The following is a 56,844-nucleotide window of genomic DNA, read 5'->3' as shown; positions in this document are numbered from 1 at the left end:
ACAGCTCGCTCTCGACATTGCGGAACACATCGGTATACTCAACGATTTCGCCAAGGAACACCTCAAAGAAGCGCCAACCCTCGCCACGCAACCAGACAATGGCGGTGCGCTCATACTGGTCGAGCGCATATACAATTGGTGCAATATATGGCTCACCCCAGCGTGCCTCGACCCGACCGTTGGTCAAATCAAGCAACGGTAGGTCGATATGCAACGGCAAACGGGTAATCGTCACCGTCGAACTCCTGGCTTCGGCCACCGGCGCCGCCGCGAAGAGCGCTAACGTGCGTGCTTCGGGCACCATCTCCGCATCGAGCGCTGCCAGTACTGCCTGTTCAATATCGGCCGGAGCCGCCAACGCCTTTACCGCGTTACGCGCCCGCAACGCCCACGCTCGTCCGGCATTCTCAGGGTTGGCCGGATTGACCGCTACGTATAACGAGAGAACCGGCGGCTGCAATTCACCCAATTCGGACCGAATCTGTTGCACCATCTCGCGATCGATCATACGTCCCATCCTTTCCGACGATCAACGCCACCAGCGTGCGATCACGTTGGCGATGACGGTCAAGACCAAACTCACCACCAGCATGGTGCCCAACGGAATAAAGATGGTTAGATTATCCCGCTCGATCAGGATATCGCCGGGTAGGCGACCTAGCCATGGCAACCGACCGGCGGCCAGTACAACGAGACCGATGACAATCAAGACCACACCGGTACCGATTAACCACCGTCCTAACTCGTTCATACCACACCTCAATGTGAGCAGACACACTGCTCCGTTGTCTTCTACTTTGGTATTATGATGGAACGATATTAGCCAGCGGTCAACGGGGTGCTAATAATGTGTTAGAAACCGATACTGAAACCGATTCCGATGACGGTGAGAAGACTTGCACCTAATTCTTGCATCCCCACCAATGGTGTCGGTGTGGTCAGGCTGCGTGGTAAGAGACCGATCCAGCAGCGTAGGGTAAGAAGGATAAAGATGAGAAGCACCGGCCAACCAACCCAATCCAATACCACGAGACCACCGGCTATGAGCACTGCTATTCCGTGCCAGAGCAATACCGGCGCACGACCCACCGGTTCGTTACGCGCTAAGCGTAGGCGAACACGGACATAGATGATCGCGGTTGCGGCTTGCATTGCAAGGAGTAACCACGCCAGCATCGCCGGTGGGAATGACCAACCATCTGCCATCATAATCGCTGCCACCAACGCACTAATCGCCACAGCACCGCACAATTCGGCCGCAAGCGCCCGACTCTCCTTTCGTAGATCGAAGAATAATTGGCTTATCGCAAATGGAGCAGCGAGTGCAATCGGCAACCAAAAGGGTGCCGCTGCATTGACGATTGCCAAACCAAGACCGATGAACGCAATCGTACTATAGCCCACCACGAACCGCTCGGCAATAACGGTGCGTGGATAGCGTTTTCTGCGTCGGTAATCGCCGAATGCGATCTTGAGCGGCTGGCGCGTCAGGAAGGCACCGAAGCCGGCCAGACTCAACCAGAACCCTGCCATCGAGGGCGCCAACCACAATCCAAGCACAATCGGTGCTGCTAAAAACCCCCAACCACCGTGTTCAACCGGCAATGCAATTGGCCGTATCCGCACCGGTTGCGGTGTACGGATCAGATGTTTGTTTTGGTGCATGCGGCCTTTCTCCGTCCAACACTAGGCAATCGTCGCTTATTCGCGTGAACCTTTAAGGAGCAGCAATAACATCACGACCGGCGTTCGCGCTTGTAGGCTATGTGGCAACCGCGCCGGCATATGCACCCACGTGTTAGGCACTGCCTCAACAACCTCTTCGCCGAGTGTGATACGCGCTTCACCTTGCAGGATATGCATAATGGCCGGTATCGCAGCGGTATGCTCTGATAACTCTTGTCCGGCAGCAAAGCCGAAGAGAACCGCTTTGATCGTTGCATCTTGGTAAATCGTGCGACTGATAATTCCATCCACTGGGATGTTGAGCTGGTCGATCAGATGGTAGACCGTGGCAAGGCTCATCGCTGTTGTTCCTTTACGCGCAGGATCAGCGCAACAAACGGCGGACGATGCATGTGTGTATCACCGTTATACCACGTTTCGTACCTACTTACGAGAGAGGAATGTCTCACACAGATTAAAGCCGCTTACGAAAAACTGCACCATTGGCATTCGGAATATATCCCTTGTTATCGAGATAGAATGGGATATACTGCTCATAGGTCTATCAGATCGACCTGACGCTGCTGTTTGCGCCTTCCGCGATTAACCTAGAGAAAGAGAACGCTATGAATCAGGGTCGTCAAGCATTTCCAACGCCGCCGATACAGGGCTGGTCATTGTCAGCTCTTATCTCGCTCGTCTTTATCATCATGGTTGCTAGCCTTTTGGTCAGCAATTCTATCACTACCATACCGCAAAACATCGCGCCGGCAGGGACGGAAACAACGCCGAATCCGTAAGTGTGTTACGAGCATGGCGTTTTGGAGAAATACCCCCCCCTCCTAGCCTCCCCCGCTGGAGGGAGGTGTAAGATGCTTCTCCCCCGCTGGAGGAGGGGTAAGGGGTGGGGGCAAAACCTGTGCCACCGAGAACGCAGAGAACACATAGAAATAGCCACAAAAAATCGCAAAAGGCACAAACGTACAATAGTACTCTCTTGTGGCTTCTAGTAACTCTTCCCCCAAACCCCTTTGTGCCCTCTGCGTCTTTGCGTCTTTGCGTCCTTTGCGTCTTTGCGTTTACCATCCTCTGCGCCTTTGCCCGCTTTGCGTCTGTGTATCTGCGGAGGAGCAGCATAGACTTCACATACCGAATCCCCATTTGACACAAAACTCGACTTCTGGTATATTCGTCACACTATGAGAAACGAACACGCATCCACCAAGCAGATCAAGCGCGCGAAGAAGCCGGACGAAAGGTCTGGTTAGCTCTGCTTGTCTGCTGCGTGGAAGAGACAAGACCCGGCTCACCAGACCATACGGTGCGCCGGGTCAGTTGTTTGTGCAACGGAGGTATATATGAAACGGATAGCCACAACCAGCCCAGTTGCCTATACGCCACGCTATTGCCGGCCTGAACTTTTTGGCTCATGTCAAGTGAGAGAGGTGTCACCGTATGTCACTGCCTGAGCGCCTGTTTTTCGTCGATACCACCCTGCGCGAAGGCGAACAGTTCGCCAGCGCCCGCTTTACGTCCGCCCAACGGCTTGCTATCGCAGAAATGCTCGACGCATTCGGCGTTGAGTATATCGAACTCACCTCTCCGGCAGCTTCGCCGCAAAGTGCGCGTGATCTCGCCACCATTGCCCGTCACGGTCTCCGCGCCCGTATCCTCACCCATATCCGCTGTCACATGACCGATGCACGCCTCGCCGTCGAACACGGTGCACAAGGGGCGAATCTGCTCTTCGCTACGTCCGAACCACTACGCACAGTAAGTCATGGACGCAGCCTGAATGAGATTTTGGCTGAAGCGCAACAGGTGATCACGTACCTGCGCGACCACGACGTTGAGGTGCGCTTTTCGTGTGAAGATAGTTTCCGCACCGACCTTGCCGACTTGATCCGCATTTACCGCGCGGTCGAGACGATGGGCGTCCAACGAATCGGTCTTGCCGATACCGTTGGCATCGCTACGCCGCGTCAAGTCTACGAAGTGGTTAGCGCTGTGCGTGCTGAAGTCACATGCGACATCGAATTTCACGGCCACAACGATAGTGGCTGCGCGGTCGCCAATACCTTTTGCGCTTACGAAGCCGGTGCAACCCACCTCGATGTGACGGTACTTGGGATTGGTGAACGCAACGGTATTGCCAGTCTGAGCGGGATGATTGCACGAATTGCGAGCGTCGATCCGAATCGTGTTCGACGGTATCGTCTCGATCTGTTGCCGAAGATCGACGAGACGGTGGCAACTATGCTCGGCATCGAAATCCCGTTCAACCAGTGTATTACCAGCCCGACCGCTTTTCACCACAAGGCTGGAATGCACACAAAAGCCGTGCTGGCCGATCCACGCAGCTACGAAGTGCTCGATCCGAACCTGTTCGGTCGCCAGCGCACCATCGCGATTGCCCACCGGCTGGTCGGTTGGCACGCCGTCGCCGAACGCGCCCGCGAATTGGGTATCACCCTTAGCGAAGCGCAAGCCCGCGCCGCCGCCGCCCGCATCAAGGCCCTCGGCGACGAACACGACCTTGATGGCGCAATGATCGACGAGATTCTCTATAGCTACGCCGAGTAATCCTGGTAAGGCCGCACAGACTGCGGCCATCAATATAACACGAGGATACAACGATGCCAACAATGAGCGAACAAATCTTAAGCCGTGTTGCCGGGCGAGCGGTGCGCGCCGGCGATGTGGTGACGGCGAATGTTGATCTAGTGATGGTCCACGATAGCTTGGCACCCGGCATTATCCGCATTCTCCACAACGAACTGGGCGCTGAGCGGATGTGGGACCCTCAGCGCATTGCAGTTGTGATCGATCACGTCGCCCCGGCTGCCAGTGTACAGACCGCAGAAAAACAGCAAGAAGTGCGGCGCTGGGTGCGCGCACAGGGTATTCCCAATCTGTTTGATGTCGGGCGCGGTATTTCGCACCCGGTGTTGGTGGAAGAGGGGTTGGCCCAGCCGGGCATGTTAATTTTGGGGAGCGATAGCCACAGTACGGCGTATGGCTGTGTCGGAGCGTTTGGTACCGGTATGGGCAGCACCGACATCGCGCTTGCATTGGCTACCGGAAAGACGTGGTTGCGTGTGCCGGAGACCATCGTGGTGCGAGCACGCGGTGAGTTTGGGTTTGGGGTGGGGCCGAAAGATTTGGCGCTCCGCGCTGCCCGTCTGCTCCGCGCCGATGGAGCAACATATGCTGCCATCGAGTGGCACGGGGTTGAGAACCTAAGCGTGATGGAGCGGATGACGCTGGCGACGCTCTCAATTGAGATGGGCGCTAAGGCCGGTATTATCCCACCGACCGGGCTTGAACTGCACGGGCCACTCGTGCCAACCGTCGATGCTGACGCTCAGTACCAAGAGGTGGTTGAGATCGATCTTGAGCAACTAGAGCCACAAGTCTCGGCACCGCACTATGTTGACAATGTTGCGAACCTCAGTGATCTGGGGCGCGTCGCCGTTGATGTGGTCTACCTCGGCACTTGCACCAACGGCCATTACGAAGATATGGCAGTGGCAGCCCAGATTCTGGCCGGCCGACGTATCGCTCCCGGCGTGCGGATGATCGTTGTGCCGGCCAGCGCCCAGGCGCTGCATCGCGCCGCCGCTGATGGTACCCTTGCCACTCTCCTCGCCGCCGGTGCGACCATCGGCACACCGGGTTGTGGCGCATGCATTGGCCGTCATATGGGCGTACTTGCCCCCGGTGAGGTCTGTCTGTTCACCGGTAATCGCAATTTCCGTGGCCGTATGGGCAGTCCCGAAGCGCAGATCTATTTAGCTTCGCCGGCAGTCGCCGCCGCGACGGCGCTTACCGGCTATCTGACCGATCCGCGCGCGGTGATGGATGACCAGCCGGTCGTATCGCAGTAACGCTCAGTGCAGAAAGAGAGGCATTGCTATGGCTCGCGTCTGGCTCTTTGGCCCCGACATCAATACCGATCAGATTGTGCCCGGCCGGTATGCGCCGTATATGTTGAAAGATGAAAGTGAACTACGCCGCTACCCGTTTGTTGAACACCGACCTGATTTCGCACCGAACGTGCGCCCGGGTGACATCATCGTCGCCGGGAAGAACTTTGGCTGTGGTAGTTCACGTGAGTATGCGCCGTTGGCACTCCGTATGGTTGGCATTGGTGCGATTATTGCGCCACTCTTTGCGCGGATCTTCTTCCGCAATGCGCTCAATCTCGGTATTCCCTGCTTTACCGCCGATCTGACCGCTGAACTGGCCGATGGTGACGAAGTCGAACTCGATCTCGAACAGGGACGGATTACTACAGCCGATGGGCGGGTGATCAATCTACCACCACCACCACTGTTTTTGCGTGAAGTATGGGCCGCCGGCGGGATTGTTCCCTTCTATCGCCAATACGGTCGCTTTCCCGGTGAGGTGGCGTAATGCGGATCTGTGTCATTCCCGGTGATGGGATCGGTCCTGAAGTAATGGCTGCGGCAACGGCGGTGTTACGCGTGTTGGCACCAGACCTCACCCTCTGTGAAGTCGAGGCGGGGTGGGGCGTCTTCCAGCGCACCGGCGTCGCCCTTCCCGCCGAAACACTCGCAGCAGCCCGTGAGGCGACTGCTATTCTCTTCGGCGCAGTTGCCTCACCAAGCTACCCGGTACCCGGATACCGTAGTCCGATTGTCGAATTGCGCCGCACCCTCGATCTCTACGCCAACATTAGGCCAACCATTGGCCCCGGCGTTGATCTGGTTGTGGTACGCGAGAATACCGAAGATTTGTACAGTGGGCGTGAACGGCTCGAAGACGACGGTAACACTGCAATTGCCGAGCGAGTGATTACGCGCGCCGCTTCGGCCCGGATTGTCCGTACCGCCTGCGAACTGGCGCGCACCCGCCAAGCCGCCGGCCATCCCGGCAAGATCACGATTGTTCATAAAGCTAATGTGCTGCGGGTTAGTGACGGCCTCTTCCGCACCGCAGCACTAGAGGCCGCTGCCGACTTCCCAGAGTTAACCTTCGAGGAACGGTTGGTTGATGTGGCGGCAATGCAACTCGCCGCCCAACCGCAACGGTTTGACGTGATCGTTACCACTAACATGTTCGGTGATATTCTGTCGGATATTGCCTGCATTCACGGCGGCGGTTTAGGCGTGGCGGCCAGTAGTAATCTCGGTCATGGCCATGCACTATTTGAACCGGTGCATGGTGCAGCGCCTGATATTGCTGGGCGGGGGATTGCCAACCCAACCGCAGCCCTCAACTGTGTGGTGATGCTGCTCGAATGGATTGGGCGGCCTCGCGCCGCCGAACGGTTACGCCGCGCGATGGACGCCGTCGCTAGCGAAGGAATTCGCACACCGGATGTTGGCGGTGATGCGACAACACGTGAAGTCACTGAAGCCATTCTTGAACAGATAGCAACACAAGCCTGAAAGGAGAAACTACCTATGCATGCCGAATGTCCTGAATGCCTCGCGCCGATTATGCTGCCAGCCAACACCCTAGAGAGCGAGATCATCGCCTGCCCCGATTGTGGCGCTGAATTGGAGGTCGTTAGCCTCAACCCACCCACCCTCGCCCTCGCGCCTGAGGTTGAAGAGGATTGGGGAGAATAGGAAATGTCTACGCGGCAGGGACGATCCCTGCCGCATGAGGCACCTGCAAGAGCTGTATTGCCAATACCTGAGGAGTACCTGTTATGCGCGCCGAATGCCCCGAATGCGCCGCTGAGATTACTCTACCAGAAGGCACGCTGGAAAACGAAATTATTGCCTGCCCGGATTGCGGTGCTGAATTGGAAGTTGTGAGTCTCAACCCACCCACCCTCGCCCTCGCGCCTGAGGTTGAAGAGGATTGGGGAGAATAGGAGAGCCGATTATGCGCATTGCCGTCCTCTGTTCGCGCATCCGCGCCGAAGAAAAGCTGCTGTTTCAAGCATTAGAACGTCGTGGTCTTGATTATGTCAAAATCGATGACCGCGAGCAGATCTTCGACCTGCACCAAACCAGCTATCCATTTGATGTGGTGCTCGAACGTGCAATTCAACACAGTCGAGCGCTGTATATGCTCAAGATTCTCAACGACGCCGGCGTGCCAACGGTTAATACCTACCACGTGGCCCTCACCTGCGGCGACAAGTTCTTGACCACGCAAGCCCTGATTCACGCCGGTGTACCTACGCCGCGCTGTCTGCTCGCTTTCACGCCGGAAAGCGCCCTCGAAGCGATTGAGCAGCTCGGTTATCCGGTAGTGCTCAAGCCGGTGATCGGGTCGTGGGGACGGATGGTAAGCAAGATCAACGATCGCGACGCCGCCGAGGCGATACTCGAACATCGGGATGTATTGGGGAACTACCAGCACTCCATCTTCTACATTCAGCAATACATCAACAAGCCGGGCCGCGACATCCGCAGCTTCGTGATCGGCGACGAATGTATCGCAGCGATTTATCGCACCAGTCCACACTGGATCACCAACACGGCTCGTGGTGGTGTTGCTACCAACTGCCCGGTCACGCCAGAACTGGCCGATCTGAGTGTGCGCGCTGCCCACGCGGTCGGTGGTGGCGTGGTTGCCATCGATATTCTCGAAACACCAGAGGGTGAGTTGTTGGTCAACGAAGTTAATTATACGATGGAGTTCCGCAACAGCATTGATACAACCGGGGTAGACATTCCGGCGCGGATTATCGATTACGTGGTGGAGGTAGGTCGGGGTCGCCGGTCGTAAGGTCGGTGTAACGATCAACGGACGGCGAGCGTCGGGCAGACCCTACGACGCTTGCCGGCTACCTTTCGACCTTACCGACACCCAACCTTATGGACGAGGCATCTATGACTTTACGGGTTAGTATTGTCGGTGCGAGCGGTTATGTCGGTGGCGAATTATTACGCCTGCTGCTCGATCACCCACACGTAACGATTATCCAGGCGACCAGCGCCCGCAACGCCGGACGATACCTCTATCAGGTGCATCCCAACTTACGCGGACGCACCAATCTGCAATTCGTCCATCCCGACACGTTACAACCGTGCGATCTCCTCTTCTTAGCTCTGCCGCACGGTGAAGCGGCGCAAGCCATCGAACGCTACGCCGGCTTGGCCGAGCGTATCATTGATTGCTCGGCTGACTTCCGTTTACGCGACCCGGCAGTTTATCAGCAATGGTACGGCCAGCCGCATCCGGCTCCGGTGTGGCTCGAACGCTTCGTCTACGGTCTGCCTGAAGTTAATCGGGTGGCACTGACCAATGCACGCTATGCCAGCGGCGTTGGTTGCAATGCGACCGCGACCAACCTCGCGCTGCTCCCACTCGTACAAGCTGGACTAATTGACCCGCATCGTCCGATCATTGCCGATATCAAAGTTGGCTCATCGGAGGGCGGGGCAACCGTGAGCGAAGCCAGCCACCACCCCGAACGTTCCGGCGCAGTCCGTTCGTTCGCGCCGGTCAGTCATCGCCACCTCGCTGAAGTCGAGCAAGTTACCGGCCTCCGTAATGTTCACATGTCGATCACGGCGATTGAGCTGGTGCGCGGCGCATTGGCGACGGTGCATGCGTTTGCGGCTCGTGATTTGACCGAGAAGGATTTGTGGCTGGCGTACCGCAGTTTTGCCCGTGAACAGCCGTTTGTGCGCATTGTGAAGGAGCGACAAGGCATCTACCGTTACCCTGAACCGAAAATCCTTGCTGGGACCAACTATGCCGATGTTGGTTTTGCCTACGAGCCAACCACGGGGCGCATTGTCAGTATTTGTGCGATTGACAACCTCATGAAGGGCGCTGCAGGAAGTGCGGTGCAGTGTATGAACTTGATGTGTGGTTTTGCCGAAACGACGGGACTAACGTTTATAGGTTTGCATCCGTAGCGGAGAAGATGGCTAGAGCATTGCGCATCTGCTGATGCGATGGGGCTGGCGGTTTGCCAGCCCCTATTCGTGTTCGGTCAACTGCTGATCGGTCAATTCAGCGTGTAAGGATCGGATCGCAACGAGTAAATGGCGTTCGCGTTCTGCTAGCGTCGCTGCCATCGCCCGTGCTGCCGACAACTGAGCGGCTCGGGCTAACGCCGTCGCACCGGCCGGAACGGTATCATTTTCAAGGCGGGTAATCGATTGACGTGCCCGCTCAAGACCGGGACGTAGATTGTTAAGCCGTGCTGTAAGTACTTCGATGCGCCGACGAAAGTGATCGTGCATATTTCCCTCCACAGAGATTCGCCGGGCGCACGCTCGACGCCGCGGCGACAATGACCCAAGCGGCACCGTCGCCGCGAACCGAATTTAGTATAGCGCATTTGCACATTTTTTGCAAATAACATGCGCAGCAAGAGGAGCTTCCCTCCACATCTCGGTAGACGAACCGCCGCCAACGAGTCCATCGCTTACCACCAGAGCAAAGCGCCAAGAGCGTGTGCATGCCAGACTCTAGTACGGCAACTATGGTGAGCAGCAACGAGTTGCGACGAAGGGATAGCCATACGGTAACCCCCTGAGGCGAGGCCAATGCACTATCTGTAGTCGTACATCGCTCATTGGTAACCGTCATCATAGTCCGATAAAAATCCGTGCTGCACAGTTGCACGAAACGACCGTTGCTATAACGCTGCGCTAACACAGCGTTACCGTCCAACTAACACGGTCGGAGTAGAGTAATCGTAGCAACATAGGCCAATACGAACCGTTGAAGCGAGGTCATCTATGGTCTTCTCAACTCCCATCCGCACCGGTGAACAGAGCATCGACCGCGTGTTGCAGGCGGGATTGCCGGTACTGCTGGTCTTCGAGCGACGCGATTGTGCAACATGTCGCCAGCTCGATACAACGCTCGACCGGTTGGCCCAGCAATTCGCCGGCAAGGCACTCATTGCCCGTATCGATGTTGACGATAATCCGGCTCTGGTACAGAAATATAGCATTTCCGATCTGCCGGGGCTGGTATTTATTAGGAATGGAGCGATCCTAGCGCGTACCGCCGGCGCTGCTTCAGCGACAGCATTGCAGGCGTGGCTGCACTTCCTCTGTGGCGAGGGTCCACAGCCGCCGTTACCGAGCGGGCCGAGCGTACCGTTAGCTAAGGCAGCGACGAGCAATGGTCGTACACCGAGCAATGGCTCGCATCAGCAACCCACCGGTCAAGCCCAAACCGCTACCGGGCCGGTTGTCCTCCGTGATGCCACCTTCGATCAGGTTATCGGGCAGAGCCAACAACCGGTACTAGTTGACTTCTGGGCACCGTGGTGTGGGCCGTGCCGTGCGGTGGCCCCGGCGGTTGAGCGATTGGCCCACGAGTTTGCCGGTAAAGCTGTGGTAGCCAAACTTAACGTGGACGAAAATCCGTACACGGCGCAACGGTTTGGCATTACCGGCATCCCGGCGCTCTACATCTTCAAAGGCGGTCGGGTGGTGGAACGCCTCGTCGGTGCCCAACCGTATCAAGTCTTGCGGCAAGCGCTGGCCCGACACGTGGCGTGATGGTAGCGGAATTCCGCATAGTCCCGTCGGACCGAGTCATTCTTCAACCTGACGGGACTATTTTTCAGATGCGTTTGGCATATCATCAGCTAGACCGCGAAATGCTCAACTTTCACCTTACATAGCGAGGGCAGTATACACCTAGAAGTTCGTTATTCATTCATCACTATCGTTGAAGCCCCTTCTTTCTCCTCATCGGTTGGGATATTCACGTCGATCTCGAACGCCGAATGGCGACCATGATCCTGCTGCAAGGCATCGTTGTCGGTATCGTATCACGCACTGAAACCGCCAGTAAGTGATCAAATCGACGTGGGGTACGATCCTCCAACACCACAATCGGTGCAGGGACACCGACTGCCGGTGATCAGCTTACTGGAAACCGATGGTGTAATAATGGTAGTCAGAAGCTTCGTCTGGAGTCGCGATAGCCCTGACGCATGCATAATGAAGACGCAATCCGAGATTCAACGGATTGCGTCTTCGCATTTCATTCAAACTATCACGCGCTGGTCATCAGGATTAGGGATTCTCCGGTGCTTGTTGCGGCTGCGTCGGCACCGACTGCTGGCCGGGCTGCGGGATCACCAACGCTTGACCATCGAGCGCTTGGTTGTTCAGCAAGATCGTCAGGTTAGTATTAGGGTCGACAAACCAGATATTACCTTGCGACAGCATCTGCACGAGCAACTCACGTTTGCGCAACTCGAACAGTTCAGGATTCTCGCGCCAGTAACGCCCTTCAATTGCCCGCACTTGCGCTTCGCGGTTGGCAGCCTCAAGCGCTGCCGCTGTGATACCCTTCTCGCGGGTCAGCGCAACCAATGCCTCTTGCTCGGCTTGGAAGAGGTTGTTGGCCTGTTGCGCTTCGATCTGCTGCCGGCGCTTCTGCTCTGTTTCAATCTGCACTTCCAGATTCGCCTTTTCGGCCAGCAATTGCGCGTAGGTCTCACCAACTTTAATATCGAGCACCTTCACCGCTTCAATCGTGATATAAAGCTGATCGACCGGAGCACGCTGACCATCACCGGGTGGCGTGGTGAGAAAGCGGCGGATACGTTCGGCAAAGGCACCGCGATCCGAGAGTGCCTCATCGAGGGTAAATTGTGTGCTAGCGCTTTTTAGCGCATCGTTAATGAAACCATCGAGAAAGGCGTTAAGCTGGGTATCATCAACGCCAATCTCGGAATAGGCCGCACGTAAGGCCTGCTCGGTCGGTAAGCGCCGAAAATCGACCTGAATGTCAATGTCATACAATTGCTTGTCACTACTGGCTACATTTTGCGAAATCTGGCGCGATTGGCGTCGTATATTGACTAGTCTGATTTCGGTAAACGGCGCAAAAGGTCGAAAGATCGGCCCCGGCCCATGCACAGCAACAATCCGCCCTTGCACCAGCTCAATGGCCGCTTGTCCTTCATCAACCTGCACGTATTTCATCGTGCTCAAACCGATGCCGGCGATGATAAGCACAATGACAACACCAACCAATGACAAACGCATAGTTCCTCCTCTCTATTGCAAAAAGGACTCACAGGTTTGCTCCTGATGGTGTTGACACCTCATGTTCTCGAGATGAAGTACGTACTATCGTGGCAGAAGTTGCATCCCCCTCAGCGATACCCAGGGTTTCAGCAACAATATAGAGTGGACGACCTTTCACTTCATCGTAAATACGACCGACATACTCGCCGATGATGCCGAGCGAAATCAGTTGCACCGCACCGAGGAAGAGCACGCTGGCCAGCGTGCTCGCTTGCCCATAAAACGCCGGTTCGGCAGCAGCAGGATTTGCTAGCCGCATAATAAACACCACCAGCAGGAAGATCATACTGATGGCGGCGACCACAAAACCGAGATAGGTTGCCAATTGCAGCGGCAAATACGAGAAGCTGGTAATGCCATCGAGGGCAAAACGCAACATCTTGCGCAAGGGGTATTTGGTGGTACCGGCAGCACGGGCATGGCGACGATATGGCACCCCGGTCTGGCGAAAACCGACCCACGCTGACAATCCACGCATAAAGCGGTGATGTTCGCGCATGCGCTTGAGAGCGTCGACAACTTTGCGATCCATCAGGCGAAAATCACCGGTATCGACCGGGATGTTGACATTGGTGATCCGCACAATCAAGCGATAGAAGATAGCCGCCGTTGTCTTTTTAAACCACGTCTCACCTTCACGCTCTTCGCGCACGCCATAGACGACCTGATACCCTTCACGCCAACGCGCAATCAGCGCGGGGATCACTTCAGGTGGGTCTTGCAAATCCGAATCGATCACAATCACCGCTTTACCGGTCGCATAGTCGGTGCCGGCAGTAATCGCGATCTGATGACCAAAATTGCGCGAAAAATTAATCACCTTAATCCGTGGATCACGCTCGTGCAGCTTGCGCATAATCTCCGGTGAGCGATCGCGACAGCCGTCATTCACTAACACCAGTTCAAACGGTTCGCCGAGTGGTTCAAGCACCGCAATAACCCGCCGACAAAACTCGGCGATCAACTGCTCTTCGTTGTACACCGGCGCTACGACCGAGAAGGTTGGTTGTACGTAAGACATGCGACCTCCCCGTCTGAATTCAGACGGAATATAAACCCTGTTCCCGATCACAATGCGGTCATTTCGCCCCAATTAGGCCCGGTTTCGAGATTAACGCCAAGCGGCACGACCAATTGGTAGGTATTACTCATAACCTCGCGCAACAGATGCGCCGCCGCTGGTACCTCTTCCTCCGGCACTTCGGCGATCAATTCATCATGCACCTGCAAAAGCAAACGCGTGCGTAGACCGCGTTCGCGCAAAGCGCGATGAACATAGACCATCGCCATTTTCATAATATCGGCGGCAGTGCCCTGTATCGGTGCGTTAACCGCCTCGCGTTCGGCTGCCGCCCGTCGTACTCCACTCGCCCGCAAATCTTCCATCACTCGCCGCCGGCCAAACAGCGTTTGCACATACCCGTGTTGGCGGCCAAATGCGAGGGTTTGATCGATATAGCGGCGAATGCCGGGGAACTGCTCGAACAAGTTGTCAATCAGTTGACGCGCCAGATCGCGCTCGATGCCAAGGCGCTGGGCAAGGCCAAAGGCGCTGATGCCGTAGATCACGCCAAACACCACCGTCTTGGCCACCCGACGCTGGTTTTTATCGACCTGATCAGGTGCTACGCCAAACAGCCGGCTGGCCGTAGCGGCATGAATATCAAGACCTTGCTGAAAGGCGGCAATCAGGTTTTCATCGCCACTGATGTGGGCCAACACTCGTAACTCAATCTGCGAGTAATCGGCGGCGACGAAACGGTGGCCCGGAGCAGCGACGAATGCGCGCCGGATTTCCCGTCCCTCTTCGGTGCGCACCGGAATATTTTGCAGGTTAGGATTATTCGACGACAACCGACCCGTTGCGGCGCCGATCTGGTTATACGAGGTATGGATGCGTCCGGTGCGTGGATTCACCAGTTGGGGTAGAGCGTCAATGTATGTACTCTTCAGCTTGGTAAGCTGACGGTAAGCCAGAATATCGGCGGCAATCGGGTAGAGTTGGCTTAATTCTTCTAATACCTCGGCAGTGATCGAATAACCACCACTCTTGAGCTTACTCAGCCCATGGTCACGCGGATTGATCCCCAGTCGCTCAAACAAGACTTCATTGAGTTGTTGGCCGGAATTGATATTAAACGACCCACCGGCCTTGGTATAAATCTGTTCGGTAAGCTCGGCGATACGTTGGGCAAAGCGTTTACCTAGCTCGCGCAAATACTCGTGATCGAGCAAGATACCGGTCAACTCCATATCGGTGAGCACGTTGATCAGCGGTAGCTCGACCCGATAGTACAGATCGCGTAGAGCGGCGTCAGTTGTCAGTTGCTCGCGCAATGTTTCGGTCAGCAGTAAGGTGTGTAGCGCATCGGCGGCGGCGTAGGGAGCGGCTTGCTCGATTGGTACCGCAGCGAAGCTGATCTGTTTGCTTCCCCGCCCGATCAGATCTTCAATCGTGGTCGGTGGTTCGGGCAGTTTCAATTCGTAGAATGCCAGATCCTTCAACCCTTGTCGTTTCCCTAACATGGCCGCCGCGATCATGGTATCAAACGCCAGACCGGCCACCTGTATGCCGACACCGGCCAATACCTCGGCATCGAACTTCGCATTGTGGGCAAATTTGGGTATGTTGGGGTCGGCAAACAGCGGGCCAAGCGCCGCCGCCACCTCGGCCAGCGGCAACTGCTCACCCTCTTCGTGACCAACCGGTATGTAGTAGGCATCGTGAGGGGCGACGGCCAGCGCAATCCCTACCAGATGACTACCGATAGCGTGCAAACTTGTACATTCGGTATCGAACGCAAATGCCGGCGCAGCCCGCAACCGCTGCACCAACCCGGCCAGGGCTTGCGGATCGCGGACAATCTGTGCCGACGTAACCAAGGGAACCGCTGTCGGCGATACCGACTCGTTGGCAAACAACGCTAACTGAGCCGCGCTTTGTGGTGCAGTCGGCAGATCGGTAGGTAACGCTGCGACCGTCGCCTCATGCACGACCGGCGGCAGCTTTTTGATCAAGTTCGAGCTAACCCCAAACTCCAGCTCTTGGAGCAAGGCCATTACTGCCGCCCGATCGTACACACCGAGCCGACACTTTGCCAGATCGAGCTGCACCGGTGCATCGGTGACAATCGTCGCCAAATGCCGTGACGAGCGCGCTTGGTCGGCTTGTTCACGCAAGAGAGGTTGATACCGCTTGGGCGCGGCCTCAATGTTATCCAGGAGCTTATTGAGAGAACCGAACTGCTTGAGGAGGTTAATCGCTCCCTTCTCACCAATCCCGCGCACACCGGGGATGTTGTCGGATGAATCGCCCTTCAGACCGCGCAGATCAGCCAACTGTGTCGGCTCGAGGCCATCGTAACGTTTACGCACCTGTTCGACATCGTACAGTGTGGTACTCGTCTTGCCGCCATAAGGATTGGCGAGTGCCACCCGGACATGCTCATTCACCAGTTGCAACGTATCGGTATCGCCGGTAAGAATAATTGTATCAACACCCTGCTCGGTAGCTTGACGGGCTAAGGTACCGATTACATCATCGGCCTCAAACCCCTCAGCAGTATAGATAGGGATTGACAACGCCTGCACCAACTGTTTAATGCGCTCGAATTGCGGATAAAACTCTTCCGGCGTCTCGGCGCGACCAGCTTTGTATGCAGCGTATAGGTTATCACGAAACGTTCGCCCAACATCAAACGCCACAGCAACATAATCGGGCCGGTACTCGGCCAGGGCCGTTAACAAGATTTGAGCAAACCCAAAGACGGCATACGTCGGTTCACCTCGCGACGAGCGCAAGCCGCTCTCGCGCAACGCAAAGAATGCGCGATACGCCAGTGCGTGACCATCAACCAAAATCAAGAGCGGACGCGCCATAGAACTCTCCACATTACCATCCGGTCAAGTCGAACCAGCGTAACCATTAGTTCGCAGCACCAACATGTGCTCAAGGATTATACCACGGCCTTACCGAGCAAGCCCGGCGACGAGCCAGGCATCAGCCAATGTCAGCCTACGTGGTACAATGAGAACACGTTTATCGGCTCGTGCTGCGGCTCATCCGATGGCGCACGAATGTGCTCTGCAAGCACGATTAGCACACAATACCTATGACGACAGCTATCGTGACCGATCAGCGGTTTGATTTACATACATGGCACGGTCATGTCGAACATGCCGGACGATTGCAAGCGATTCAGCAGGCATTGCAAACATCTGGACTACTACCCAGCCTTATGCAACTCCCGATTCGCGCCGCAACCGAAGCCGAACTGCTCGCCGTGCATAGTTCACATATGCTGCACCGGGTCCGCCAATTGGCTAGCTACGGCGGCGGTCAAATCGATAGTGATACCTACGTAACTGCCGATTCATGGGACGTAGGGCTGTTAGCTGCCGGTGCAACTATTACTATGGTCGAAGCCATTGCCGAAGGCCGTTGCCATAATGGGTTTGCACTGGTACGACCACCCGGCCACCACGCGACTGATGTGCGCTCGATGGGGTTCTGTCTCTTCAACAATATCGCCATCGCCGCACGTGTCTTGCTCAACCGCTACGACATTCGGCGGCTCGCCATCGTTGACTTCGACGTTCACCATGGCAATGGCACCCAAGACATCTTTTATCGCGATGGACAGGTGCTCTTTTGCTCTACCCATGCTTCGCCACTCTATCCCGGCACCGGTGCATTGTATGAGACCGGCGATCCGAATACAGCAAACGGTACCACGCTGAATGTTCCTCTCCCTTATGGGACAGGGGATGAGGGCTACGATCGCGTTTTTCGACACGTGATCGGCCCGGCCCTCCATCAGTTCCAACCCGAAATATTGTTGGTTTCGGCCGGATTTGACGCGCACTGGAGCGATCCGATTGGACCGATGGCACTGTCAGTCCACGGATTTGCCCGTCTCGTTCAGCATCTCCTAACGTGGGCACAAACCCTATGCAACGGACGGATCGGGTTCGTGCTTGAGGGTGGTTATAACATACCGGCCCTTGCTGCAAGTGTCATCGCCACGCTACGCCTCATGCTTGGGATGGATCCGGGACCAGATCCACTCGGGAAGATGAATGCACCCGAACCGAATATTGATCGGATAATTACCACGTTACACACGCAACATCCATTATTCTTACAAGCAGGCTATCAAGGAGTCGCATGATTGCTGTGATTAATTATGGCGCCGGCAACCTACCCAATGTGGTACGTGCTTTGCAACGTGTCGGTGCCAAACTGACTATTACCGATGACCCACACGTCATTCGCTCGGCACATGCCGTTGTTTTGCCCGGCGTAGGAGCCACTGCCGATACCATAGCTAGTCTACACCAGTTGGGGATTGCCGATGTGTTGCCGGAGGTGATAGCGGCAGGCACGCCGTTTCTCGGGATTTGTGTCGGTATGCAAGTGCTCTTAAGCGCGAGTGAAGAATTCGGGCCACATCCCTGTCTTGATATTGTGCGTGGCATAGTACGGCGTTTACCCGATAGCGCCGGCAAGATACCGCAAATCGGTTGGAATCAGCTCCGTATTATGCCGAACTTTAGCGATCACCCGCTCTTTGTCGGTATTCCTAATGGCGCCGATGTCTATTTTGTCCATTCTTACTATTGCGATGTTACCGAAGAAACAATCGTAGCCGCACGTACCGAGTATGGCATAGCCTTCCCGAGTGTTATCATTCGCGATCGGCTGGCTGCCGTCCAGTTTCACCCTGAAAAGAGTGGTGACTACGGCCTGCGTTTGCTGGCCAATTTTGTCGCATGGAGTAATGCTAGTCCGGCAAGAGGATAACGTATGGAGATTATTCCGGCCATTGATATAAAAGATGGACGCTGCGTGCGGCTGTATCAAGGCGACTTTGCCCAGATGACGGTATACGCCGACGATCCGGTAGCCGTAGCACGTCAGTGGCAAGCACAGGGCGCCAATCGCATTCACGTGGTCGATCTCGATGGTGCGCGTACCGGACGGCCCCAAAACGTTGATGCGGTCCTGGCGATTACCCAAGCAGTACAGATCCCCGTCCAACTCGGCGGTGGTCTCCGGCGGGAAGAGGATGTTGCTGCCGCATTGGCGCTCGGTGTAGAGCGTGTGATTATCGGTACGGCAGCCATTGTCGAAACCGAACTTGTCGCCCGCTTGCTCGAACGTTTTGGTGAACGGATCATTATCGGGATCGATGCGCGCAACGGGATGGTCGCAACCGACGGCTGGACGGTCACTTCAACCATCGCTGCCACCGATCTCGCCGGGCAGATGGCCGCACTCGGCGCACGCCGGTTCATCTATACTGACATCAGCCGCGATGGGGCACTGAGTGGACCAAATTTTACTGCGCTGGCCGAGTTAGTCAAACCTGATGGTCCAGCCATTATTGCCAGCGGTGGCATTGCCAACCTTGATCATATCCGTCAACTAGCTCAGATCGGTATAGAAGGCGTTATTATCGGCAAAGCGCTCTACACCGGTGCAATCTACTTGTCGGAGGCTATCGCGATTGCCCAAACTACTACCGGATAGCACCAGGCATACCGAGTCACACAAACGAAGGAGTATTTATGTCAAATTCAGACCTAACAGCACGATATGAAGAAGAGCGATTGCGGGCGCAAGAGCAATCGCAATTAATCTACTTGCAAAGCCAGATCGATGAATTACGGCGCCAACTCAAAGACCAAACCAACAAATACCAATGGGCAATGGAGCAGGTGCGGAAAAATGAAGGGGCGATTGCGCAAGTGCAAAGCCTCTTCGACCGCCACACGAACGAGGTGACGCGGGCGAACGAACTCGTTCGGCGTGACGTGGTCGCATTACGGCGAGAAGTAGCGGCGGCGTTGGTGAAGATTGAAGAGGGCGTCCGACCACTGCGCGATATGCAATCCCAAATCCAACAGATCGCCGAGGCGCGGAAGCAGGATCGTGACTTTTTAGCCGGATGGCTTAATCGGATCGAACAGCTTGAGCGTCAAATCGGTGGCTTAGCTTCCCAGATCAAAGAACTTGATGAGCGCCAGCGTCAACTTACCCTCCAACTCGAACGGCTTCGCGAAGCAGATGCCGCCGTGTTGCAAGAGGTGCGGCGGATCAACGATGAGCTGCAAGTCGAAAAACAATCGCTGCGCCGAATGGCGGTCGAAGCTCAACAACTCATCGCCGATCTCCAACCATCGATTGACGAACAAAAATCGCGCATCGATCGGCTCGAAGAGATTCGTCAACAAATCGACTTGTTTACCGAGGTGTTACCGACCCAGATTCAAGAAATCGGTGCGAAACTACCCGACATTATCGCCGAGATCAAGCGCATTGAACGTATCTCAACCGAACGTTTTCTCATGAATCAAGAGCGATTGGAAGAGCTGCGTCAGATGGCCGATGAGCGGATGAGTGCGCTTCAGGAAACCGACGAGCAGTATATCCGCCAATTGACATCTTGGCTCGAACGAATTGATAGTTGGCTCCGTGAAATCGAACAACGCTTGGAACGCTCGACCGACCGGATCGAACTGGAGCAAAAGGCACAACTATTGCGGATTATGGAGTTAGAACGGCGCGAGGTTGATACCCTCAATGCGCAATTGGCAACTTTACGCCAACGACTGGAGCAGGTACGGGCAGCCCACATCGAATTGGGTGGCGGAGACCGGTAATCCACAATAAGTAGACGTGTTGCTGCCTCAATCATCACGCCGGCGGAGTACAAAGATGCGCGGGTAGAGACCACCCAAATCAACACGCAGTTGTTGCTCACAATACCAGACCGGTAGTTCGGCAAGGGTACGTTCCATCAAGCGCACTTCGTGACTAATCAGCACGGCTCTGCCGGATGCGCGTGTAACCCGCGCTGCCTCACGTAACAAGGCCGGGTAGAGGGTTAGATTCGTCTCATGGGAGCCAACCAGATGCCCAAACGGTAAATCGGCCAGAATGACATCCATACTCGCGGTTGGCAATGGCAGCGCTTGCGCATCCCAGTCATACAACGACACGTTACGCCCAAGTCCGGCAGCAGCCACATTCCGGTACGCGCACGCCAGCGCAGCCGGATCGGTATCGCAACCGAGTGCCTGTGCCGCCGGGCCAATCAACAGCCGTTCGATAAGCAACGTGCCTGAACCACAGCCAATATTGAGCACTCGATCGGTTGGATGCGGACGGCTGAGGAGTGCCATCGCATGGGCGACCGGACCATTCAACGCACCTTCACGATTACACACACGCCACGGTCGGGTCGCGAGTGGGCGAGGCGTTAGGCGTACCAACAGATCCCAACCCGACCGATCATTTGGGCGTAACCGTAGCAGAAGATCGCCATCTTCGGCTCCAACGGCCAGCCCTAGTCGTTCGCTAAGCGTGTGCTTGAACCGCTGTAACACGCTGCTATCGGCACCGGCAGCACTAAGGAATAGCGTTTGGAACGTACCGGCCGGATGGAGACGTTGGACCATCGTAATCATTGCCAGCACAGCGCGGAGGTGTTCATCACCAAGCAACGCCCGTGGGCGCGGAATCGCAAATGTGCGAACGACGAAAACCGATGTGACGCAGCGGAGGTCAAACAACGCCGATAACGATCCTCGCATTGTCGCTTGGATCACACCGCTCGCAGTTGGCGGATCGAGCCGGAGACCGGCAATACGCTGAGCTTCCGCGCGCGCGAGAGTTTCTAAGCCGGACGGAACAACGATTTCAATCCGATACGACATTGCGCTATACTATACTGATCAAACACCTATCAGCGGTAAGATGCCGTTATTGATTGGTCAACGAGACAATGGACAAACCTATTAGCACCATACCGTAGTATACACGCAAACCGCCTATGGACATCGGAACCACAGTATGGCCACCAATGCCGGCGCGTCCCCAAGCACTGGCCGCAAGTTGGTCGAGCTACGACCACGGAGCATTACGCGACTATCTGCAACGTGCCCGTGAAGTCGGGCTACGACAGGTACGGTTTGATCTGCGCTGGGCCGAAGTACAGCCAGGTGAACAACGGATATCGGTTAGTGCACTCGATGGCTTTCACCGCGGTCTTGATCTTGCGCAGGCGAACGGTCTACAGGTCATTGTCTCATTGCTTAGTGCGACATTGGGACCATTACTCCATCTCCCAGATTGGTCACTCGGTATACCGACACAGGCCCTAACAACCCAAGCGGTAACCGAGCTGCTAAGCAAGCCGGCTTTAACCATCCTTGACAACGCCTCTTACCGTCGCGAACCGGTTCGTGATCTCTATACCGAGCCGGAAATGCGGTCTGCCCAGCGCTACCTATTGCGTGAAGTAATCGGCAATTTTGCGACACATCCTGCCATTCACGGCTGGCTGCTCGCTGCCGGCTGGGAGCGGGTACGCCCACCAATCCATCACCGAGATATGGCGGCCTGGTGGGCCGATCTTGCTGAGCGCGCTCGCGCGCACGGGGCAAACCGCTTGTTTGGTCAAATCGATGCCGCAGCTCTCAGCAGTCGAGACAGTTTGCGTCCTTATGACATCGCAATGGCCGGTGGTGAGGTAGTAGTTAGTGTTGGACCGTGGCCACCACTTGGCGATGGTCCACCGGCCCACGGTGAGGTAGCTTGCTTTCTCCACGCCATTGTCGCTGGCCTGTTGGCCGAAGAGGTCAACGATACCGCTGCTGCCCAAGTCGTGGTTGCCGATCTCGGCTGGCCAACTGCACCACGTCCTCAGCTCCGTGGCTGGCAGACCGATGAGATCTTTGCCCAACCGGCACGAACCTTTTTGGCCGATGAAGAAGCCGTCGCAACTGCGATCCAGCACACTTTACCGGCATTAGCGCGGGCCGGCGCGGCAGCAGTCTGGCTGACGGGAATGGTTGATCCTACCGAAGAGCAATGGAAGATACCGCCATTTGACCGTAGTTGGGTAGCGCGCACGTGGGGCCTGTGGACCGCAGACGGTCGCCCGAAAGCCGGTTGGGAAGCGTTGCGTGAGGTAATCGGTAACCTGCCGGTCAAGCACTCTTTACCAACTTTACCCACTGAACCTGACCGATTCTGGCGCGATCCGGCTTATGAACTACGTCGTCTCTGGCAAGAATACCGCGCCGAGATGGTATAATCCCCCACCTGTTCTAGGTCTGGACACGGATAATCACTGGGTGGGCACAAGGTCTGCCCCGACCATATCCTCCGCGGGGGCAACTCTTGTGGTTGCCCCATCTTGGGTACTTGAGCAGGCACTTGGGCAGGTACAAGGCCTACCCTTACGGTTACGGTTTGGGTGAGCACAAGACCTGCCTTCGTGATCGGGGGCAGGCACAAGACCTGCCTTCGTGATCGGGGGCAGGCACAAGACCTGCCCCTATCTTATTCGTGCCCATCTGTGTTCCATCCTGATCCAGGCGGCTGCCATCCCCACTCGGCCAACAGCGCCAGGTCGGCCTTCGTCAACACACCGGCTGCGGCAGCCCGCGCAAGCAGATCGGGCCGGCGGGCCAATGTACGGCGTAACCGCTCGGATCGCCGCCAACGCGCGATCTCACCGTGATGCCCCGACAGCAAGATCGATGGCACTGCCAAACCCTCCCAGACTGCCGGTCGGGTATAGTGGGGATATTCGAGCAAGAAATCACTGTGGCTCTCTTCCACAATCGACTCGCTATCGATCACCCCTGGCACCAAGCGAGCCACCGCATCGACGACCACCATTGCCGCCAGCTCACCACCGGTCAATACATAATCGCCAATACTGATCTCACGGTCGATCAGCCGCTCACGCACACGCTCGTCAATCCCCTCATAATGACCACAGACTAAGATCAAACGCGGCAACGTAGCTAACTCACGAGCAATGCTCTGGTTGAACAGTTCGCCATCGGGTGTCAACAAGACGACCGGTCCACCCGGCTCATCGGCAGCTTGCACTGCCTGAATCGCCGCGGCCAGCGGCTCGGCCTTCATCACCATCCCGGCGCCACCACCGTAGGGTGCATCATCAACGGTACGATGGCGATCGGTAGCCCAATCACGAATATCATGCAGATGGATCGTAATCTTACCGGCCTGCTGCGCTCGCTTGAGAATACTCTCAGTCAGCGGCCCCTGAAACATCGCCGGAAAGAGGGTGAGAATATCAAATCGCATCCCCGTTATGCCTCAACACTGCGCAGGTACTGATCAAGAAACTCGACCACCCTCCGGCAATAACCGACTCGATCTGCGAAATAGCTGCCGCAATGCTCGGCGCCAGAAACTTCCCATATGATGCGCGGCTCGCGAGCCGCAGCGTACAACCGGCGGCTATGGTTGACCGGCACGACCGAATCGTCCGTCCCGTGGATCAGAAACACCGGTCGGGGCGCAATCTGACCAATAACATCGATTGGACGGACCTGGCTAAAGCGGTAGCCGTGGCGACGGTCAACAATCGCATCGGCCAACCGCACGAGCAAGGCCGCCGGAATAGGTAGGACTTTGGCAATGCTATCAGAGACAATATCATCGCCGGCGGTAAACGCACTATCGGCCACCAGCGCCTTGACCGACTGATCACGAGCGGCGGCCAGAATTGCTACCGACGCTCCCATCGAGTAACCGATCACGCCGATCGACGCATCAGGCACACGCTGACGAGCATACGACAACGCGACTAGCAGATCATCAACTTCACGACTGACCAAAGTCTTCGGCCACGGATCCGACTCACCACGGCCACGATAATCGAAGAGTAGCACGTTGTAGCCGGCGCGCCAACAATAGCTCCCGATACCGAGCAACTCGTCTTTGCTACCAGAATGACCGTGGCTACACACAATCACCGCATTTGTTTCCGGTCGCGGTAGCCACCAACCAACCAAACGCAAGCCATCGCTACTGCGAAACTCGACCGTCTCGTAGGGGAGGCCCAGCTCCCACGGCGTAAACGTATAGCTATCGAGATAACTCCGACGCGGAGGGGGGCTTACGCGCCAACTCACTGCGTAAGCAAGACCAACCATCCCACCTAACAGACCGATGGCGCCGGTGAGCGCCATCGGGACAATACTTCGACCTACTCTGATCGTCATACGATTATCCTCGTGCAGTGCCGATAAACTCATATTCTGGCACAGCCTGCGGCTGCAATAACAGATGAATCTCGTACAAACCGTCGGCATGACGACCATGGAACGGCAGCCCAAGCCCGGTCGCCAAGCGGATCATAGCAGTATTATCGGCATGGGTCAAAAAGATCAAGCGTTCGAGATTAGCTGCGCGCGCTTCATCCAGCAACAATTCGAGCAATGCCCGACCCACACCGAGACCATGATAATCGTCGCGCACCAATATTGATGCTTCAGCTACCTTAGGGTTATGGGGTAAGCGAGCAAACCGCGCAACGGCGATGGCCTCCTCACGCCCGTTCTCATCGGCCAATGCAACCAACGCCGCTTCACGATGAGGTTTGATCGCAGCAAGACGCTGCGCCGATTTACGTACCAGCTCCGGTGAGGCATGCTCAGCAGCGATAAAAAAGCGGCGATAGATCGATTCGGGCGATAAGCGGTAAAACATCCGCTCAAGTACATCGGCATCGGTAGCGGTGAGGCTGCGCACACGCAACGTGCGGCCATCACGGGTCGTAATAGTAGAGAGTCTCAATTGGTGGCCACGTTGATCGTTCATTCACACCTCCCGCCTCGCTCATATGTGTCTTCAATCAACACCTGAGCCGATATGTAGTCGTAGTCTTGCTGCTACGGCTCTAGAAGTATTGTAGCATGAGAATGATACACCGGTCGATCTTGTATAACGCAATGCGTTATAGAGAAATGATAACATCATCGAGCAAGAGTGAGGATACGAGGTGAATAAACTCATTGCCATTGTCGGTCCAACCGCCGTCGGCAAAACTGAACTAGCGGTCGCGTGGGCCCAGCGCATCAATGGCGAGATTGTCTCTGCCGATTCGCGCCAAATTTACCGCAAAATGAATATCGGCACTGCCAAACCAAGCGCCACCGAACAAGCGCTCGCACCGCACCATTTAATCGACATTCGCGATCCCGATCAGTCCTTTTCGCTGGCCGAGTTTCAAGATTTAGCGCTCGCAGCCATTGCCGATATTCAGGCGCGCGGACGAGTACCGTTGCTCGTCGGCGGTACCGGTCAATATCTAGCGGCCGTGTTGGAGGGATGGCAGATACCGCGTGTTCCGCCCCAATCTGAGCTACGCGCCGAGCTTGAACAGGTGGCACTGCACGAAGGTCCGGCCACCCTCCACGCACGCCTCGCCGCCGTTGACCCGGTGGCCGCGGCGCGGATTCCACCGACCAACGTGCGACGGGTTATCCGGGCACTCGAAGTCTATTTGGTGAGCGGTGAACCGATCTCACGCTTACAAGAGCGACAACCACCACCGTTTCGCCCGCGCGTGATCTGGCTTCATCGGCCACGCACCGAACTCTATGCCCGTGCCGACGCGCGGATTGAGCGCATGATCGCCGCCGGACTCGTTGACGAAGTTGCCGAGTTGCTTGCTGGCGGGTACGATTGGTCGTTACCGGCCATGTCGAGCCTTGGCTACATCCAGTTTCGCCCCTATTTTGCTGGACAAACCGATCTAGCCAGTTGCATTGAGCGTCTACGTTTCGATACCCATGCCTTCATTCGTCGGCAAGAGATGTGGTTCCGGCGCTTACCCAATCTGGAAATTTGGACGCCTGATCACCCCGATTGGCGCGCTATCATGGCCTGAGCGACCTCGTATTCACGTACCACGTGCTTAAGAAACTGTTCAGGATGACTTTCTGAGGGAGGCAACGAAAGATGCCGGCGAATCACAGCCGCGAATTGGTGGGCCAGTGACACACATGCATCGCCAAACAGCGCATCGCGGCACTGCAAGAACTCAACGACCAGCGCGACATCGGCAGGCGTTAACCGCTCAACATTGGGCAGCAGAGGGGTTGGTGTCACACCAGGGGCACGTGGCGACACATATGCGTGCATCGGCTGGAGCATCTGAGACAGCGTGATACGCTGACCTTCGTGCACCACCACCGTTCCCGCCGTCAGATCACCGAGTCGCCGATGATAACGATCCACAAAGATCGTCAGCATACCAACACCGTACCCGAACGGTAAGAAATCGATGGCACGCATAAGATTCCGCACCACCACGGCAGTACCATCAACCGGACGTCCCCCCCTCGCGTATCACCCGGAGTCGCAACAGCCGCTTACCCGGCGTTTGACCATTCCAAATCAGCTCGAAGATAACGTAGTACCCCCAATTGATGGCAAACGCCAACAACGCCAACAACGCCCCGATAACATCTTCATGGCCGACACGGCCGACGATAATGATCGTTACCAAACCGGTTACGAATAACGCCAGCATCACGACATAATCGACCATGGCTGCCAAACTGCAACTAACCAGCCCGGCGGGCGTGTAGGTAATCGTAATGCCCTCTAGCGTCTCAACGCGATACAATTCAAACGGGTTGGTGGTCACGCTCATCGCTCTGCGGTAGGCAATTCAGCGTCATCAGGTGGCGTGGAGACGAGACTCGGCTCGTGCTCTGCTTCGAGATGACGCATATCATTCAACATTTTCACCCGCCAGTGTTTATAGCCGATTTCGAGGATCGAAACCGAGGTATTGCCGATATGGGGATAATTGCCGAACACCGACCCTGTCAGATTCTCAGCGTGCGCCAACAAGGCCCGAATACAACCACCGTGGGTCACAAAAGCCAGGGTGTGACCACGATGCTGTGCGACCATCGCCTCGACTGCCGTTACCACCCGCCGTTGCAAAGCAGCTATCGTTTCACCACCGCCGCGCGGCAGGTCGTGACCCTGCATAATCTGTGCCCATTCATCAGGGAACTGCGTCCGCACCTCATCGGTGGTCAACCCACTCCAACGTCCGGTATCGATCTCGCGTAATGCCGGCAAGAGTTGAACAGGTACTTTCAAAACGGCGCCAATCTCCCACGCAGTTTGGTAGGCGCGTGAAAGATCACTACTATAAATAGCCTCAAACTTCACCCCATCGCGAGCCAGTCGGTTGGCCAGCAACCGTGCTTGCCGGTAACCAATTTCGTTCAGTGGTACATCGACATGCCCCTGCCACCGCCCCTGCATATTCCAGTCAGTTTCACCGTGGCGGATCAAATAGACGGTCGTCATATCATTCTCCGCAAAGTAACGATTAATCTTTGGTTCTATGGTAACACAGAGTTATGACCGGCATGTTAAACGGGGGAAAGTGACGACAGACAGCCTGCTACGTCTTCCGTTTAGAATTCTCTCCACCCCCTTTACTCCGTACCTTACCCGCATGTCACCGGTGCAAGCAATCCCTCCATCCGCTTGTCGAGAGTACTGTCCAAGATGCGGTATGATATATTCGTGAATTAAACGAACAGCATAGGCAATTATGTTCACTCACATCAACGAACACTTTACACCGCAAGAGATAGCTCTGCTGCAGCCGTTCGTCACCAATGTCGACCGGCCTATCTTCTGTTTGCGCAATTTGCCGGAAGTGGTCAAGGGGGCGCTCTTTGCGCGCTATAGCCGCAGCACGAAGAGCCTTCGCCGCTTACTCCTTGACGAGTTCATTACCGAGCCGGAATCGGGCTTCGCCGCGATTGTGTCGGCAGTTGGTGATAGTCCGGCTGCCCAACTCGTGGCTACACGCCAGGCTGAGGCATTCTACGAACGAGTCCTGATCGGGTACGGTGATGATTCGGTAGCCGAGTTGGGTGGCGCACATCTCGCCTGCGAAGGAATCAGTAATATCGCGGCGAAGCTACTTGAAGATAGTCGGATCGGCATCTCACCACTGGAAAAGTCGACGCGCTATGTCCGCTTCGACCTGCCAGGACCGACGGGCTACCCCTATCTGCGTGAGCCGGTGCTGATGGCATCGCCGTTCGCGGAACGCTATACGACGACGATGGACAACCTCTTCGCGACGTATAGCGCATTGCTCGACCCGGTGCAAGCCTGGCTGCAAGCCACATTCCCCCGTGACGAAGCGACCACCCCACGTGCGTACCGCAATGCGATTCAGGCGAAGGCGCTCGATCTGTTGCGCGGGTTGTTGCCGATGGCGACCCAAACCAACGTTGGGTTGTTTGGCAATGGGCGCGCGTTTGAGTACGTGATCATCAAACTGGCTGCCGCGCCGTTCGCCGAAGCGCGTGCGCTGAGCGAGGCGATCCAGACCGAGCTGGATTATGTGATTCCGGCATTTGTGAAGCGGGCCAGGAGTGAGCGTGGTAAAGCGTATGCCGCATATCTGGCGGCGACACGCGACCAGGTGGCAACGTTGGCTGCACAGCTCAATCTTGCACCGACGGAAGATGAAGAGATGACGGTGCGCTTGGTCGAGTATGACCCGCACGCTGAAACAAAGCTCGTCGCGTCTATCCTCTATCCGCATCTTGACCTTCCGCTGGACACTATTCGCGAACGAGTGGCGGAACTATCGGCAGACGAACGGCATGCCTTGATCATGGCCGCTCTCGGCGACCGGGCCAGCCGTTTTTACCGACCGGGTCGCGCCTTTGAGGAGCCGCACTACACGTTTGATATCCTCGCCGACATCGGTGCGTACCGCGATCTCCAACGTCATCGGATCCTGACCCAAGAACGACAGCGGTTCACCGTGGCCCATGGCTATGTGACCCCACCGGAGCTAGAGTTGATCGGGGTTGCCGATCGCTACCGTGCTGCGCTAGAACAAGCAGCCGACCTAGTCTCCGACCTCGAACGCGAGTTTCCGCACGAGGCGCAATACGCAGTTCCGTTTGCCTTCCGGGTGCGCTGGCGCATCAAGCTGAATCTCCGTGAAGCCTACCATCTGATTGAACTGCGCAGTGCGCGACAGGGCCATCCGTCGTACCGCCGGATTGCGCAACTGATGTTTCAGGCTATTAGTGCAGTGCATCCGACCTTGGCTGCCGGGATGCGGTTTGTCGACCACAGCGACTACGACCTCGAACGGCTTGCCGCCGAGCAACGGATTGATCAGAAGCGACAGGGACGGTAACGCCGGGATCCATAAAGGGCGCAGAGGATGGAACGCAAAGACGCTGAGGACGCAGAGGGTCGCAAAGGGTTTGGAACAGGTTCATCCTCTGCGCTTCAGCGCCCCTTCGCGGTAAACTGTACCCCACCCTTACTCTTCTCCACTTCATAAGCGTATCTCTGGATCAAAAGAAGCGACCTCGATAGAGTTAGCCGAGTTGGCGCTGATGATGCGTAGGCCGTACTTCCCAGCAGCGACTTAAGCATAGCCCTATGCAACCACCACGCTAACGGCATCACCCAGTATATCGGAGAAACCGGCTTCGGTAGGGTGGACTAGGTGAGTGCGGCATTGTTTTCCAGCGATTGCGCAGGTTTTGGCGCACTCAATGAGCTGGCACTCCGTGCCACAGTCATCACGACGCTTAGGAGCCACTAAGCTGCGCTAGACCTCGACGCAGCGCGTTCGATGGCGATTCCATAAAACACCTTCGGGCCAATCGTTCGGATCGACCCAAAGGTGTTTTAAGGCTTTCTGATACTGGTGCCGGAGACGGTGCTTGAACCCGTAAGGGGTTTCCCCTAGCGATTTTTAAGACCGCAGCGTTTGCCTTTTCGCCACCGACCTGGAGAGCGAGCACACAACCCAAGGATACCGATAGAGGCACAGCGCTGCTGTGCCCCTACCGTGGTGCCGGAGACGGGACTCGAACCCGTAAGGGGTTTCCCCCAGCGGTTTTTAAGACCGCAGCGTTTGCCTTTTCGCCACTCCGGCGATCACGCCTCTATTATAGCAAATTCTTTGCACACCGCATACAAGATCACGCTACGGTCGTACCTGTAGATAAGCACCTGCACACCAACCCTCGATCCCGGCACTACGCACTTGCCACCACACCCACCCATCGCGTTCGACCGGCCCACTCAAGATCTCAACCTGTGTGCCGGGTTCTAACACCAGCAATACCGGAATATCGGGGCTGAGACCGGGCTGGGCACGCAAATTAAGCGCCGGAATGCCATCACTGACCACTGCTATCCGCCCGACTGCCAATGTGTCAGCCGCCGGCGACGGCTCAACCGTTGCAGGTGGCTCTCCAACCACCGTTGCCTCTGGCCCAGCCGTTGCCGCTACCGTCGGCATATCACTCAGCGACGCAGTCGATGCCAATGAAGGATTCGCAATTGGCACAGACGGCGGTGGAACCGGTGCGGTTGGGTTTTGTAGGCTGAGCGCCATTGCCAAACCGATGATAAAAATACTGACAATGATCAACGTTGGTGCAACCCAACCCGGTACCAGCGGCTTACGTACTTCAGCATCAAATGCTTGATCACCGAGCGCACGCACACGGCGTGCTTCGTCATACGCAGCGTGGCGATCACGCAACCGTACATGCACCGGTTCATCATTGGGAAGCGCCGTTTGCAACCGTATGGGCTGGGTAGGCCGTGACCGTGGCCGATCCGGTTCGGTCACGGGTAAGGCTTGTACGCCATAACGCGGCAAGATCATCGTCGCCAAACGCTGATAGGCAGCCAATGTTTCGCCGGTCACAGCCAAATGCTCACCACGCGCAATTCGGCCGCGTAATCGGTGTAACCGCTGCACTGCATCGACCTCTTCGGCGCTCAGTGGCTGGCGGTCAAGTGCTTGCATCGCGGCCAGCACACCGGAGAACGCGCCTAGTGCTGCCGGTGAATTGATCCGAAGCAGATGGGCACGTAGCGTATCCTCAATCGCGCCGTGGATGCTGAGCAATGCCAACTCGGGTATCTCACGGCGCGCACGCGCCAGCGTATACTTCTCGCGCGCCGACTCCATCAGCGTCAGCGGGTTAATTGTCGTTGACTCATCACCCGTCAGTGTCATCCGAGTTCTGCTTCTAACAGCTCACGCACCCGTTGGGCGTTCGCTTTTCCTTTCGTCGCCCGCATCACCAAACCGACCAAAAACTGAATAGCCGTCTTTTTTCCTTTTCGATATTCGGCAATTGCCTTTTCCGCCTTCTCATCGACCAACACTGCGCGTACCGCTTCTAGCAGTGCCTCATCATCGCTGATCTGCGTCAGTCCACGCTCGGTCACCAAAGCCGCCGGATCGGCGCCGGTCGTGAAGACCTCTTCAAAGAGCTGCTTGGCGACGGCACGGGTAATTGTGCCTTGCTGCACCAACTCAATCAGGGTTGCTAATCGATGAACCGGCATACACTCGATCAATGCCGTTGCCGGTTCGCCACGATCGTTCAGCAAGCGAAAACCCTCATTCAGGACCCAATTTGCGACTTCTTTTGCCCCATCGGGTCGATTCACAGCGGCGACAGCCGTTTCATAATAATCGGCAATGGCACGTTCTTGGGTCAGCAGGTCGGCATCTTGCCAAGATAAACCATACGATTCCATCAGCCGCGTGCGGCGTGCATCGGGCAATTCCGGCAATTCGGCTTGACGGGTAGCAATCCACTCCGGTGACAACACCAGCGGCGGAATATCGGGTTCGGGAAAGTAGCGATAATCGTGCGCATATTCTTTCGAACGCTGACCCTCGGTACGGCCCAAATCCTCACGCCAGCCGCGCGTTTCCTGCTCGACAACGCCACCGGCTTCCAAGATACGGATCTGACGCTCGATCTCATACGCCAGGGCTCGCTCGACAAAACGGAATGAGTTGATATTTTTGATCTCTACTTTAGCGCCAAACCGATCCGAATCGGCGCGGCGTACACTCACATTGGCATCGCAACGCAACGCACCTTCTTCGAGATTACCGCTGTTCGCGCCAATCCAGACCAAAATCTGGCGAATCTTCTCGAAGGTCAGACGAGCTTCTTCCGGCGTGCGAATATCGGGCCGCGTCACGATCTCCATCAGTGGCATCCCGCTCCGGTTGTAGTCGATCAACGATGAACCGTCAGGACTGTGGATCAAGCGACCGGTATCCTCTTCGATATGCAGACGTTCGATCCCGATACGACGTATTTCGCCGGCAGCAGTGCGAATCTCGATCGCGCCATCGCTACACAATGGCTCATCGTACTGTGTTATCTGAAAACCTTTGGGTAAATCGGGATACGGGTATGACTTGCGGGCAAAGACCGAGTGTTCGTTTACCCGACAACCCAGCGCCAGACCGCAGAGTGCTGCCAGCTCGACGGCACGGGCGTTGAGCACCGGCAGCGCACCGGGTAGACCAAGACTTACCACCGAGACCCGTGTATTCGGCGGCGCACCGGCGTAATCGGTACTACAACCGTCAAACATTTTGGAAGCGGTTAGAATGTGAGCATGGATTTCAAGACCAATTGTTGCAATGTATTCCGGCATAACGTTCCTCGCGCAATGTTAGCTTACCCTTATTCTACCCGTTTTTCGGTTACACTGCGCGACGGTTACAACTCCGATGTAGCATATCTCCCACAACGATACGCTACAATGATGTTGTTGCTTCAAACCTCGTCAGGGTTTATGCCCAGCTTACCGCAAACTAGCAGCCAAGCGTTCGGCCCGTTGCCGCTCTTGCTCGGCCCGCGCTTGTAGTTCAACGAAACTCAGAAACGGCTGACCATCCGGCCAGTACATGCGAAAACCTTCGGGAGTGCGACGAAACGTGATACCTAAACGCGGGCTATTCCAGCCATCAAGTTCAGGAATGACCCTCAAGCGACCCTCACGTCGCTTGCCAGCCGCTCATATCACCGGTATCGGGGTCGTACAGATAATACTCTTCGACACTGTACATATCGTAAAATTCCAACTTCGCCGCCATTTCGGTCAATGTGTTGTTCGGTGACAACACCTCAAACACCACCTGCGGCGCAATGTTATCTTCTTCCCACTGACGGTATGAGCCACGGTCACCCTTTGGTCGCCCGAAAACGACCATCACATCAGGTGCGCGGCGAATATCAGGGCGACCTTCAACCGGATACCATAGCAGATCGCCGGCAACGAAGACATCAGCCCGTTCACGAAAGATCGCATCGAGATTCCCCTGAATGGTGACGATTGCATGAAACTACTTAGTGTTGTCCGCTATCAGCATGCCGTCACTTTCTGGGTAGACGATCGGCACGGAAGCAACTACTTGGCTCGTCATCATCCACTTCCTTTGTAGCGAACATTTGTTTGATTGTACTACGTCCTCGGTGTCGGTGCAAATCAGGAGAGCGTACCAATCGCGTCATCATCTGTCAACAGTAGTGTATGATGTGTATAGAACGCAACAAGAGAAAAAGGAAGGAGGACGACATCCGGCATTTACAATGGTGTGGGATAACGTATAATTGTACCTATGGAAAACACCCATGAGCACTGGCAATGTAGTGAAGCTGCTAGGGATTTCGCTCACAACCCTTGCCGCGATGGAGCGTGCAGAGTGACCGATTCCCGTTGCACGAACGGACAGCAATCGTCGCTTGTCCGCCGAATTACGCGCATTCATCGACATGCGCACTCCGGTATCTGAACCGATACGGCTAATTGTATCTTGTTGCGCATTACTCGCACTGCACAGAAGCCAATCCTCGCCAATCAACAACGGAGACGCGAAGCGTTGGTTGTTGCCAACGGTCGTGCATATATGCGTTCGTTGCAGAAATTGGTGGTGGCTGAAGCGCCACGCACAACCGCTTGCTTGAATTCATGAATACCATCGATTGGTGCGTAGTCACGATGTTCATGAGCGCGCATTGTTGTGACCGGCTCGCACGGTTCGGTTTTAGCAGGTCACCACCAACAGTTGCGAAAGGTTGAGTTCTGAATCAGGAGCGTTGCTTTCCTGAGCAGGAGATGGTGTAAGGACTAATGACCATTGCGCGTGGCTTCTCGTCAAGCCTTGATGGGCTCTTTGCGGCCTCTGCGTCTTTGCGTTACATACCTGACGATCACACCACAACACTCAACCTTGCATCCAGAGCAGTTTCGGATGCAGACGGAAACGTTACACCCGTCAGATAGAATCGCGTTCGTGGGAAAGAAACCGTGTGCGCTTTTGCGCACGTTCTTGAGAGCAGGATGATGATGTTCACAAGCTCCCACCAGGCTGCCGAACCCATCCGGGCAGTATTGACAAATGCGCAGCGGATTTTACTGCTGAGCCACATTAACCCTGATGGTGATGCGATCGGTTCGTTGCTCGGCACGATGCATGTGTTACGCGCATTGGGTAAAGAGACGGTAGCACTCGCTTCTTCGGCGCCAATTGATTATTGTGCGGCCTTGCCCGGCTTCACAGAGTTACACGTCTATCGCTCCGGTGATCCGTTGCCCGACTGCGACCTCATCTGGATGGTCGATGTGGCGCATTTGTCGCGCGCCGGTGCGATCTACGATGAACACGCCGCAACGTTGCAATCACGCCCGTTGGTGATTGTCGATCATCATGCGACAAACGATGGTGGTGGCACGGTCAGTCTAATTCAAGCCAACGACTCTTCATGCGCAGAGGTGTTGTTCGATCTCTTTACGGTGCTGGAATGGCCGCTGTCGCCCGATGCTGCCACCTGTCTGTTTCTTGGGATGATGACCGATACGCAGAGCTTTCAGACGCCGACGGTGACACCGGAAACGTTACGACGTGCTGCTGCGTTATTGGAGGCCGGCGCCGATAAAGAACTCGTGGTGAATGCCGTCTTCTTCTCTATTCCTCCGGCAACACTGCGGCTGACCGGTATGGCGATGGCCAATTTGCAGCAAGAAGATGGCATTTTCTGGACAGTCGTTACGCAAGAGATGCTCCGGGTAACCCAGGCAGACGAAGCGGCAACCGATGATACGGTCAGCCGTCTCCAGCGTGTAGCCGGGATGCGTGCTTGTGTGTTGTTTCGTGAACGACCCGATGGTACGGTGAAGATCAGTTTGCGTTCGATACCGGGCATTGATGTAGCAGCAGTAGCCCAGCAGTGGGGTGGCGGTGGGCATCGACAAGCAGCCGGGGCAACGCTCAAGATGAGCTTAGCCGAAGCGGTTGATGCTGTGCTGCCGGTGTTGCGCAAGTCGGTACTGCGGTAAGATTGCGGTAAGATGATGACCGATTTAGCGGGGTTTGTGATTATCGATAAGCCGGCCGGACTGACTTCACACGACGTTGTGGCCCGCGTGCGACGATTGGTCGGACGGGCAGTGAAGGTAGGCCACGCCGGTACGCTCGACCCAATGGCGACGGGGGTGTTGCCGATAGCTTTGGGGAGCGCGACTCGGCTACTCGATCAGTTGGTTGATACCCGAAAAGGTTATCTTGGTGTGGTACGGTTAGGTATACAGACGACGACTGACGATGCCGATGGTGAACCGCTGGTGACGCAGCCGGTTCCCGACCTCACGCCGGAGACTATCGAGGTGGTGTTAACCCGCTTTCGCGGTGATATTCTGCAACAACCACCGGCTTTCTCGGCGCTCCACATTGATGGTCAACGCGCGTATGCGTTAGCGCGCGCCGGCAACGAGGTAACATTAACGCCCAGACCGGTACGGATCGAACGGCTTGATCTGCTTACCGTAGCATTGCCCGATCTGACGATTGCTGTCGAGTGTAGTAAGGGCACCTATATCCGTGCCTTGGCACGTGATATTGGCGCGGCGCTTGGCTGTGGTGGACATCTCGCCTCGCTACAACGCACCTTCACCGGCCCGTTTCGACTTGAACACGCAATACCACTAGCAGCGTTGACCGATCGGGAAGTGGTTATGCGGCATCTGCTACCACCGGAGACGGCCCTGCTCGATTGGCCGCTTGTGCAACTCGATGAAGCCAACACACACCGTATTCTGCACGGTATGTCAATTCCCGCCGGCAAGTCAACGGCTCCTCGTGCTCGCGCTCACGATTCCGATGGAAAGCTCATTGCCCTGCTGCGGCGTGACGGCGAGCGGTGGCAACCGGTGAAAGTTTTTCGTCATCGTTGATAGATGTGCAGGTAGAACACGTCTATGGAACCTACCAATCGCCTTTACTACGATGATTCCTATCTCACCCAATTTACGGCCCGTGTTGTCGCCGTCGGCGATTATCGTGGCCGGCCTGCATTAGCGCTCGACCGCAGTGCGTTCTACCCTGAAGGTGGTGGGCAACCTGCCGACCGCGGTTGGTTGACCAATGCCGACACCCACCGACGCTGGGCGGTGCATGATGTGCAGAGTGACAATGGTGTCGTGTGGCACATTCTGAGCGGCGATGCGCCACTACCGGCGGTGGGGAATAGCGTTATCGGCCAGATCGACTGGGCACGTCGGTTTGATCACATGCAACAGCACTGTGGTCAGCATATCTTGACTGCTGCGTTCATTGCTACGTGCAACGCACCGACCACCTCGTTTCATCTGAGCGAGCGCACTGTCACCATTGATCTGGCAATCTCTACCCTCACCGACGAACAGGTTTGGGCGGCAGAAGCATGGGCTAATACCGCGATATGGCAAAATCTTCCAATCCAGGCCCGCTTTGTGACACCGACCGAACTGGCCCACATCCCGCTTCGTAAACCACCGACGGTGAACGAACAGGTGCGCGTCGTCAGCATTGGTGACATCGACCATTCTGCCTGCGGTGGCACCCATCCGGCACGCAGCGGTGAAGTGGGCGCAATTGCAATCTTGGGATGGTCGCGCCAGCGCGGGATGATCCGAGTGGAGTTTGTTTGCGGTGGGCGGGTGATTGCTGCCCTCCACGAACGCGATCGGGCAGCGCGCGGGGCAGCGGCAGCGTTGAGCGTGGGCTGGACCGAACTACCGCAAGCTATTGCTCGCTTACAAGAGACGCAACAGGCTTTGCAGCGTGAACTCACCCAAACGCAACGCGAACTCGATGCAATGCGGGCAACACAATGGTACGCCCAGACGCCACCGGTCGATGGGCGACGGATCGTTACAGTGACCCTTCCCACTGCCGGTATTGAGCGCTTGCGCACCATTGCCAGCTTCATCGCCGAATTACCAGGTGGAATTGCCATTGTGGCCGGCGGTACAGAACGTGTACAGATCGTCGTCGCTTGTGCCGCCGATACCGGCGCCGACGCCCGTGAGATTCTCGCTGCCGGTATGACCGTGCTCGGCGGACGCGGTGGCGGTCAGGTGCATCTCGCTCAAGGCGGTGGTGGTCAACCGGAAGTACTATCAGCAGCCCTGGCAGCAATGGTAGAGCGAGCAAGTCGAGCCTAACGCTGCCGACCTAACACTGCGATAACTGCTTCTGCTATAATAACGCCGATTCGGATACCCTGCACAGATAGCCAGAGCAATGGCCCCCGCACGTAGTGCGGTGTCGGTTGGTAGCTTTGATAGGCTGGGTTCATCTAAAGTTCCCTCTGCTCGGCGCAATGCTGCGCCCCAATGTCCGGCGACGACAACTAGCAATGATGCTCCCTGATGTGCGATCCAGACCGTGCAGTGGCAGGCATGTACGGACAGGTAGGGTATTTCTGCCGCAACATTACAGCATGACTTTTTGTTATGGGGAGACAACTATGGGCCGGACGATGCAATCTCTGTCGTTACGCGGATTAGGTTCACCATCGTTTATCACGCGAGCGGCACGACCCTGTTCGTTGTACAATTCACGATCATTGCCATTGAAGAAACAAATCACGAGTCCATTAGCCACTACACCGGCTCACACCCAACTGCCGAGTGACGGTCAGCCGGGCGAAGTCGTCGCGCTGCCGGCGCCGCAGGTGAGCGTATCCACAGTTGCCGAACCGGCCCACGCACCACTGCCGAGCGACGGCCAGCCCGGTGAAGTCATCGAGCTGCCGGCGCCGCAGTTTGAAATACCGATGAAGGCGTGATTGCACCTTGTTACGTCATGTCGGTCGTTGGAATCCTTCACCGATGACTTCGTCAACATCGCCGATAATGACAAACGCCGCAGGATCAACGGTGGTCACAACATTCTTGAGAAAACCGATTTCAGTGCGGGCCACAACACACAGAAGGACAGCACGCTTCGCACCGGAGTAACCACCGATCCCTTCAAGCTCGGTAATCCCTCGACCGAGGCGATGGAGTATCGCCTGCCGGATCGGGTCAGGATTGGCGGTGATGATCAATGCCTGGCGTGCGCCTTTACCGGCGGCAAGCACGGTATCGATGGCACGACTGGCAGTAAACGCTACCAACAGTGCATAAAGGATCTTCTCCGGCCCATAGCTAAAGAGGGCCGCAGTAAAGACCAGTGCGTCGAAACTGAGCAAGCTACGGCCCGGCTGAATCCCGAACCGGCGCTCGATGAGACGAGCCAAAATATCACTACCACCGGTCGTACCACGGGCGCGCAACACCAACCCAATCCCTAGACCATCGATCAGCCCTCCGTAGAGGCTGTACAGAAGTGGATCGTTGGTGATAGGACGAGCAAAAGGAGCTAGACCATCAATCGCCAACGACATCACGACAACGGTATACAAAGTACGGATACCGAACACAGCCCCTCCGAGATACCGCCAGCCCGCGATCAAGAGGGGTACGTTGAGGATTAACACCACAGCACCGACCGGTGTGCCGAGAAAGGTATTGAGCAATTGTGCTACCCCGGTGATACCACCAGTGACAACCTGATTCGGTACCAAAAAAAAGCGCACAGCAGTTGCACTCAGCAACGCACCAACGGTCAGCAGCACATAGTCGTAGATTGTCCGAGCAAATCGTTGCCAGCGCGACTGTGTTTGCATAGAAAACCCGATCAACAAAAAATGCGAAGGCGCAATGGCGTCTTGTTCGTAACACCGTTGCGTCTTCGCGCCCAAACTCCTACCGATAGACTTTACAACCCGGCGGCGCGGCGCAGCTCTTCCACTCGATTCGTGCGCTCCCACGGCAAATCAATGTCGGTACGACCAAAATGCCCACCCGCCGCAGTTTTACGGTAGATCGGGCGACGCAGATCGAGATCACGGATGATAGCACCCGGTCGCAGATCGAACACCTCGTTAATCGCCTTGAGGATGACTTCATCGGGCACCGTACCGGTTCCGAATGTCTCGACGCTGAGCGAAAGTGGCCGAGCGACGCCGATCGCATAGCTCACTTGCAGCTCAACGCGACGAGCAAGACCGGCAGCCACGATGTTCTTGGCTACCCAGCGGCATGCATACGCAGCGCTGCGATCAACCTTCGAGGGATCTTTGCCACTAAATGCCCCGCCGCCGTGACGAGCCACCCCACCGTAGGTATCAACAATGATCTTGCGTCCGGTCAACCCGCTATCGCCCATCGGACCACCGATCACAAAACGGCCGGTCGGATTGATGAAGATTTTGGTCTGCGTATCGAGCCACGCCTCCGGAATCTCGGTCTTAATCACATGCTCGATCAGATCGGCCCGGATCTGCTCTTGGGTGACATCAGGTGCATGCTGACTACTGATCAATACTGTATCGACGCGCACCGGCTTGCCAAAGCTATACTCGACCGTGACCTGCGATTTAGCATCGGGGCGCAGATACGGCAATGTACCATCTTTGCGTACCCGCTCGAGCCGGCGGATGAGGCGGTGCGCCAGCGCAATACTCGCCGGCATCAGTTCTGGCGTCTCATCACATGCAAAGCCGAACATCATCCCTTGATCACCGGCCCCAACCGCTTCGACATCATCCTGCATCGCACCGATCTTTGCCTCGAGCGCCTTATCGACACCCATCGCAATATCCGGCGACTGACCGTGAATGGCGACCATAACACCGCACGTATCGGCATCAAAGCCGTACTCGGCATTGGTATAGCCGATCTCTTTGACCGTGCGGCGCACAATTTCCTCAATCGGGATATACCCTCGCTCGTAGGTCACTTCACCCAAAACAACAATCAAACCGGTGGTTGTAGCCGTTTCGACGGCGACCCGCGCTTTGGGATCGTGGCTGAGGAAGGCATCGAGAATAGCGTCGCTGATCTGATCGCACATCTTGTCGGGATGCCCCTCGCTCACACTTTCACTGGTGAAATAGAAACGCGGCGAATTCATGAAGGTGTTTGCCATACGTAACCCCTATTCTTCCTCTAAGATAGGGGAACAGAGCGCACTTCTCCGTCTCCCCAACGCTCCGCTTGCTTACGTTCCTTCTTGCCACGAATTGAGATACGCTTCTTGCTCAGGGGTGAGGGTATCGATGGTAATCCCCATCGCTGCCAACTTCAACGCGGCAATCTCCCGATCCAGCTCCTTAGGGAGTGCATGTACGCCAACCGGCAGCTTCCCATGATTGCGCAGTAAAAACTCGCTCGCCAAAGCCTGATTGGCAAAGCTCATATCCATCACCGCGCTCGGATGACCCTCGGCGCTGGCTAAGTTGATCAGACGACCCTCACCCAAGAGATTGATCGCCCGTCCGTCACGCAAGATATACTGGTCGACAAAAGCCCGCGGCTGGCGCTTCTCGACACTGAGTGCTTCGAGGGCTGGAATGTTAATCTCGACGTTGAAGTGACCGCTGTTGGCGATCACACAACCGTCTTTCATCACCTCGAACACATTCTGGTCGATCACGTGCTTATTACCGGTCGCAGTCACGATAAAGTCGGCCTGTCGTGCTGCCTCTACCATCGGCATCACCCGAAAACCGTCCATAACCGCTTCCAACGCCTTCACCGGATCGATCTCGGTCACAATGACGTTGGCCCCTAAGCCACGGGCACGCTCGGCGATGCCACGCGAACACCAGCCATAGCCGGCAACGACGAAAGTCTTCCCGGCAAGCAGAATATTCGTAGCCCTGATGATACCGTCGAGAGTGCTCTGACCGGTACCATACCGGTTGTCGAACATGTGCTTGGTATCGCTATCATTGACGGCAATTACCGGGAAGGGCAAGACGCCCTGCTTCGCCATGGCCTTGAGGCGGATCACGCCGGTGGTGGTTTCTTCGGTGCTCCCAACCATATACGGGATCAAGTCGGGCCGCTCCTTGAGCACGCCGGTCACCAAATCGGCGCCATCGTCCATGGTCAATTGCGGATTGTGATCGAGCGCGGCCCGAATATGGCTGTAATAGACTTCATTGCTCTCACCCTTGATCGCAAACACCGGAATCTCTTCGTAAGCCACCAGCGCTGCGGCTACATCATCTTGGGTGCTCAGCGGATTCGAGGCGACTAACACCACATCGGCCCCACCCGCTACTAGTGTACGCATCAGGTTGGCCGTCTCGGTGGTCACGTGCAGACAAGCACTAATCCGCAAACCGGCCAGCGGACGCTCACGCGCAAAGCGCTCGCGGATCAATCGCAGCACCGGCATCTCTTTTTCGGCCCATTCAATCCGCTTACGTCCTTGCTCGGCAAGACTCAAATCTTTCACGTCATAACTCATCGTCATACAGGCTTATGCTCCTTTGCTCAGGTCAAGATAGCGTTTGCATCGGCCATTCCGGTGCAAACGCTGGCATACGAATCTCAGAGGGAGTTGCTGTTGCCGCACTGGTAAAAAGCGCCTCCATCACGGCTAAATTATCGAGCGACTCGGTAAGTGGCATTGCACCGATAGAAGGCACCGGCGCACCCGCAGTAGCTAAAGCGGCAAAACCTTCTGCCTCGAGCCGAAAATGATCGGCGGGCGGAATGGTGATCGTCTCAACCGTCACGTGACGGCCACCGTGTGCAACCATGATCGTCGTTGCCAAATCAGGTGTGGGGTTGAACGGTCGCTCGAGATGGATCCAACCCTCACTGCCGATAATCTCTACTCGCTGGTTCCATGCTGTACGAAAACTACAGGACACCATCGCACAACGCTCGGCTGCAAACCACAACATCCCGCACAGGCTCATATCAACCGGTGCACCGTCCATCAACGCACTCGCCGTTTGCGGACGTATACCGAAGACCATCCGCGCATAACTGAGCGGATAGCAACCGATGTCGTAGAGTGCCCCCCCGCCGAGCACCGGATCAAGGCGAATATTGGTGGCATCATCGAGGAGAAAGGCAAAGTGACCACGAACTTGTCGGACCTCACCGATCACCCCCTCGGCAAGCAGACGCTGCACGGTGAGCGTTTGCGGATGGAAGCGGTACATAAATGCCTCCATCAACAATCGGCGCTGCGTTTGCGCGGCGGCAACCATAGCCAAACCATCGGCCAGCGTTGTCGCCAGTGGTTTTTCACACAACACGTGTTTACCGGCCTGCAAAGCCGCAATTGACCATTGAGCGTGGAGACTATTGGGCAGTGCATTGTAAACCGCCTCAACTTCAGGATCGTTGAGCAGTGCGACGTAATCACCATACGCACGTGGAATCCCGAATTCGGCGGCACATGCCGCCGCACGATTGACATCACGGGCGGCAATCGCAACAACCTGTTCGGTCGCCGAGCGAGCGACGGCACTCGCGAACCGGCGCGCAATACGTCCGGCGCTCAGAATCCCCCATTTCATGCGGCCTCCCGCAACGAAAAGATGTCGAGCGGCAAATCGCAACCAAACGCAGCACGGTACCGCGCAACAAATTGGGGTAAGGTAAAGCGATGCTCTTGGCACCCACGCTCTTCAATCGCGTATGCAGCACACAGCGCGGCAATGCGCCCGGTCATCTCCCACGATAATCGATGCACCAGACCAAAGGCGATCCCGGCCAGATACGCATCACCGGCACCGGTTGGATCGCGCACTTCTTCGACCGGTGCAATAGGAATGGCTGCCGCCAATTGACCATCAACAAAGATGTGTGAACCGTCGACCCCGCGTGTAACGACCGTAATCGGTGCGCGGCCGATCAGCTCATCTTCGCTCAACCCCAAGCACTTCGCCATCATCCCAAATTCGTAGTCATTGCTGATCAACACCTGCGCCCCGCGCAAGCCCACTTCCAGCAGATCGGCATCAAGCCGCGGCGTCTGCTTCCCCGGATCGAAGATATACGGCACGCCCATCTGCTGACATTCAAGGGCAAACCGACGCATTGCATCGGGGTTGGTAGGCGAAATCAGAACGAGATCATCTACGGTCAGGCCACGGTTGAGGAGCGAATTGTGATGATCGTGAGCCATTGCACCGGCATAAAACGCAACAATCTGATTATTCGCCTTGTCGGTATTGATAAAGCAAGAGGAGGTAAACTCGTGTTCGATAATCGTAATTCCGCTTGTATCAATCCCTTGCTCCTCGAGCCACTCGCGGTAAGCATCGAAATCATGACCGGCTGACCCGACAATGAGCGAACGTTCACCGAGTAAACTCAAATTATACGCAATATTCCCGGCCACCCCCCCACGCATTTTACGCATTGAGTCAACCAAAAAACTAACTGAAATAATATGTGCTTTGTCGCTAAGCATAAAATCTTTGAAATAGCCGGGAAAATCCATAATATAATCAAATGCTAGCGAACCGGTGACCACGATCTTCACAGCGCGCACTCCTCTGACTAACCCACATAGATGCGGGAAAAGCGTACCAACATATTACAACCAGCTACTCTTCTTCGCCGACACCCAACGTCTGTCGTACCAACCGAGACGTTTCGGCGCAGAGCTGTAACGCTTGTTCAGCTTGTGCCGGACTCACATATGCCAGACTCCCGGTAAACGAGAGAAACGATTGTTGCTGCACAACCGCTACATCAAGTCCAGTTGCCGTCGCCACCTCGTGCATCGCTCTCACCACACGATCACACAAATCGCTCGCATGAACATTAGCCAGTAAGCGAGCTTCAACCGGCGTGACACCCCATGCCAAACAACCACCACCCGCCAAAAATTGCGTTAGTGGCGTGGCAACCTGCAACAATGATTGCAAATGATCGGCCGGGTGAAAGCCAATAACATCGAGTGGGAGCGGCAAAATTGCCTCCCAGAGCACGGCACTACTGATAAACAAGCCGCGTCGCGCCGGCAGATCGACGAGTAGCCGGTTGAGCAAATCGATCCCATCGTCCCACTCTAACGGGCTCAGCGGGTGCAAGATGGCATCGAGAAACGGCTCATCGATCATGACCAGTCGATACGCCGCGTACCCTTGCACTTGCTCGTGTTGCCATGCCACCCGCAAGCTACACAAATTGAGTAACAGTTCACGCCACTCTGGCGCGTAAGCTAAAGGTCGGTCATGATTGTCGGTCAACGCCAAACTGAGGCTCACCGGGCCAATTGTCTCGTATTTGAGCAAAAATGGATGGCGATCTTCGGTATTGAGCTGACGGAGTAGCTCTTCAAGGACAACAACGGCCGGACCCGACAACGCAGCAAATTGCGCATCACCACGCAGATACGCCAACCCAACCCGAACCGCTTCGCGCTCAAGCGTCTCGTGGTCAACGGCCAATCGGTCACGTTCGAGATCGATCTGCACACCGGGCAAACCTTGTGCTGCCAAGGCAAATGGTGTATCGGCAAGGGTACGTGGCAAGGGTAATGGCCATGCTGGTGTCTGCGGAAAATACCGGCAGATTAACTGCGCCACGATCATCGGATTCGTATGAGGCAACCCACCGCGCAGAAGTGGCCGGCAGGCCGGCTGAAACGACCCCAGCACATTCATGGTTGACTCGCCAGTTGACACAAGGCTACCGTGAACGGAGGATGCAGCACGCCTCGCTCGGTGATGATCGCCGTTACCAATTCGTTTGGCGTAACGTCAAACGCCGGATGAGCAGCCGGCACACCGTGCGGAGCAATGGCAATCCCGGCGATGTGAGTCACCTCTGCCGGATCGCGCTCTTCGATAGGAATATCGGCGCCACTCGCCGTGGCAAGATCGATGGTGGAATAAGGGGCAGCGACGTAGAAAGGTATCTGATGATAACGGGCGAGTACTGCCAAGCCATAGGTACCGATCTTGTTAGCCACATCACCATTGGCAGCAATCCGATCAGCACCAACGATAATACAATCGATATGGCCGCGTTGCATCATAAAAGCGGCCATATTATCGGTGATTAAGGTCTGGGGAATACCGGCCTGTAACAATTCCCACGCCGTCAACCGGGCGCCTTGCAAGAAGGGGCGCGTTTCATCAACAAAGACATGAATGGGCCGACCTTGGGCAAAGGCGGTGCGAATGGGGGCAAGTGCCGTTCCGTACCCGGCAGTTGCCAGGCCACCGGCGTTGCAGTGGGTCAGCACGTGACCACGCGGGGGAATGAGTGGTGCGCCGTGTTCTCCTATCGCATGGCACATAGCGAGATCCTCGGCGAAAATCGCCTCGGCCTCAGTCAACAATGCAGTTTTGATCGCTGCGATGCCTTCGGGAGCAACCGTTTCAGCCCGCCGTAGCATGCGGCTTGTCGCCCAGGCCAAATTGACCGCTGTTGGACGCTGAGCATCGAAGATCGCTTTGGCTTGGCGTAGCTCTTCAAGTAGCTCCTCAACCGAATGAGCAGCACTCTGCCGAGCAGCCAACGCCATGCCATACGCAGCCGTGCAACCGATTGCCGGTGCGCCCCGTACCTGCATACTGCGAATAGCATAGGCGACCAGGCTCAGATCGGTGCAATTCACCACCTCGACGATGTGTGGCAGCTTGCGCTGATCGATCAGGCGAACCGTCTCATTTTCCCACCAAACTGTGCGGAATTCCATAGGCGTCGCAATAAATTGAGCCACTCGCATAGCGAGAGGCTCCGATCATCACTTCGTTCCTCTCATCTTTCGGCTAATGCTCTTCATTGCCGCTGGATTTGGCACCTTCCCTTTCGGGGGTTGCCGGGCGTCATCGGGCCAGTCCCTCAGCCCATCTCGATGAGCATCTGAAGTTCGCTGACGCACTACGGCGCCGCACGCGAACGTTGTGAGCGATTATAACACGACTGACGGCAAGAGGCAACCGCTACAAAAAGTGTGCAAAAACGTGATTACCCACCATCCGTCCTCGCTCCGTCAACCACACCCGTCGGTCATCTATCGCGATCAACCCGTGCTGCATCAGCTCGTGCAAGGCGGTTCCGTAGTACTCGGTGAGATCATCGCCGACACGGGCGGCAAAGTGCTCAAAACTTACCCCAATATCGAGCCGCAAGCCCATCATCATCGTTTCAGCAGCCAGATCGGCAGGGGTCAGTGGGATAGTCTCGGCAATCGGGCGATGACCGGCTTGAACGGCAGCGATGTACCCATCGATGGATCGAATATTGGCGTAGCGCTGCGGGAAGAGATGGCCATGAGCGCCGGCGCCGGCGGCCAAATAGTCACTATTGAACCAGTAGGCCAGGTTGTGATGACACGCCAATCGCGGCGGTGCATCAGGCCGATCACCCGGCTGGGGACGTACCCAGTTCGAGATTTCGTAGTGCCGATAACCGGCTTTGTCAAGAAGGTCCATCGCCAATTCGTACATCGCTGCGGTGAGATCATCGTCGGGCACCTGTACGCGCCCCGCCGTGACCTGCGCATAGAGTGGCGTATTCTCTTCGAGAATGAGCGAGTACAGGGCCAGATGATCCACGTCCCACGAGATGACTTCGGTGAGTGTGGCTTGCCAATCGGCAAGGTCTTGCCCGGGCAAGCCAAAGATGAAATCCAGGTTGATCGACTCAAAACCGACTGCACGGGCATCAAGATAGCTTGCCTTGGCTTCGGCAGCGGTGTGAATACGTCCTAGCACCCGTAAGGTTGGATCGTGCAAGCTTTGTACCCCCATACTCAACCGATTCACACCAAGCGAGCGGATGGCACGCAGATACTCGCGGCCTAGCACCGTTCCGGGATTTGCCTCAAGCGAGATCTCGGCCGTTTCGAGAGGAACGAGCGCCGTAGCCGCGGTCAGAATGCGTTCAATCTGTGCCGGCGTCAGCATACTCGGCGTCCCACCGCCAAAGAAGATACTTGGCCGCAATGCCGCTGCTGCCGGTGATTTCGGTAACGGTGGGAGCGACTCGCGCAACATAGCTAACTCGGTACAGAGTGCATCAACATACGCCGCAATGCGATGCTCCATGTTGGCGTAGGTGTTGAAATCGCAATACGAACAGCGCCGATGGCAAAAGGGGATATGGATATATAAGTGGCGCATAGCAACTTCCAGATCACGTTCTACCCGATCAAAATCTGCTCCTCCGGGTACATCACGACTTGCGGTGCAGCACTTTGTCGCGCTAACGCAATGATAATGGTGAGGGCGCCTAATCGTCCCCAAAACATAACAGCGATGATCACCAACTGCCCAAACGTGTTCAATTCATCGGTAAAACCAAGCGTCAGCCCGCATGTGGCAAATGCCGATACAACCTCAAACACGGTACGGTCAAGGGTTGTGTCGTGCGTTGTCACCAGTAACCATGAAGCAGCCAAGACCACAAAGAGCGAAATCGTGAGCACGGCTGCCGCCCGCCGTACCATACCAGTCGCCAGACTGCGTCCACCAAACTGAGCGGTTGGCAGGCCGCGCGCATAACTCCATAGCGAAATCGAGAGGACGGCAAACGTACCGGTGGTAATCCCACCACCCATCGAGGCCGGCGCACAGCCGATAAACATCAACGCAATGAGTAGCAGTTGGCTGGCCGGTGTCAACTGCTCGAAGTTAGTAATGCCGGCAAATCCGGCGGTACGAGCCGAAACCGATTGGAAGACGGTCACTATGATCTGACGATCCAACGGCTGCCCAACAAGCACTCCATCTTTATCGAACGCTTCACTGAGCCATAAGCCAACAGCACCACCGACCACCAGTATGCTCACGACGAGCAGCGTGATCCGCGTGTGCAACGACAACCGCCGCTCATTCGGGTACGCGATCAGATCGGCAACGACCGGAATACCTAAGCCGCCGAGAAAAATCAAGACCCCCATCACAAACAGCGTCACACTATCCCGCGGTATACCATCGTTAAAACCGGGAGTACCAGTGAACAGGTCAAATCCGGCATTGCAGAATGCCGAGACCGCATGAAAGAGGGCAAAGAAGAAGGCTTGACCCTCAGAAAGGCGAGGATCGGTACGCCAGTGTATGTAGAGCAAGAAGGCACCGATCAGCTCAATCGTGATGACCGTAATAAGAACGCGCCGAGTCAAGGACACGATTGCCGCCGGCGAGAGTAAGCCTAACGAGTCGCTTAACGCGATCCGATCGGTAAAACTGATCCGCCGACCCAAAAGCCTGAAAACGATCACGGCGACGACCATAAAACCGACACCACCGATCTGGATCAGCAGCATGAGCAGAATCTGCCCCCAGAGCGATAGATCGCGTACCGGCGTAATGACCGATAAACCGGTAACGCTCAACGCCGATGTCGCCGTGAACAGTGCCTCCATCAAGGTGAGTTGACGTGTACCACTGATGGGGAGCAACAGCAATCCGGTTCCAATGGCGATCAAGAATGCTAACCCACCGACCAAGCGCAAAGGCGGTGGGACCGGTTTATGCCGCAACCGTTTCAGGTTGCGACGTTCGAGCTGAGCTATCATGATGATAAATCGCAGAATGTGCTGATACTGGAGTCGGCTCCGATAATCAATATGCGATCATCCCGACTGAAGGTGTATTCGGGGGGCGGGGTGACAATCATCTTACCGTTGTGCTTAACGGCCAACACGTTGATACCGTACCGCCGACGCAAACCACTCTGCATTAAGGTTTGGCCGATCAGTGGAGGTGGGACGCGCACTTCGGCGACGCTAAACCCAGAACCAAGGTTGAGATGCTCAAGTACATGCGGTTCCGATAGTTGCCAAGCTAAGCGGGCGCCGGCTTCATGTTCTGGCAGTACTACCATGTCGGCGCCGACGCGCTCAAGAATATATTTCTGTCGCTCATTCAGCGCTTTGCAAACAACCCGCTTGACACCTAATGTCTTGAGCGCAACGGTCGTCAGGAGATTAGCTTCAAATTGTGAACCAATCGCCACGACCACCGTATCAAACGCGGTGATTTCGATTGCTCGCAGTGCGTCTTCGTTTGTCGAATCAAGCGCCACGACCTGCGTCAGGTGGTCGGCAAGTTGTTGGACGATGTTCGGATCGCGATCAATGCCTAAAACAGTATGGCCGCGGTCGATTAAGTTGGTTGCAACGCTGCGACCAAACCGACCAAGACCGATTACCGCAAATTCGAGCCGACTTGGCTTGCGCGCCATGCGACTCCCTCCTTGGCGAGCGTAGTATATGCTTTGCCCTATTGTAGCGTAGTTGAAACGGAACGGTAAAGTGATAGATAGCCCTGGTAGCCAGGGAATGTTGAGGGTATGCTAAGATGCATGATTGGGTAGATTATTGTCAGACGCATACGGCTGCTCGCTCTGCGATAGCAGAACCATTACACCTCAACACTCTGCGCAAACCGCCGACCTTGTTCGGTAAGGAACAGCACACTCCCTTGACGCCGGATCAATCCAATCTGCTCAGCCCGACGGACAACTGTGCTTACAAAGGTCGGTGACCAGCGTAGCTCGATGATCAGGTGATCGGGATGGCATTCGATCCGTTCATTACCCGACCCCTCGTGGTTGAACAGGTGGAGGGTCAATAGTTGCAAAGCGAATTGCTCACGGCGTCGGCGTTGTTGCCAGACCTGCGCCACCAGCCCCCGTTGCGGTGCAAACAACCATGCGAGGCCAAAGATGATTCCGGTCATTGTTGCCATCGCCCCGGCAATCGAAACATCGAGCCAACGTGCTAGCCAATAACCACTTATCGCGGCCACAACGCCGAGTATCACACTCAACCCGATCATCCGCGGTAATCGGTTGGTCAGGAGATAGGCCGTCGCCGGCGGTGCTACCATCAACGCAATCACCAGAATCGACCCAACCGCGTCAAACGCAGCCACTGCCGTCAGTGAGACACTCGTCATCAAACCATAGTGGATAATGTGAGGCGCAAAACCGAGGGTTGCCGCAAACGCCGGATCGAAGGTTGCCAATTTCAACTCTTTATAGAAGAGGATAAGCAGCACTGCATTCAACAGCAACGTACCACCTCCGATCACGAGGGCACGTGGCAGATCGATTCCCAGCAGATCGATCCGGTCGAACGGCGCAAATGCTAGTTCACCCAGTAACACACTGTCGGTATCGAGATGGATTGTACCGGCGTAACGTGAAATTAGGAGTACCGCCAAGCTAAAGAGCATCGGAAAGACCAACCCAATGGCTGCGTCTTCTCGTACCAACTGACTGCCACTGACCAGTTCGACCAGCCAGACCGTGATCACGCCTATTACAACGGCACCTGCGAAGAGCAACGGTGAGGCGAGGTTGTTACTGATCAAATAACCCAGGACAATCCCGAGCAGCACGGTATGACTTATCGCATCACTTAGCATTGCCATGCGGCGTAAAACCAGAAACACGCCGGGTAAGGCACAGGTTGCCGCAATCACTACGGCAATCAATTGCACTTCAAGTTGTGGTGTCATCATCTTCTACTATCATTCACCTGCCGAACTACCTGATTGCCGGTACTGCACCATCCGCCAACGTCGCCACACAATTCCACGCTCCGGCGCAACCAGAAGCGAACCGATAGCGATCACACTCATTGTCAACACGATCACCGGCCCGGTTGCCGTCCCATCGCCCAATCCACTGAGCCACGTCCCAACAAATGCGGCCAAACCACCAAAACCGGCGGCTAACACAACCATTATCTCCAACCGATTCGTCCATTGGCGGGCAGCGACTGCCGGCGCGACCAACATCGCGCTCATCAACACTACTCCGACCGTCTGTAAACCAATAACAATAGCAGCTACCATCACGATGGTTAACAGTATCTCAAACCGACGCACCGGTAGCCCAAGGCTGCGGGCAAAATCTGGGTCAAAGCTGATCAGCTTCACGTGCGGCCAAAAGATGATGACGAACGCCAATGCCGGCCCACCGAGCGCCAGCATTGCCCAGAGATCACGTTCAACGAGGGCAGCCGCTTGGCCGAATAAGAAACTCTTGAGACCGGCCTGCGCAGTAGTCGGCTGACGCTGTAAGTATGACAGCAACACCAGGCCAAAGCCGAAAAAGACCGCTAACACAAATGCTAACGCTGCGTCATCCTTGATCGGTGTCGTTCGTACAATCGCCAATAGCCACAGCGCCGCCACCGCTGCTGCAATGGCTGCTCCGATCAGCAAGATGAACGGATCACGCTGTCCCGTCAACAAAAATGCCAGCGCAATACCGGGCAATGCCGCGTGCGACATCGCATCACCGAGCAACGCCTGCCGGCGTAGCACGGCAAAACAGCCAAGAAACCCGCTTATCGCGCCGAGGAGGGTTGCACCCAGGGTAACATTGCGGAGCGTATAGTCGGTCAACATTTCGATCATCGCTATACCAAACCTTCAATCTCCCTGTATTGGAGTTGGCGCAGGCCCACCACCCGACACCGCACTCTTCGCAAGAACCGCTACCCGCCCACCATACGTCGCCCGAAGATTCGCTTCGGTAAAGACTTCACGTACCGGCCCGGTGGCGATGTTACGCACATTGATCAGCGCTACATAGTCAAAATACTCGGGAACGGTTTGCAGATCATGATGAACGACGATCACCGTCTTCCCAGCGCTACGCAAATGGCGTAACACGGTGATAATCGACCGTTCGGTGACGGCATCAACCCCTTGAAACGGTTCATCCATGAAATAGATGTCGGCATTCTGGGCCAAGGCGCGGGCTAAAAACACTCGTTGCTGCTGTCCACCGGAGAGCTGGCCGATCTGACGACCGGCAAAATCGGCCATCTGAACCTGCGCGAGCGCGGCCATCGCCATCTCGCGGTCGGCGCGACCAGGTCGGCGTAGCCACCCAAGCTGACCATACCGCCCCATCAGTACAACATCAAGCACAGTGGTCGGAAAATCCCAATCAACACTGCTTCGCTGTGGAACATAGGCAACGAGACGACGTTGGCGCTGGTACGGTTGGCCAAAAATGCGGACACTACCCGCGGCCGATTTAATTAGTCCGAGAGTCGCTTTGAGCAGCGTTGTCTTACCGGCCCCATTTGGGCCGACAATCGCCATTAACACACCACGCGGCACCGCAAGATCGATATCCCACAACACCGGCTTATCACCGTAGGCAACGGTTAAATCCTCTATCTCAACTGCTAAGGGCGTCACCACTCCCTCCATAACTTCGATGCGGTGTATCTGCTACATATCGGCTAGCGCCGAGACGATCGTTTGCATATTCTGGCGCATCATTCCAACATACGTCCCCGCCGGCCCGTCAGGATCGCCGAGCGAATCGGAGAACAGCGCACCACCGAGACGCACTTCATGCCCAACTGCACGTGCCGCACTCTGCACTGCCTCAATTGTGCGCGGTGAAACACTCGTCTCGACAAAAATCGCCGGAATACGGTTCGTCACGACCAGCTCGGTTAATGACCTGATCGCTGTAGCACTTGCTTCACTAGCCGTGCTGATCCCTTGGACGGCTTCAACGCGGAACCCGTAAGCTTGCCCAAAATATTGAAACGCATCGTGCGCCGTGACCAGAATACGTCGCTCCGGTGGAATCCGCGCTGCCATTGCCCGTAACTCAGCGTCGAGTGACTGTATATCGGCCAAATAGCGCTCAGTTCGCCGGTGGTAGATGACACTACCCCCCGGATCAACGGCAATCAAGGCATCACGCACCGCCCGAACAGCGTAGCTCCAACGTTGCGGATCGTGCCAGACATGTGGATCGTAAGCGTTTCTCCCCTCGTCGGCATACAGCAGGAGGTGAGGAGGAATTGCTTCAGCCACGGCAACCGTCGGAATGCGTCCACTTCGGTTCATCGCCTCGAATATGCGGCCTAACCCGGCTTCAAGGTGTAAACCGTTGTAAAACACGATCTGGGCTTCTTGGAGGGCAAATAGATCACTCTCAGTGGCAACGTAAGTATGCGGATCGATGCCGGGACCGAGGAGTGTGCGTAAGACCACTCGCTCACCGGCAATAGCTTGCACAATATCACCGATCGGACCGGTGGTCGCGACGACGCGTAGATGGCCGTCTGTTACCGGTGTGCTACAACCGGTGAGGGTGAGGAGCAAGACGATGATGGAGAGATACCGTGTCGGCATATTTAAACCCCAAAAACTTATTTTAGCCTAACCTAAAAATACCAGATAACTCCTCCCCTGTCAAGCAGCAAACTCGCCACACCCACCAGCATGCGCAGGTAGAGATAAACCATTCCATCACCGATCTGCACATATGGTACGATAGAGCAGAAGGAAACATATATGGAGTTCGATGATGACCCAGGTGAACCAGCATCGCTACCTCGGCAAAGCCCGCAAATCGGTTGACGGCATAGAGAAAATAACCGGATGCGCACGTTATGCCGGCGACGTAAATTTACCCGGCATGTTGCACGGTAAACTGGCGCTCAGTCCGTATGCCCACGCCCGGATTACCCAGATCGATACCGCAGCGGCCCGTGCTATCCCCGGTGTGGTAGCCGTGTTGACCGCTGCCGACCTACCTACCCGTGGCCGCCAGCCTTCGTCGCGCCAGACGACGACGTTGGCCGACGGTGTAGTACGCTACCGCGGTGAACCGGTGGCGCTTGTATTGGCAACCAGTTTGGCTGCTGCGGAAGATGGTGTTGCGGCGTTGCAGATCGATTATGAGCCGTTGCCCGGCCCGGTAACACCCGAAGAAGCGCTTGCTCCGGACGCACCGGTGATCTGGCCGCAGGGCGCTCCCAAGGGTGACACCGATCTTACGGCTGCCCACGCCGCTGTGTCCCGTGGTGATGATCACGCCGATCATAAGGCGTCAAACGTTCACGAGCGCAAGCAGTTTAGCCGTGGTGATGCCCTGCATGCCTTGGCCGTAGCTGAAGTAGTTGTGACCGGAACCTACCGCACATCGATTGTACATCAAGGCTATCTTGAGCCACACGCGGTTGTGGCTGATGTTGATCCGGTGCGTAAGCATCTCACCATCTACACCAGTACCCAAGGTCAATTCGGAGTACGCGATGAAGTCGCTCGGTTGCTGGATCTCCGACCTGCTCAAGTCACCGTCGTGCCAATGACGGTTGGTGGTGGATTTGGAGCCAAGTACGGCATTCTCGACCCGTTGGCCGCCGCCGCTGCACTGGCTGTTGGTCGTCCAGTGCGGATTGTGCTTGACCGCAGCGAGGATTTTCTCACGACCACCCCATCGCCGGCCAGCACGATCACGCTTCAGCTCGGTGCAACCCGTGACGGTACGCTAACCGCACTTGTGGCAGAGATTGTGAACGACAACGGTGTCTACCCGTTTACACTGGGTGGGATTATGAGTACGCTGCTCGGCGGCTACTACCGTTGTCCGAACGTGCAGATCGATGTGATCGAAGTACTGACCCACAAGCCACAAGCCGGCGCGTACCGTGCCCCCGGCGCACCACAGATCACGTTCGCTATCGAGTCGGCAATGGACGAACTGGCCCGCAAACTCGATCTCGACCCGCTGGAGTTGCGGATGCGCAATGCCGCCACCACCGGCGATCCGATGGGGAACAACGACCCTTGGCCGTCGATGGGGCTGACAAAGGTGCTCGCAGCGGCTGCCAATCATCCGTTGTGGCGCGAGCGCACCCCAGGAAGTGGGATTGGGTTGGCGATTGGTGGTTGGCCGTGTGGTATGTCGCCGGCAGCCGCCGTTTGTCGAGTAGACACCGACGGTACGGTACGGGTGCATGTCGGCGCGGTCGATATTTCCGGCGTCAACAGCAGCTTTGTGCTGGTGGCCGCTGAGATTCTCGGCGTACCCCCAGAGCAGGTCGAGATTGTAGCCGGAGACACCCGGAGCGGGCCGTTTGCCGGGCCGAGTGGTGGCAGCCAAATTACTTATAGTGTGGCCGGAGCAGTAGCCGTCGCTGCCCGTGAGGTACGTCGGCAGATTCTGGAATTGGCTGCCGATATGTTGGAAGCGCGGATTGACGACCTTGAATTACGCGATGGTCTGGTGCATATTCGTGGGGTGCCGGGTCGCACCCTGTCCATCGGTGAGGTAGCACGGCGGGCTGAAGAACACGCCGGCGGGCCGGGGCCGATCGTGGGTGAGGGACGTACTGCACCGGCAGAGAATGCGCCCGGTTTCGTCGCCCATATTGTGCAGGTTGAAGTTGATCGCGAGACCGGTCGCGTGAAGCCGCTCCGGTACGTAGCCATTCAAGATGTCGGCTTCCCGCTCAACCCACTGATGGTCGAAGGGCAAATTCACGGTGGCGCGGCGCAAGGCGTGGGATGGGGGCTTTACGAAGCACTGCGCTACGACGAGCGGGGTGAACTTCTGACTGCCAGCTTTATGGACTACACCTTGCCCCGTGCCGCCGATCTCCCTACCTTCGAGGCGGTGCTGGTGCAGAACCCGGCGCCCAACGGCCCCTTCGGCGCGCGCGGTGTTGGCGAACCACCGATTACCGCGGGAGCGGCTGCGCTCGCGAACGCCATCCGTGACGCGACCGGTGCTCGCATCTACGAGTTGCCAATGCGCGATGAGGTAGTGTGGCGGGCAATCAATAGTGTTTGAGCACGTTACCTTGGCGTCTACCCGACCCATGACCACGTAACACAGCCAGAGCAGGTGTGCGCCATTCCGTACACCTGCTCCGCTAGCTCCAGTACGCTACCCTACACGCGCAGCCCGCGCCTGCCGCACAATCTCTTCAATCTGACCGAGATGGTCATAGGCGTGGGCCAGGCCTAACGCATAACGACCACGCGCATCAACCGGCGGCGCACCGGGCCATGGCTCAACCTGATAGTCGAGATGGGGTTGGTCAGGCCACATCTGCAACGAAGCGTGCAGCATACGCCGGCTCTCGGCCAAACGCTGGCGTACTTGGGCCATCGTCGTCACCGTCTCCCACGGAACTTCGTAGCGTGAACGACCGTGGAACGGTACTCCACGCGCCATCTCGGCGGCGAGAAACGCCGATTCCTCGCACGAGGCGGTAAGATGGACGATCACGTGACCGAGCGTCCATGCCTGGTTTACGGCACTGGGATCACTGGCGAACGGATCATTCGCGTTGGGATCGACCGGCTGGAAGGTAACGTCAGCATCAACACAATCGGCAATGAGCCGTTCAATTGTGTCGTACATCTCGTCAGTTTCAGCATGTAGGTCGGCAACCGTCATATCGCCGACGATCTCTTGCATCGTGCGTTCACGACGGTAGAGTGCGGCATAGTCGAGCATCGGTGTCTCCTTCGCAGGTGAGATTTTAGAATAGCCACGAAAAGTCGTACATCTCGTCAGTTTCAGCATGTAGGTCGGCAACCGTCATATCGCCGACGATCTCTTGCATCGTGCGTTCAC

General features: G+C 56.2%; 55 protein-coding genes, 1 tRNA gene, 1 pseudogene and 1 riboswitch (1 of these 58 only partly in view). Of the genes and pseudogenes, 22 read left to right on the top strand and 35 right to left on the bottom strand.

Annotated features, from left to right (window positions below):
• The 4 genes from AC01ZF_RS11805 to AC01ZF_RS11790 form a co-directional block, all read right to left on the bottom strand.
• Positions 1 to 508: the beginning of a VLRF1 family aeRF1-type release factor gene (locus tag AC01ZF_RS11805; protein ID WP_424676686.1), read on the bottom strand. 674 nt of this gene lie to the left of the window's left edge; only the first 508 of its 1,182 coding nucleotides appear in the window; the start codon lies at positions 506 to 508; the stop codon falls past the left edge of the window.
• Positions 509 to 529: 21 nt separating this feature from the next.
• Positions 530 to 751 (bottom strand): DUF2905 domain-containing protein, encoded by a 222-nt coding sequence (locus AC01ZF_RS11800; RefSeq protein WP_424676687.1) that lies wholly within the window; start codon positions 749 to 751, stop codon positions 530 to 532.
• Between the two features lie 101 nt (positions 752 to 852).
• A complete protein-coding gene (locus AC01ZF_RS11795) occupies positions 853 to 1,665 on the bottom strand; it encodes a YwiC-like family protein (protein ID WP_428131567.1) in 813 nt (270 codons plus the stop codon).
• A 36-nt stretch (positions 1,666 to 1,701) separates the two neighbouring features.
• Positions 1,702 to 2,025 carry a cupin domain-containing protein gene (locus tag AC01ZF_RS11790; protein ID WP_428112287.1) on the bottom strand — a complete coding sequence of 108 codons (324 nt, stop codon included), beginning with the start codon at positions 2,023 to 2,025 and terminating at the stop codon, positions 1,702 to 1,704.
• Between the two features lie 266 nt (positions 2,026 to 2,291).
• Here AC01ZF_RS11790 and AC01ZF_RS11785 point away from each other — a divergent pair, with 266 nt between their 5' ends.
• From AC01ZF_RS11785 to argC, 9 genes are all read left to right on the top strand, one after another.
• The gene (locus AC01ZF_RS11785) at positions 2,292 to 2,465 is read left to right on the top strand and encodes a hypothetical protein (protein WP_428112285.1); all 174 of its coding nucleotides are present in this window, start codon (positions 2,292 to 2,294) and stop codon (positions 2,463 to 2,465) included.
• A 655-nt stretch (positions 2,466 to 3,120) separates the two neighbouring features.
• The gene (gene lysS, locus AC01ZF_RS11780) at positions 3,121 to 4,248 is read left to right on the top strand and encodes a homocitrate synthase (protein ID WP_424676690.1); all 1,128 of its coding nucleotides are present in this window, start codon (positions 3,121 to 3,123) and stop codon (positions 4,246 to 4,248) included.
• A gap of 62 nt (positions 4,249 to 4,310) precedes the next feature.
• The gene (locus AC01ZF_RS11775; protein WP_476575371.1) at positions 4,311 to 5,552 is read left to right on the top strand and encodes a 3-isopropylmalate dehydratase large subunit; all 1,242 of its coding nucleotides are present in this window, start codon (positions 4,311 to 4,313) and stop codon (positions 5,550 to 5,552) included.
• A 28-nt stretch (positions 5,553 to 5,580) separates the two neighbouring features.
• Positions 5,581 to 6,081: a LeuD/DmdB family oxidoreductase small subunit gene (locus AC01ZF_RS11770; protein WP_424676692.1), complete on the top strand. Its 501-nt coding sequence runs from the start codon at positions 5,581 to 5,583 to the stop codon at positions 6,079 to 6,081.
• The gene (locus tag AC01ZF_RS11765; RefSeq protein WP_424676693.1) at positions 6,081 to 7,079 is read left to right on the top strand and encodes an isocitrate/isopropylmalate dehydrogenase family protein; all 999 of its coding nucleotides are present in this window, start codon (positions 6,081 to 6,083) and stop codon (positions 7,077 to 7,079) included. Before AC01ZF_RS11770 ends, AC01ZF_RS11765 begins: the two co-directional genes overlap by 1 nt.
• 15 nt (positions 7,080 to 7,094) lie before the next feature.
• Positions 7,095 to 7,262 (top strand): lysine biosynthesis protein LysW, encoded by a 168-nt coding sequence (lysW, locus tag AC01ZF_RS11760; protein WP_428112282.1) that lies wholly within the window; start codon positions 7,095 to 7,097, stop codon positions 7,260 to 7,262.
• Between the two features lie 83 nt (positions 7,263 to 7,345).
• On the top strand, positions 7,346 to 7,513 hold the full coding sequence (gene lysW, locus AC01ZF_RS11755; protein WP_015942282.1) for a lysine biosynthesis protein LysW: 168 nt from the start codon (positions 7,346 to 7,348) through the stop codon (positions 7,511 to 7,513).
• Between the two features lie 11 nt (positions 7,514 to 7,524).
• Positions 7,525 to 8,376 (top strand): lysine biosynthesis protein LysX, encoded by an 852-nt coding sequence (gene lysX, locus AC01ZF_RS11750; RefSeq protein WP_424675521.1) that lies wholly within the window; start codon positions 7,525 to 7,527, stop codon positions 8,374 to 8,376.
• 104 nt (positions 8,377 to 8,480) lie between these two features.
• Positions 8,481 to 9,515, top strand: coding sequence for an N-acetyl-gamma-glutamyl-phosphate reductase (gene argC / locus AC01ZF_RS11745; protein ID WP_428112278.1), 1,035 nt, complete (start codon positions 8,481 to 8,483; stop codon positions 9,513 to 9,515).
• 63 nt (positions 9,516 to 9,578) lie between these two features.
• On the opposite strand, the gene AC01ZF_RS11740 is transcribed toward argC, so the two are convergent.
• Positions 9,579 to 9,845 carry a hypothetical protein gene (locus AC01ZF_RS11740; protein WP_424675523.1) on the bottom strand — a complete coding sequence of 89 codons (267 nt, stop codon included), beginning with the start codon at positions 9,843 to 9,845 and terminating at the stop codon, positions 9,579 to 9,581.
• A 501-nt stretch (positions 9,846 to 10,346) separates the two neighbouring features.
• On the opposite strand from AC01ZF_RS11740, the gene trxA reads away from it, so the two are divergent.
• The gene (gene trxA, locus AC01ZF_RS11735) at positions 10,347 to 11,120 is read left to right on the top strand and encodes a thioredoxin (RefSeq protein ID WP_424675524.1); all 774 of its coding nucleotides are present in this window, start codon (positions 10,347 to 10,349) and stop codon (positions 11,118 to 11,120) included.
• A 522-nt stretch (positions 11,121 to 11,642) separates the two neighbouring features.
• Here trxA and AC01ZF_RS11730 read toward each other — a convergent pair.
• The 3 genes from AC01ZF_RS11730 to polA are packed head-to-tail and all read right to left on the bottom strand — an operon-like array spanning position 11,643 to position 16,544.
• Positions 11,643 to 12,623 carry an SPFH domain-containing protein gene (locus tag AC01ZF_RS11730; protein WP_424675525.1) on the bottom strand — a complete coding sequence of 327 codons (981 nt, stop codon included), beginning with the start codon at positions 12,621 to 12,623 and terminating at the stop codon, positions 11,643 to 11,645.
• A 28-nt stretch (positions 12,624 to 12,651) separates the two neighbouring features.
• A complete protein-coding gene (locus AC01ZF_RS11725) occupies positions 12,652 to 13,686 on the bottom strand; it encodes a glycosyltransferase family 2 protein (protein ID WP_424675526.1) in 1,035 nt (344 codons plus the stop codon).
• A gap of 47 nt (positions 13,687 to 13,733) precedes the next feature.
• Complete coding sequence (polA, locus tag AC01ZF_RS11720) at positions 13,734 to 16,544, bottom strand: DNA polymerase I (protein WP_424675527.1); 2,811 nt, start codon at positions 16,542 to 16,544, stop codon at positions 13,734 to 13,736.
• 233 nt (positions 16,545 to 16,777) lie between these two features.
• Here polA and AC01ZF_RS11715 point away from each other — a divergent pair, with 233 nt between their 5' ends.
• From AC01ZF_RS11715 to AC01ZF_RS11700, 4 genes are read left to right on the top strand one after another with little or no spacing between them, the layout of a single operon-like run.
• Positions 16,778 to 17,836 (top strand): histone deacetylase family protein, encoded by a 1,059-nt coding sequence (locus AC01ZF_RS11715; protein WP_428112276.1) that lies wholly within the window; start codon positions 16,778 to 16,780, stop codon positions 17,834 to 17,836.
• Positions 17,833 to 18,468, top strand: a complete 636-nt coding sequence (hisH, locus tag AC01ZF_RS11710) for an imidazole glycerol phosphate synthase subunit HisH (protein ID WP_424675529.1) — start codon at positions 17,833 to 17,835, stop codon at positions 18,466 to 18,468. The genes AC01ZF_RS11715 and hisH overlap by 4 nt, the downstream gene beginning before the upstream one ends.
• A gap of 3 nt (positions 18,469 to 18,471) precedes the next feature.
• A complete protein-coding gene (gene hisA / locus AC01ZF_RS11705; RefSeq protein ID WP_424675530.1) occupies positions 18,472 to 19,197 on the top strand; it encodes a 1-(5-phosphoribosyl)-5-[(5-phosphoribosylamino)methylideneamino]imidazole-4-carboxamide isomerase in 726 nt (241 codons plus the stop codon).
• A 38-nt stretch (positions 19,198 to 19,235) separates the two neighbouring features.
• Complete coding sequence (locus AC01ZF_RS11700) at positions 19,236 to 20,330, top strand: hypothetical protein (RefSeq protein WP_428131579.1); 1,095 nt, start codon at positions 19,236 to 19,238, stop codon at positions 20,328 to 20,330.
• A gap of 27 nt (positions 20,331 to 20,357) precedes the next feature.
• Here the strand turns inward: AC01ZF_RS11700 and AC01ZF_RS11695 are convergent, their stop codons facing one another.
• A complete protein-coding gene (locus tag AC01ZF_RS11695) occupies positions 20,358 to 21,386 on the bottom strand; it encodes a methyltransferase domain-containing protein (protein WP_424675532.1) in 1,029 nt (342 codons plus the stop codon).
• A 116-nt stretch (positions 21,387 to 21,502) separates the two neighbouring features.
• On the opposite strand from AC01ZF_RS11695, the gene AC01ZF_RS11690 reads away from it, so the two are divergent.
• Complete coding sequence (locus AC01ZF_RS11690) at positions 21,503 to 22,768, top strand: glycoside hydrolase 5 family protein (RefSeq protein ID WP_424675533.1); 1,266 nt, start codon at positions 21,503 to 21,505, stop codon at positions 22,766 to 22,768.
• Positions 22,769 to 23,016: 248 nt separating this feature from the next.
• Here AC01ZF_RS11690 and trmD read toward each other — a convergent pair whose 3' ends face one another.
• From trmD to AC01ZF_RS11675, 3 genes are read right to left on the bottom strand one after another with little or no spacing between them, the layout of a single operon-like run.
• On the bottom strand, positions 23,017 to 23,793 hold the full coding sequence (gene trmD / locus AC01ZF_RS11685) for a tRNA (guanosine(37)-N1)-methyltransferase TrmD (RefSeq protein WP_424675534.1): 777 nt from the start codon (positions 23,791 to 23,793) through the stop codon (positions 23,017 to 23,019).
• A 5-nt stretch (positions 23,794 to 23,798) separates the two neighbouring features.
• The gene (locus AC01ZF_RS11680; protein ID WP_424675535.1) at positions 23,799 to 24,716 is read right to left on the bottom strand and encodes an alpha/beta hydrolase; all 918 of its coding nucleotides are present in this window, start codon (positions 24,714 to 24,716) and stop codon (positions 23,799 to 23,801) included.
• A gap of 4 nt (positions 24,717 to 24,720) precedes the next feature.
• Entirely contained in the window at positions 24,721 to 25,314 is a 594-nt protein-coding gene (locus AC01ZF_RS11675; protein WP_424675536.1) for a GNAT family N-acetyltransferase, read from the bottom strand.
• Positions 25,315 to 25,495: 181 nt separating this feature from the next.
• Between AC01ZF_RS11675 and miaA the strand changes: the two genes are divergently transcribed.
• Complete coding sequence (gene miaA / locus AC01ZF_RS11670; protein ID WP_424675537.1) at positions 25,496 to 26,386, top strand: tRNA (adenosine(37)-N6)-dimethylallyltransferase MiaA; 891 nt, start codon at positions 25,496 to 25,498, stop codon at positions 26,384 to 26,386.
• Here miaA and AC01ZF_RS11665 read toward each other — a convergent pair.
• The 3 genes from AC01ZF_RS11665 to AC01ZF_RS11655 are packed head-to-tail and all read right to left on the bottom strand — an operon-like array spanning position 26,356 to position 27,828.
• On the bottom strand, positions 26,356 to 26,793 hold the full coding sequence (locus tag AC01ZF_RS11665; protein ID WP_424675538.1) for an RDD family protein: 438 nt from the start codon (positions 26,791 to 26,793) through the stop codon (positions 26,356 to 26,358). The two genes, miaA and AC01ZF_RS11665, sit on opposite strands and share 31 nt — an antisense overlap.
• A 28-nt stretch (positions 26,794 to 26,821) precedes the next feature.
• On the bottom strand, positions 26,822 to 27,154 hold the full coding sequence (locus tag AC01ZF_RS11660) for an RDD family protein (protein WP_476575370.1): 333 nt from the start codon (positions 27,152 to 27,154) through the stop codon (positions 26,822 to 26,824).
• A complete protein-coding gene (locus AC01ZF_RS11655; RefSeq protein WP_476575369.1) occupies positions 27,151 to 27,828 on the bottom strand; it encodes a histidine phosphatase family protein in 678 nt (225 codons plus the stop codon). The genes AC01ZF_RS11660 and AC01ZF_RS11655 overlap by 4 nt, the downstream gene beginning before the upstream one ends.
• A gap of 250 nt (positions 27,829 to 28,078) precedes the next feature.
• Here AC01ZF_RS11655 and AC01ZF_RS11650 point away from each other — a divergent pair, with 250 nt between their 5' ends.
• A complete protein-coding gene (locus AC01ZF_RS11650) occupies positions 28,079 to 29,698 on the top strand; it encodes an FAD-dependent thymidylate synthase (RefSeq protein WP_424675541.1) in 1,620 nt (539 codons plus the stop codon).
• 667 nt (positions 29,699 to 30,365) lie between these two features.
• Here the strand turns inward: AC01ZF_RS11650 and AC01ZF_RS11645 are convergent.
• From AC01ZF_RS11645 to AC01ZF_RS11630, 4 genes and pseudogenes are all read right to left on the bottom strand, one after another.
• Positions 30,366 to 30,451, bottom strand: a tRNA-Leu gene (locus tag AC01ZF_RS11645).
• A gap of 51 nt (positions 30,452 to 30,502) precedes the next feature.
• Positions 30,503 to 31,549 (bottom strand): SH3 domain-containing protein, encoded by a 1,047-nt coding sequence (locus tag AC01ZF_RS11640; protein ID WP_424675542.1) that lies wholly within the window; start codon positions 31,547 to 31,549, stop codon positions 30,503 to 30,505.
• Positions 31,546 to 33,000, bottom strand: a complete 1,455-nt coding sequence (gatB, locus tag AC01ZF_RS11635; RefSeq protein WP_424675543.1) for an Asp-tRNA(Asn)/Glu-tRNA(Gln) amidotransferase subunit GatB — start codon at positions 32,998 to 33,000, stop codon at positions 31,546 to 31,548. Before gatB ends, AC01ZF_RS11640 begins: the two co-directional genes overlap by 4 nt.
• A gap of 122 nt (positions 33,001 to 33,122) precedes the next feature.
• Positions 33,123 to 33,772 (bottom strand): annotated as a pseudogene (locus tag AC01ZF_RS11630) (Uma2 family endonuclease).
• Positions 33,773 to 34,692: 920 nt separating this feature from the next.
• Between AC01ZF_RS11630 and AC01ZF_RS11625 the strand changes: the two are divergent.
• The 3 genes from AC01ZF_RS11625 to AC01ZF_RS11615 are packed head-to-tail and all read left to right on the top strand — an operon-like array spanning position 34,693 to position 37,830.
• Positions 34,693 to 35,685: a DHH family phosphoesterase gene (locus AC01ZF_RS11625; protein ID WP_428131587.1), complete on the top strand. Its 993-nt coding sequence runs from the start codon at positions 34,693 to 34,695 to the stop codon at positions 35,683 to 35,685.
• Positions 35,686 to 35,697: 12 nt separating this feature from the next.
• Positions 35,698 to 36,579, top strand: coding sequence for a tRNA pseudouridine(55) synthase TruB (gene truB, locus AC01ZF_RS11620; RefSeq protein WP_424675545.1), 882 nt, complete (start codon positions 35,698 to 35,700; stop codon positions 36,577 to 36,579).
• A 24-nt stretch (positions 36,580 to 36,603) separates the two neighbouring features.
• Positions 36,604 to 37,830, top strand: coding sequence for an alanyl-tRNA editing protein (locus AC01ZF_RS11615; protein WP_424675546.1), 1,227 nt, complete (start codon positions 36,604 to 36,606; stop codon positions 37,828 to 37,830).
• Here the strand turns inward: AC01ZF_RS11615 and AC01ZF_RS11610 are convergent.
• Entirely contained in the window at positions 37,827 to 37,964 is a 138-nt protein-coding gene (locus AC01ZF_RS11610; protein WP_424675547.1) for a hypothetical protein, read from the bottom strand. The two genes, AC01ZF_RS11615 and AC01ZF_RS11610, sit on opposite strands and share 4 nt — an antisense overlap.
• Before the next feature lie 171 nt (positions 37,965 to 38,135).
• Here AC01ZF_RS11610 and AC01ZF_RS11605 point away from each other — a divergent pair, with 171 nt between their 5' ends.
• Positions 38,136 to 38,456 (top strand): hypothetical protein, encoded by a 321-nt coding sequence (locus AC01ZF_RS11605; RefSeq protein WP_424675548.1) that lies wholly within the window; start codon positions 38,136 to 38,138, stop codon positions 38,454 to 38,456.
• 15 nt (positions 38,457 to 38,471) lie between these two features.
• Here AC01ZF_RS11605 and AC01ZF_RS11600 read toward each other — a convergent pair whose 3' ends face one another.
• From AC01ZF_RS11600 to AC01ZF_RS11535, 14 genes are all read right to left on the bottom strand, one after another.
• The gene (locus tag AC01ZF_RS11600) at positions 38,472 to 39,338 is read right to left on the bottom strand and encodes a YitT family protein (protein WP_424675549.1); all 867 of its coding nucleotides are present in this window, start codon (positions 39,336 to 39,338) and stop codon (positions 38,472 to 38,474) included.
• A gap of 92 nt (positions 39,339 to 39,430) precedes the next feature.
• Positions 39,431 to 40,642, bottom strand: coding sequence for a methionine adenosyltransferase (gene metK, locus AC01ZF_RS11595; protein ID WP_015942249.1), 1,212 nt, complete (start codon positions 40,640 to 40,642; stop codon positions 39,431 to 39,433).
• Positions 40,643 to 40,714: 72 nt separating this feature from the next.
• Entirely contained in the window at positions 40,715 to 41,977 is a 1,263-nt protein-coding gene (ahcY, locus tag AC01ZF_RS11590; RefSeq protein ID WP_424675550.1) for an adenosylhomocysteinase, read from the bottom strand.
• 25 nt (positions 41,978 to 42,002) lie between these two features.
• Positions 42,003 to 43,037, bottom strand: a complete 1,035-nt coding sequence (locus AC01ZF_RS11585) for a Gfo/Idh/MocA family protein (RefSeq protein WP_428112270.1) — start codon at positions 43,035 to 43,037, stop codon at positions 42,003 to 42,005.
• Positions 43,034 to 44,008 (bottom strand): carbohydrate kinase family protein, encoded by a 975-nt coding sequence (locus AC01ZF_RS11580; protein ID WP_424675552.1) that lies wholly within the window; start codon positions 44,006 to 44,008, stop codon positions 43,034 to 43,036. The genes AC01ZF_RS11585 and AC01ZF_RS11580 overlap by 4 nt, the downstream gene beginning before the upstream one ends.
• 64 nt (positions 44,009 to 44,072) lie before the next feature.
• The gene (locus AC01ZF_RS11575; RefSeq protein ID WP_424675553.1) at positions 44,073 to 45,137 is read right to left on the bottom strand and encodes a uroporphyrinogen decarboxylase/cobalamine-independent methonine synthase family protein; all 1,065 of its coding nucleotides are present in this window, start codon (positions 45,135 to 45,137) and stop codon (positions 44,073 to 44,075) included.
• Positions 45,134 to 46,177, bottom strand: coding sequence for an S-methyl-5-thioribose-1-phosphate isomerase (gene mtnA / locus AC01ZF_RS11570; RefSeq protein ID WP_424675563.1), 1,044 nt, complete (start codon positions 46,175 to 46,177; stop codon positions 45,134 to 45,136). Before mtnA ends, AC01ZF_RS11575 begins: the two co-directional genes overlap by 4 nt.
• A 59-nt stretch (positions 46,178 to 46,236) precedes the next feature.
• Positions 46,237 to 46,343, bottom strand: a riboswitch (SAM riboswitch).
• 81 nt (positions 46,344 to 46,424) lie between these two features.
• A complete protein-coding gene (hemW, locus tag AC01ZF_RS11565; RefSeq protein ID WP_424675554.1) occupies positions 46,425 to 47,606 on the bottom strand; it encodes a radical SAM family heme chaperone HemW in 1,182 nt (393 codons plus the stop codon).
• Positions 47,607 to 47,626: 20 nt separating this feature from the next.
• Positions 47,627 to 49,003, bottom strand: a complete 1,377-nt coding sequence (locus AC01ZF_RS11560) for a TrkH family potassium uptake protein (RefSeq protein WP_424675555.1) — start codon at positions 49,001 to 49,003, stop codon at positions 47,627 to 47,629.
• Positions 49,000 to 49,671, bottom strand: coding sequence for a potassium channel family protein (locus AC01ZF_RS11555; RefSeq protein WP_428112269.1), 672 nt, complete (start codon positions 49,669 to 49,671; stop codon positions 49,000 to 49,002). Before AC01ZF_RS11555 ends, AC01ZF_RS11560 begins: the two co-directional genes overlap by 4 nt.
• A gap of 179 nt (positions 49,672 to 49,850) precedes the next feature.
• Positions 49,851 to 50,954 (bottom strand): metal ABC transporter permease, encoded by a 1,104-nt coding sequence (locus tag AC01ZF_RS11550; RefSeq protein WP_476575368.1) that lies wholly within the window; start codon positions 50,952 to 50,954, stop codon positions 49,851 to 49,853.
• Positions 50,955 to 50,963: 9 nt separating this feature from the next.
• Positions 50,964 to 51,857: a metal ABC transporter permease gene (locus AC01ZF_RS11545; RefSeq protein ID WP_428112268.1), complete on the bottom strand. Its 894-nt coding sequence runs from the start codon at positions 51,855 to 51,857 to the stop codon at positions 50,964 to 50,966.
• 15 nt (positions 51,858 to 51,872) lie between these two features.
• Entirely contained in the window at positions 51,873 to 52,652 is a 780-nt protein-coding gene (locus tag AC01ZF_RS11540) for a metal ABC transporter ATP-binding protein (protein WP_476575367.1), read from the bottom strand.
• A gap of 33 nt (positions 52,653 to 52,685) precedes the next feature.
• Entirely contained in the window at positions 52,686 to 53,606 is a 921-nt protein-coding gene (locus AC01ZF_RS11535) for a metal ABC transporter solute-binding protein, Zn/Mn family (RefSeq protein WP_424675558.1), read from the bottom strand.
• Positions 53,607 to 53,781: 175 nt separating this feature from the next.
• On the opposite strand from AC01ZF_RS11535, the gene AC01ZF_RS11530 reads away from it, so the two are divergent.
• A complete protein-coding gene (locus tag AC01ZF_RS11530; RefSeq protein ID WP_424675565.1) occupies positions 53,782 to 56,052 on the top strand; it encodes a xanthine dehydrogenase family protein molybdopterin-binding subunit in 2,271 nt (756 codons plus the stop codon).
• Between the two features lie 96 nt (positions 56,053 to 56,148).
• On the opposite strand, the gene AC01ZF_RS11525 is transcribed toward AC01ZF_RS11530, so the two are convergent.
• Complete coding sequence (locus AC01ZF_RS11525; RefSeq protein WP_424675559.1) at positions 56,149 to 56,724, bottom strand: DinB family protein; 576 nt, start codon at positions 56,722 to 56,724, stop codon at positions 56,149 to 56,151.
• Positions 56,725 to 56,844 lie beyond the last annotated feature (120 nt).

The organism is Chloroflexus sp. (assembly GCF_056331925.1).
This window is presented reverse-complemented; position numbering and strand designations above follow the sequence as displayed.

What these genes read in the sequence shown, in the direction of transcription:
- AC01ZF_RS11800 (WP_424676687.1), bottom strand. Translation starts at nt 751, where the DNA reads ATGAACGAGTTAGGACGGTGGTTAATCGGTACCGGTGTGGTCTTGATT.
- AC01ZF_RS11795 (WP_428131567.1), bottom strand. Translation starts at nt 1,665, where the DNA reads ATGCACCAAAACAAACATCTGATCCGTACACCGCAACCGGTGCGGATA.
- AC01ZF_RS11790 (WP_428112287.1), bottom strand. Translation starts at nt 2,025, where the DNA reads ATGAGCCTTGCCACGGTCTACCATCTGATCGACCAGCTCAACATCCCA.
- AC01ZF_RS11785 (WP_428112285.1), top strand. Translation starts at nt 2,292, where the DNA reads ATGAATCAGGGTCGTCAAGCATTTCCAACGCCGCCGATACAGGGCTGG.
- lysS (WP_424676690.1), top strand. Translation starts at nt 3,121, where the DNA reads ATGTCACTGCCTGAGCGCCTGTTTTTCGTCGATACCACCCTGCGCGAA.
- AC01ZF_RS11775 (WP_476575371.1), top strand. Translation starts at nt 4,311, where the DNA reads ATGAGCGAACAAATCTTAAGCCGTGTTGCCGGGCGAGCGGTGCGCGCC.
- AC01ZF_RS11770 (WP_424676692.1), top strand. Translation starts at nt 5,581, where the DNA reads ATGGCTCGCGTCTGGCTCTTTGGCCCCGACATCAATACCGATCAGATT.
- AC01ZF_RS11765 (WP_424676693.1), top strand. Translation starts at nt 6,081, where the DNA reads ATGCGGATCTGTGTCATTCCCGGTGATGGGATCGGTCCTGAAGTAATG.
- lysW (WP_428112282.1), top strand. Translation starts at nt 7,095, where the DNA reads ATGCATGCCGAATGTCCTGAATGCCTCGCGCCGATTATGCTGCCAGCC.
- lysW (WP_015942282.1), top strand. Translation starts at nt 7,346, where the DNA reads ATGCGCGCCGAATGCCCCGAATGCGCCGCTGAGATTACTCTACCAGAA.
- lysX (WP_424675521.1), top strand. Translation starts at nt 7,525, where the DNA reads ATGCGCATTGCCGTCCTCTGTTCGCGCATCCGCGCCGAAGAAAAGCTG.
- argC (WP_428112278.1), top strand. Translation starts at nt 8,481, where the DNA reads ATGACTTTACGGGTTAGTATTGTCGGTGCGAGCGGTTATGTCGGTGGC.
- AC01ZF_RS11740 (WP_424675523.1), bottom strand. Translation starts at nt 9,845, where the DNA reads ATGCACGATCACTTTCGTCGGCGCATCGAAGTACTTACAGCACGGCTT.
- trxA (WP_424675524.1), top strand. Translation starts at nt 10,347, where the DNA reads ATGGTCTTCTCAACTCCCATCCGCACCGGTGAACAGAGCATCGACCGC.
- AC01ZF_RS11730 (WP_424675525.1), bottom strand. Translation starts at nt 12,623, where the DNA reads ATGCGTTTGTCATTGGTTGGTGTTGTCATTGTGCTTATCATCGCCGGC.
- AC01ZF_RS11725 (WP_424675526.1), bottom strand. Translation starts at nt 13,686, where the DNA reads ATGTCTTACGTACAACCAACCTTCTCGGTCGTAGCGCCGGTGTACAAC.
- polA (WP_424675527.1), bottom strand. Translation starts at nt 16,544, where the DNA reads ATGGCGCGTCCGCTCTTGATTTTGGTTGATGGTCACGCACTGGCGTAT.
- AC01ZF_RS11715 (WP_428112276.1), top strand. Translation starts at nt 16,778, where the DNA reads ATGACGACAGCTATCGTGACCGATCAGCGGTTTGATTTACATACATGG.
- hisH (WP_424675529.1), top strand. Translation starts at nt 17,833, where the DNA reads ATGATTGCTGTGATTAATTATGGCGCCGGCAACCTACCCAATGTGGTA.
- hisA (WP_424675530.1), top strand. Translation starts at nt 18,472, where the DNA reads ATGGAGATTATTCCGGCCATTGATATAAAAGATGGACGCTGCGTGCGG.
- AC01ZF_RS11700 (WP_428131579.1), top strand. Translation starts at nt 19,236, where the DNA reads ATGTCAAATTCAGACCTAACAGCACGATATGAAGAAGAGCGATTGCGG.
- AC01ZF_RS11695 (WP_424675532.1), bottom strand. Translation starts at nt 21,386, where the DNA reads ATGTCGTATCGGATTGAAATCGTTGTTCCGTCCGGCTTAGAAACTCTC.
- AC01ZF_RS11690 (WP_424675533.1), top strand. Translation starts at nt 21,503, where the DNA reads ATGGACATCGGAACCACAGTATGGCCACCAATGCCGGCGCGTCCCCAA.
- trmD (WP_424675534.1), bottom strand. Translation starts at nt 23,793, where the DNA reads ATGCGATTTGATATTCTCACCCTCTTTCCGGCGATGTTTCAGGGGCCG.
- AC01ZF_RS11680 (WP_424675535.1), bottom strand. Translation starts at nt 24,716, where the DNA reads ATGACGATCAGAGTAGGTCGAAGTATTGTCCCGATGGCGCTCACCGGC.
- AC01ZF_RS11675 (WP_424675536.1), bottom strand. Translation starts at nt 25,314, where the DNA reads ATGAACGATCAACGTGGCCACCAATTGAGACTCTCTACTATTACGACC.
- AC01ZF_RS11665 (WP_424675538.1), bottom strand. Translation starts at nt 26,793, where the DNA reads ATGCGTGCCATCGATTTCTTACCGTTCGGGTACGGTGTTGGTATGCTG.
- AC01ZF_RS11660 (WP_476575370.1), bottom strand. Translation starts at nt 27,154, where the DNA reads ATGAGCGTGACCACCAACCCGTTTGAATTGTATCGCGTTGAGACGCTA.
- AC01ZF_RS11655 (WP_476575369.1), bottom strand. Translation starts at nt 27,828, where the DNA reads ATGACGACCGTCTATTTGATCCGCCACGGTGAAACTGACTGGAATATG.
- AC01ZF_RS11650 (WP_424675541.1), top strand. Translation starts at nt 28,079, where the DNA reads ATGTTCACTCACATCAACGAACACTTTACACCGCAAGAGATAGCTCTG.
- AC01ZF_RS11640 (WP_424675542.1), bottom strand. Translation starts at nt 31,549, where the DNA reads ATGACACTGACGGGTGATGAGTCAACGACAATTAACCCGCTGACGCTG.
- gatB (WP_424675543.1), bottom strand. Translation starts at nt 33,000, where the DNA reads ATGCCGGAATACATTGCAACAATTGGTCTTGAAATCCATGCTCACATT.
- AC01ZF_RS11625 (WP_428131587.1), top strand. Translation starts at nt 34,693, where the DNA reads ATGATGTTCACAAGCTCCCACCAGGCTGCCGAACCCATCCGGGCAGTA.
- truB (WP_424675545.1), top strand. Translation starts at nt 35,698, where the DNA reads ATGATGACCGATTTAGCGGGGTTTGTGATTATCGATAAGCCGGCCGGA.
- AC01ZF_RS11615 (WP_424675546.1), top strand. Translation starts at nt 36,604, where the DNA reads ATGGAACCTACCAATCGCCTTTACTACGATGATTCCTATCTCACCCAA.
- AC01ZF_RS11610 (WP_424675547.1), bottom strand. Translation starts at nt 37,964, where the DNA reads ATGAACCCAGCCTATCAAAGCTACCAACCGACACCGCACTACGTGCGG.
- AC01ZF_RS11605 (WP_424675548.1), top strand. Translation starts at nt 38,136, where the DNA reads ATGGGCCGGACGATGCAATCTCTGTCGTTACGCGGATTAGGTTCACCA.
- AC01ZF_RS11600 (WP_424675549.1), bottom strand. Translation starts at nt 39,338, where the DNA reads ATGCAAACACAGTCGCGCTGGCAACGATTTGCTCGGACAATCTACGAC.
- metK (WP_015942249.1), bottom strand. Translation starts at nt 40,642, where the DNA reads ATGGCAAACACCTTCATGAATTCGCCGCGTTTCTATTTCACCAGTGAA.
- ahcY (WP_424675550.1), bottom strand. Translation starts at nt 41,977, where the DNA reads ATGACGATGAGTTATGACGTGAAAGATTTGAGTCTTGCCGAGCAAGGA.
- AC01ZF_RS11585 (WP_428112270.1), bottom strand. Translation starts at nt 43,037, where the DNA reads ATGAAATGGGGGATTCTGAGCGCCGGACGTATTGCGCGCCGGTTCGCG.
- AC01ZF_RS11575 (WP_424675553.1), bottom strand. Translation starts at nt 45,137, where the DNA reads ATGAATGTGCTGGGGTCGTTTCAGCCGGCCTGCCGGCCACTTCTGCGC.
- mtnA (WP_424675563.1), bottom strand. Translation starts at nt 46,177, where the DNA reads ATGGAATTCCGCACAGTTTGGTGGGAAAATGAGACGGTTCGCCTGATC.
- hemW (WP_424675554.1), bottom strand. Translation starts at nt 47,606, where the DNA reads ATGCGCCACTTATATATCCATATCCCCTTTTGCCATCGGCGCTGTTCG.
- AC01ZF_RS11560 (WP_424675555.1), bottom strand. Translation starts at nt 49,003, where the DNA reads ATGATAGCTCAGCTCGAACGTCGCAACCTGAAACGGTTGCGGCATAAA.
- AC01ZF_RS11555 (WP_428112269.1), bottom strand. Translation starts at nt 49,671, where the DNA reads ATGGCGCGCAAGCCAAGTCGGCTCGAATTTGCGGTAATCGGTCTTGGT.
- AC01ZF_RS11550 (WP_476575368.1), bottom strand. Translation starts at nt 50,954, where the DNA reads ATGATGACACCACAACTTGAAGTGCAATTGATTGCCGTAGTGATTGCG.
- AC01ZF_RS11545 (WP_428112268.1), bottom strand. Translation starts at nt 51,857, where the DNA reads ATGATCGAAATGTTGACCGACTATACGCTCCGCAATGTTACCCTGGGT.
- AC01ZF_RS11535 (WP_424675558.1), bottom strand. Translation starts at nt 53,606, where the DNA reads ATGCCGACACGGTATCTCTCCATCATCGTCTTGCTCCTCACCCTCACC.
- AC01ZF_RS11530 (WP_424675565.1), top strand. Translation starts at nt 53,782, where the DNA reads ATGACCCAGGTGAACCAGCATCGCTACCTCGGCAAAGCCCGCAAATCG.
- AC01ZF_RS11525 (WP_424675559.1), bottom strand. Translation starts at nt 56,724, where the DNA reads ATGCTCGACTATGCCGCACTCTACCGTCGTGAACGCACGATGCAAGAG.